The following is a 57,671-nucleotide window of genomic DNA, read 5'->3' on the forward strand; positions in this document are numbered from 1 at the left end:
ATCTTTGAAAAAACAAAAATCCCCACAAACATACGCCTGTGGGGATTTTCTATATTTTGTTAATTAATATTAATCAATAACTACTTAACTTCTTCTAATATAATAACTACTATAAATCAAATAGTTATATTTTTATGGTACAAATATGGTACAAAAAAGTTATTCTTTATTTATGTATTAAATATTTACACATAAAAACCTTCTCAACTAATGGGAGATATTATAATTTACAATCTAACCAATATTATAATTTTTTTGACTTAGAACAGTATTTTATAAATAATCTTTTTTATTGATTTATTTTATAATAAACTTTGTATTCAGATCGCCAGTTTTCAAAATATAAATACCCTTAGGAAGATCTGTAAGAATAATTGTATTATCTTTTTGAAATGGATTTTCAATTGTCTGTACTAATTGACCAGTCATATTATAAATCAAAGCAATTTTATATTGTCCTAGATTTTTTCCGCCTAACACATAAATCTTATTATCTTTTACGGGATTAGGAACGATCACAAGACTTTTTGACAAATCTACATCTGCAACTCCCATATAAGCACCCCAAATTAAAGCGACGAACTCAGGACGATCGATGTATGGATTTCTATTACCTTGGTAAGTGAATGCCGCATTATTTCTTGCTATCTCAAAAGGAGAAACAGGATCTAAATTATTCCACTCGAGTAATTGTTTTAATTCCCATGTCTGTAAGCCAGGGTAGGCTGTACTACCTAATATGTTTCCGCTGCTGAAACCTGATAGCTGCGTCTCGTATCTGGTTACAAAATATAATATCATTCTGGCAATATCACCTTTAAACTCATCAATTGGTTCAAAAACAGTCCCCGCATAACCTGCAGATACTGAACTTCCCAGTTTAGAACCGTTTAGTGATGTAAATGAGGTTGATCCTACTTTTCCAAAAGGATAATTTGATCGCATTCCGTTGACTTTTCCGTCAGTAGGTGTAACAAAATGGACATCAGATCTCATCGGTAAATTCTGATTAAATAAACTTTGCGGTACGACATGTTCTCGGTTGTAACAGTCTCCTTCAACACTATAATTTCCACATTGTTTGACTCCATGATTATAAATATATGGATCTGTTCCTGTCGGATTTTCAGAATACATATCCATTACAGTTCCATCATTTTCGTAGAAATAATCCCTATCTGTGCTTTGAAAAGCTGTCAGCAAATTGCCATAGCCATTATCTTGGTGGCCGTTGGTAATGATAGTTTTCAACTTTGACTTTAAAGAAGCTCCTGATAATCCCGCAGTGCCATCATAATAGTTTGACGGAGCCTGTCCATAAACAGAATTTAATACAAGGCTTACCAAAAGAGTTAGTACAAGTTTTTTCATTTTGATTTAAATAAAGGGTTAATATTATGGTTTAAAAAATTTGTTGATAATTTGTCATTTTCCGTCATTATGAGTGTGTGTTTTTTCCGAAGGATGCGAATGAATCTTAACATATTTGATATTAAAATTGTATACCTGATGAATTACCAAAAGGAGCATAAAAAGAAGCCAGCCAACAATAAAAAAAAGATCTTGAGAAGTAAGCCTGTGCTTACCTCTTCGAATAATTTTTCTTCTAAAACGTCGTTTAAATCCCATGTTCTAAATTAGAAGGTTATCTGATAATTAATCCCAAAAGTATTGCTATGACCATTCTTTTGATAAAGAGGGGCAAGCATAGAGACAGATTTTTTGTTTTTATTAGCTGATAAAAACATATTGATTTTCGGAAATAGCCAATAAGCTAATTCGGTTGAAAGTATTCCTACCCCAGCGCCCGCTACTACATCTGTTACCCAGTGTTTCTTATTAATAACTCTGTAAACACTTGTGAATATTGCAAATGGATATCCTGATAAACTGAGCCAATAATTACTGTCTCTATATTCTCTATACATAAACTGCGCTGTTGAAAAAGCAATTGCTGCATGCCCAGACGGAAAAGACATATTGTTGGATTTATCTGGGCGTTCTTCTCCAATTAAATATTTTGAAGGTATTACGATTGCTGTCGATATTAGCTGCGATGTTGCAAGAATAATTGTTCTTTCTCTTAAATTATGCTTGCCTTTCAAACCTGAAATATTAAATCCATAAACCATCACGGCAGGTATGAATTGGGTATAATTATCCAATGTAGAATTATGAAGATTATGGTCTTTTACTTCTTTTCGTACTCCTGCATCAAATTCTTTCATTTTAGGAATAGCGAAACTCATCGCTCCTATGGATATTAAACTTGTAGGGGCTATAAGTCTCTTATAACTAAAATTATTTTCAGGTTTTTGGACAGCAATCGTATCCCCAATTTTTTCACTTACTGTTAAGCTATCCTGTGCTAAAGCCAAATTGCATACTAGCATAAAAAAAAGAACTGGAATCTTATTTATAATATTGATTATCATTGCATTAATTGAAAAATTAGAGTAAATAGTTTTGTTGAATATTTTCAATAAACAACCTGTTCTCGGTTTGAGAACTTTATTTTAATTGATATTTGTTGGAACTTTTCTTAAGTGATTAGTGAAATTAGAATGCTATGTTATTTTTATTTGAAATTCATTCGTTGGATGCGTACAGCATTTAGAATTGCAATCAATGCAACACCTACATCTGCAAAAACAGCTTCCCACATTGTTGCCAATCCTCCGGCTCCAAGAATTAAAACAATTGCTTTGACCACAAATGCTAAAATGATGTTCTGCCAGACAATTCTTTTAGTTTTTTTGCCAATGTTAATAGCCATTGGTATTTTTGAAGGTTTATCATCTTGAATCACGACATCAGCAGTCTCAATGGTCGCATCACTCCCTAAGCCGCCCATGGCAATACCGACATCACTTAAAGCAACCACTGGGGCATCATTAACACCGTCACCAACAAATGCAACGCTCTCATTTTTGGATTTTATTTCTTTCACCTTGTTCACTTTATCCTCAGGAAGAAGGTCACCGAAAGCGTTGTCAATTCCTATTTGTTCTGCGACATATTTTACAACGCTTGTTTTGTCACCACTAAGCATTGTTGCCTTTACATTTAAATTATGTAACAGTTCTAAAGTTTTTTTAGCATCGTCTTTAATACTATCAGCGATAGTTATGTAGCCTGCAAATTTTTTATCATAAGCAATTGCAATAACGGTGTAAACAATTTTTGAAGGATCAACATCATATTGAATATTGAACTTATCCATAAGCTTGAAATTCCCTACGAGTATATCCTTACCGTTGATTACAGCTTTAAGACCATGACCTGCAATTTCCTCAGAATTCTCAACATTAATTGATGTATCCAAATCGCCAACATATTCGTGGATAGCAGTTGCCACAGGATGGGTACTCTTGCTCTCTACAACATTAACCATCTTAAGGATTTCATTTTTATCAAATTCTGATTTAATATCGACTTCCTGAACTTTAAATACTCCTTCCGTCATAGTACCGGTTTTATCCATCACAACATTTTTTATTTCGGCAATCTTATCTAGAAAATTACTGCCTTTAAATAAAATTCCGTTTCGACTTGCTGCACCAATACCTCCAAAATACCCTAAAGGAATTGAAATGACTAAAGCACAAGGACAAGAAATTACCAGAAAGATCAAAGCTCTGTATAACCAATCTCTAAAAATATAATTATCGACAAAAAAATATGGAATAAGACATATCAGTACTGCTAACACAACAACAATCGGAGTATAAACTCTTGCAAATCTTCTTATAAACAGCTCCGTAGGTGCCTTCTGCGCAGTCGCATTTTGAACCAATTCTAAAATCTTACTGAGTTTACTGTCCTCATAAGCTGTATTGATTTTTACCAAAGCAACACTATTCATATTAATCATCCCTGCAAGAACAGTCTCTCCTTTATTTTTTGTATCAGGTTTACTTTCGCCGGTTAGTGCTGCCGTATTAAAAGATGCTGAATCTGAAATAAGCTCTCCATCCAAAGCAAGTTTTTCTCCAGGTTTTAACTGTATGGTTTGCCCTATCTCTGCATTGGAAGCTTTAATAGTTTTTGTTTCGTTATTTTCAATAATTGTCACCTCATCCGGTCTTTGATCAAGAAGAGCTTTAATATTACTTTTTGCTCTTGTTACTGCTAGTGTTTGAAAAACTTCCCCTACAGCATAAAATAACATAACAGCTACACCTTCAGGATATTCACCAATTATAAAAGCTCCTATAGTTGCGATACTCATCAAAAAGAATTCAGAGAAAACATCACCATCCTTAATGCTTTCAAAAGCTTCTTTTAAAACAGGAAGCCCGACAGGGGCATAAGCTGCTGCATACCAAACAATACGAATCCAATCTTTAAACCAGTCTGGTTTAAAATAATTATCTAACGCAATTCCCAACAGAAGCAATAACAATGAAACTATTGCGGGAAGGAACATCTGAAAAGTACTCTTATCACTATTGTCATGATCGTGGTTATGTCCATCGTCATCGGAATGATGCTGTACTTCTTTCTTTACATTTGTTGAACAACAGCCATTATCCTCAACAATGAGTTTTTTGGCTCCTGCATCCTTATAAATCTTGCCTTCCTGAGGCGTACAGCAAAGCTGGTTACCTTGCTCATCGTAAGTGTGTTGATGTTTCATAGAAGTATATTTTAAGTGATTTTTAATTTTTTATTTTAAATTTTTACTTTGCTCCTTCTTTGCAATCCAGTTTTTATACCATTTGAATTTATTCAGGCTTAATACAAAAAGGGTGAGAACAGTTGCTAAAAATGACAATAAAAACATATTTAAGGCAAGAGCCGCTCCAATAGCTGACGCTGCCCATAGTGCTGTAGATGTTGTTAATCCCTGCATATTGCTTGATTTATCTTTTAATGCTAATCCAGCACTTATAAATCCAAGTCCTGCCGGAATTGCTGCAAGCATTCTGGCTATCGCTGATTTATCATCTGTAAGATGAGAGGCAACCGCAACAAAAAGACAAGATGCCAAGCAAAGAATAGCAAACGTTCGTATACCGGCATCTTTATGAGCTGCTTCTCTTTCATAACCTATAATGCTGCCGAATAATATAGATAGCAGCAATTTGCCTGAAAGAATAAGTTCAAATTTTATATCCATGTTGTATCTAACATTACTTGATTATTTTTGTTTCAAACCTTGATTTTTATAGAGATAATATGCAGTTTGATAATTTGCGACAGCCTTGTTAATATACTGATCAGAAAAAATCTTTGGTATCTGTTGATTTTGCGTTTTATTATATAAATAAGCTTCCACTTTCTGCTGAGGGCTCAATATCACAAGTTTATCGTTTTCCATATATCCCAACTTTTGATAGGTACTTACAAAAATTCTAGGAATATAATTGTCGCTCAAAACATTCTTACCATAAAGGTTACTTCTGTAGTTCCATCCCATTAAATCAAATAAAGTTGGATAAAGATCAATTTGTGAACACATTTTTTCAATTTTTAAAGAGTTTTGGTTCGGAAGATTTATAATCATTGCTGGGATATGATATTTGGAAATATCAATTTCATTTTTACCTGCGCTACTTGCGCAGTGATCAGCTACAATCACAAATACTGTATTTTTAAACCACGGCTTACTTCTAGCTTTTTTAAAGAATTGTCCGATAGCATAATCTGTATATTTTATTGCACCTTCCCTACCCGAACCGGATGGTATATCAATTTTGCCATCAGGATATGTAAACGGACGGTGATTGGAAGTGGTCATCACAAAATCATAAAAAGATTTTCCTTGTTTATATTTCTGGTCTGCCTGTTTAATCACTTGATTGTATAAATCTTCGTCACAAATCCCCCATGCATTTTCAAACGTAATTTCTTTCTGGTTGATCGGCGTCCTCAATGCCTGATAGTTTTCTTTTGCCAAAGGATTTCTCTTCTTATCTATAATATCATATCCGTTATTTCCAAAATATTTATTCATATTATCAAAATATCCATCTCCTCCATAAATAAATGTGTTATCGTAACCTTGTGCACTAAAAATTGAGCCTATAGTTGTAAGATGATCATTATCTTCTCTTCTGACAATACTGTTGCCTGGCGTTGGTGGGACAGCTAACGACAAAGCCTCCATTCCACGCACTGTTCTGGTTCCTGTAGCATACATTTGTGAGAATAAAATGCCACCGCCGGCTAAAGAATCTAAATTTGGAGTAAGCCCTTGTTTATTCCCGAAAGTACCCATAAAGTCCGCGCTGAAACTTTCCATTGTTATCATTATAACATTTGGCTTTATAAGATTTTGTTTGCTGGATATTTTTCGTTCTATAGAAAGGTTATTTGAGAAAAATCTTTGATTATCGTTCAAATCAGTTCTAACTATTTTAAAAGCGCTTTCGTTATCAATTAGTTTGTAAAAATGATCGTAATTGATTTCATTGTTTTTATAGGCGGAGAAAAACGAATAAATTCCTGCCTTAGAAATTTCATTTTGATAACGATTGACACTTTTATCTGCTAAACTATTACTGATAAACAAAGAGTATATTATGGTAAGGCAGAAAAATCCTAAAAAAACAATTAGTCTAACCGAAAATTTATGTTGTCCGTTAAATGAAAAAAAGAATATTTTGCTTTTGTAAAACAAAATAAATATTAAGGTCATAAGCAGAAGTATCGATGATATCAAAACGGGTAAAGGGTAAGACTCATTTATGTTATTAATAACTTCGTAAGTATATACCAAATAATCTACAGCAATAAAATTAAATCGGCTCTCAAACTCCTGCCAAAATGTAACCTCGGCAAAAAATGAAAATAAATGTATAAGAAGAAAAATAATAAAAGTGCTGTAGGTAATAATTTTATTGAATAAAGACCTTATGTATTTCTGAGGAAAAATCAATAGATAAAAACTGTATGGTAGCAGAAAGAATAATCCAACTCCAAAGTCAAACAAAAATCCCAGAAGAAAAATTTTCATTATAGGTAACAGAGATAAATCAGCCTTTTGAAAACTGACTGCTAAAAATCCAAATCGGAGAAGTAAAGACGATACCAGATAAAATAAAAAAGAATAAACCAGTAATGTGTAATTGCCCCAATAGTTTTGTTTTAATTTCATATATCTAAATATTTGAAATGATTAATTGCGTAAAAAAATACGTAAGTATGTAATTCATCTTGAATAGACCCAGATTTTTATAATTCATAGTCTATTTGATGTTTTAGAAATTTTCCCATTTACTTATTTCATCTATTAATGCAAGATGGCACAACTGCTATTATAGATGAACCTCCCCCTCTTGGTGCCCTTCAGTTTCAATTTGGAATGTAGTATGGCTAATTTTAAATTCAGAGGTGGCTTTATCTGACAAATTTTTCAAAAGTTTATTGAGATCTTCCTGATGGTCGGCTACTACGTGGGAACTCATCGCATTAACGCCGGAAGTCAATGACCAAACGTGGAGATCATGAAGTTTAATAACTCCTTTTACAGATTCCAAAGAATTTCTAAGCTCTTCTATATTGACATCTTTTGGAGTTCCTTCTAATAAAACATTCACAGCTTCTTTCAAGAGCTTCCAGGTTCTCGGAAATATTAATAACCCTATCACAGCGGAAATAAGGGGATCAGCATAATACCATCCTGTCGTCAACATAATAACTCCGGCAATCATTACTCCTACTGAGGTAAGCGCGTCAGAAAGAACCTCAAAGTAGGCACCCTTCATATTTAGGCTTTCACCTGAATCTTTTCTAATAATCATGATTCCGATAATATTCACCAGCAAGCCTATTCCGGCAACGATCATCATAGCTGTGCTCTGTACTTCAGGGGGATTTTTGAACCTTTGCCATGCTTCAAACAATACATATACAGAAATTCCCAACAGAACTACCGCATTGATTACTGCCGCCAGAATTTCTGTTCGGTAATAGCCGAATGTTTTCTGTGCATCGGCTTTTCTTTCACCAATTTTGATTGCTATAAAAGCAAGGAATAATCCGACCACATCAGTAAGCATATGAGCTGCATCGGCAAGTAGCGCAAGACTTTTAGTAGCTAAACCGCCAATAACTTCGGCAATCATATAAGTGCCACTTAAACATAAGACAATTAAAAGATTTCTTTTATGTTTTGCAGAAGCCGAAATATTTTTATTCTGATCGTTCATAACACTAAGATTTGTATTAGATTAAGCCTACATTTCATAATAGCTTGTACTCACTTCTTTAACTGGTACATTCTTCTCTCCGATCATTTGCAAAAGATTGATTTCAATTGTTTTTGCTAATGATGTCATTGGAGTATCTACCGGTGTATTTTCAAAGGGGTCCTGCATTATGATTGCTGTTTTCTCAATAGCTATAAAAATCACAGGTACAATAATTGTCGTGGCAATCTCAACACCAAGTTGTGAGTCTTCCAGTCCAAATGGCAGAAGAAATGCAAAAACGTAAATCAATGTATGCAGCAAAATGCTGTAGGCACGAGGGAAAACAGTATTTTTTAAACGCTCACATTTTCCCATACTGTCACAAAACCTGATGACCATATCGTTCATCTGTACCAATTTGTATTCAGATAAATTCTCCTGTTCTGCCAATTTCCTAAGGTGATCAGAATGTTTATCTAAAAGGGCATTGGGAATATTTAAAGCATTGATGTTTTGCGATTCTAAGTATTCTCTTACTCTTATTGAAAAAGGTACTTTTCTTAAACTTTCTCCTAAAGCATTCAGCCAGATGATATGTCGTTCTGCAAACTCAAATGTATCGTTTTCTGAGTTAGGGAAAAATTGTTTTATTAATCTCATAAATGATCTTGAATCATTCACAATAGCGCCCCAAACGGTTCTTGCTTCCCACCATCTTTCATAAGATTGTGCAGTCCTGAATGCTAAAAGTAAAGAGACAGCAGTTCCTAAAAGTGCAGGAATACTCAATGGTATGGTAATTTTTTTCAAAAAATCAATGTCGTCTAAAAAGCCTATTAGAAAAGCAAAGCTGACAATCAAAACGATCTGAAATTTAATCTGTTTAACAAAATACCAAACCGAAATTCTTTTGTTTAAAAGCATAATTGAGGATTTTTTAATTATTGACTAAATTTATTTTGCAACATTGTTTTACGTTTTTTTATTACTTTTAAAATAATGTATAGAATCATAGTAAGAATACAGCCTACAATAAAAATCATATTATAATGCGTATGTCTTAGGATAATTTCTCCGGTAATTTCAAAAACAGTAAAAATCAGAAACATGGCAAAAAGTCCGTTTTTTTCTTTTAATAGAACTTTTTTTAAACTGAAGCTAAGATGAGTATTTCTGAAAAGGTATAAATTCGGTATAAAAACCGGTACTTTATCAGCCCACTTAGTATATTGCTCTCCAAATTTTCTTTCTAAAAATTGCTCTTCAGCAAAAACAATCCTTTCATAATAGACCCAATAAAAAAACACAAATGAAATTACAAACCACAGATTTTCAGTAAACATCGCAAGCCCAAGCCACATAAAAAAATTACCTAAGTACAATGGATTTCTGGTTGTACTGTAAATACCTGTAGTGTTTAATTCATCTGCAACCTGCCCTGCTTTTGTATTTCTTCCTGAAGTATTATGCGGAGTAAAACCAACAGTATACACTCTTATAATCAAACCTAAAATGCTTACAGCTAAACAAAGCATCTCAAAGAAAAGTGAACAATCATTATCGTTTTTCAGCAAAACATTTTGGATAAAAACTCCTAAGCCAAGCGCCAGAACAATAATCGGCAAAAAACTTCTGTATCTGAACAGCCAATTTCCCTGGGTTTCTAATTCTTGTTTTAAAGGCATAACTAATATTTTTAAAATCAAGTGAAATCAAGATAGGATTTCACTTGATTATTGATTAATTAATGTCCGTGGTCTCCTGCATTAGAAAGCTTAGCATTCACGAAGAATGCGCCTTTTACCACAATTTTTGCATCAGGTGCAATTGCACTCACAGGCGTAATCGCTGTGTAACCCATATCTGAAGTCCCTTTTACCACTTCAATTTTTTCAAAATTCATTTTCTTAGCCTGCTCCTTTGCATGGTTTCCTGCTTCGGTTTCATTTTTGTGACCGTGTTCCGCCTCTCCTTCATCATGCCCGTGACCATGATCGTCATCTCCTTTTTCTTCAGCGTGCTCTTCCACTTTTTTAGAAGTTTGTACAAATACATAGAATTTACCATCGGCTTCTACAATAGCTTCATTTGGAACGGCGGGAGTTTGTGAATTTCCAAGGCTTACATTTCCTGTAATATTCATTCCGTCAATCAAGCCAGCTTTGTTCCCGGTAACCATTGCATGAACTGAAATCGTTTTACTTTCATTTTCAAAAGATGATCCGATGCTGTACACTTTTGCATTAAAGGTTTCTTCCGGATTGTTGGTGAGCTTAAACTGCACAATCTGACCAACTTTCATTTTGGGAAGATCTCTTTCAAAGACTTGTAAATCCAAATGAATTGAGCTGTTATCGATGATCTCCAAAACCGGTGACGATACATCAACATAACTTCCTATCTGTGCATTAATCGTACTAACTGTTCCGCTGATTGGCGATGTAATGACCAAGCCTGATCTTAGGTTTCCATTGCTTACTTTCCCAGGACTGATTCCCATTAGCTGTAATTGTCTTTGTAACGATGATCTCTGGGTTCTTAAACTTTTTAGCTCCGCATCAGAACTTTGCAGATTCTTTTTTGCTCCGGCATCATTGTCAAAAAGCTCCTTTTGCCTTCTGAATTCCTGCTCTGCATAAGTTATTCTGCTGTTAATAGTCAGATATTGTTCCTGTAACTGAATGTATTCAGGGTTACTGATTGTAGCAATAACCTGTCCCTGTCTTACATAATCTCCTATCTGAACGGTTAATGTCTTAATGACACCTCCATACAGTGAAGTGACCGTTGCCTTTCTGTTATTGGGTACACGAAGAACACCATTTGCCTTAATAGTTGAGGCTAAATCTTTCATTTCTAAAGTTCCAAGACTGATTCCTACAGATTTCATCTGTTCTTCAGTCAGTTCCGCAATAGTTTGCGGAGCTTCTTCGTGACTTTCTTCTGCCTGTTCTGTTTTTGGTTTCTCTTCTCCTTCTGCCGGAGCATCTTTTTTTCCACAGCTGACCGCTAGAATAGAAATTAAGGCTAGAGATACAATGCTATATTTGATTTTCATTTGTCTATTTATTGATGATTGAATTAATGATAACTACAGATTCGTTGACCTGTTGAATAGATTCCAGGTATTTAAGCTGAATATTGGTGGAAGTCTGCAGTGCAAAAAGATATTCTACATAAGAAATTTCTCCTGTTTTATAACCTAATTGTCCTGCTTTGGCAATTTTCTCAGCATTTGGAATCGCTTGATTAACGTAGTAGTCATACTGATTAACATTTTGCTGATATTGATTAAATGCATTTTGCAATTGCGCTTCAAGCTGCTTTTGCTGGAATTTTGCATTTGATTCTGCCATTTGTCTCTGATATTCATAAGACTGGATTCTTGCTTTCGTAGCTCCAAATGTCAAAGGAATAGAAACACCAATTGTTGCCGAATGAAACCTGTTTCCTCCATTGAAATACTGATCCATCCCGTTGATGGTTTGAAATCCTATCAATGACTGATTAGTATATCCGATGGTAAAGTCAGGAAGTCCCAAAGATTTTTCAACTTTCTTATTTTTTTCCGCAATCTGCATTTCCTGATAAAAAGCTTTTACGGTAGGATGCTGTGCAATGGCACTGCTGTCTAAAACATATTGTGCTTGTAGCGGATGATAGTTCTGATCAAATGGAACTGAAATATCCTCTTCAATATTTAGCAATGTTTTTAAATTTTTATAGGCATTGGTAAGATAAACCTCATTCTGTTTAAGCAATAAGTTGATTTCCCCTCTCTGTGTTTCAGCTGTATTGATTTCAATTTTTTTAATATCTCCGGCTTTAAACCTAACCGTTGCAACTCTGATAAAGTCATTGTATAAACTATCCAGATTGCTAAGCTTGGATTTATTAAATTGTAAATACTCAATTTGATAATAATACGTTCGAACCTGTTTCGCTAATTCATTCATAGAAACTTCCCTGTTGATTTGCTTTCCTTTAATCTGTTCCGCAATCAACTCTTTTCTTGCTTTGAACAAAGTTGGAAATGGAATCGTTTGGGAGATCGAAAATGATTGGTCAAATTTCTTAGAGTTATACTGCCCCAATTGAGCATCCACATTCATTTTCGGGAGCTCTTTGGACGTTGGAATCAATGCCTGTGTAGCTTTAATATCCAGATCTCTCGATCGGATTGATTGATTATTCTCAATAGCAGTACGTGTAGCTTCTTCGACTGTTATGGTTCTTCCCTGTTGTGCACTAAAAGTCTGTCCTAAAAATAAAAATCCTAAAACCACAATGGCGGTTACCGATTTGTTATTGATCTTTTTTAAATTAATCTTGGTATTAAAAATAATATACAACATTGGTAAGACAAATAATGTTAAGAAAGTCGCCGTAACCAAACCTCCGATAACAACTGTCGCCAAAGGTTTTTGCACTTCAGCTCCTGCACCTGTAGAAATAGCCATCGGTAAAAATCCTAATGAAGCTACTGTTGCAGTCATTAAAACAGGTCTTAATCTTGTTTTTGTACCTTCCATTACTCTTTTCAGAATATTGGTCTCGCCTTCCTTTTCCAATTGATTAAATGTTCCAATCAATACAATTCCATTCAAAACGGCAACACCAAATAAAGCAATAAAGCCAATTCCGGCACTGATACTGAATGGCATATCTCTCAATAATAATGCGAATACACCACCAATCGCACTCATAGGAATAGCCGTAAAAATTAAAGTGGCTTGCTTAAATGAATTAAATGTAAAATAAAGCAGCATAAAGATTAAGAATAGCGATACTGGAACTGCAATCATTAATCTCTTACTTGCTGCCTGAAGATTCTCAAATTGACCTCCATAGGTAAAATAATATCCTGCAGGAAGTTTTACTTCTTTATCGAGCTTTGATTGTATGTCCTTAACTACACTTTCAACATCACGGTCTTTCACATTGAAACCTATTACAATCCTTCTTTTTCCCGCTTCGCGGCTGATTTGGGCAGGCCCTAATTTGTAACTAATATTAGCAACCTGGGCGAGTGGAATTTGCGTTCCAGAGGCAGTAGAAATCATTAGATTACTAACATCGTCAATATTTGTTCTGTGTAAACTGTCTAATCTTACAACCAGATCGAACCTCCTTTCATTTTCAAAAACCTGACCTGCTGATTTACCTGCAAAAGCTGTACTTACTGCATTATTAACGTCTTCAATGTTTAATCCGTAATTGGCCATTCTGGTTCTGTCATACTCTACGTTAATCTGAGGGAGTCCGCTTACACGCTCAATTTGGGGAGATGTAGAACCTTTAACAGACTGTATTACCTTAGCAGTCTTATCAGCATAAATTGCCAGAGAATCTAAGTTTTCACCAAAAATTTTAACTGCAACATCTTGTCTAATACCTGTCATTAACTCATTGAAACGCATTTGGATAGGTTGGTTCTTTTCAAAGAAAACTCCAGGAATCACTTCTAATTTCTCTGAGATTTCATCAGCGAGTTCGTCATACGTTTTCTTTGTTTTCCATTCTTTCTGAGGTTTCAAGATAACCATCATATCAGTAGCTTCCGGTGGCATTGGGTCGGTAGGTACTTCAGCAGCGCCAGTTTTACCAACAACCATTTTTACCTCATCAAACTGTTTTATAATTCTTGAAGCCTGCATTGAAGTTTCAATACTTTGATTTAAGGAACTTCCTTGTGGAAGGATACAGTGGAATGCAAAATCGCCTTCCTGCAACTGAGGTATAAATTCACCACCCATTCTCCCAAAAACAAATATTGCTACAGCAAAGAGAGCTACGGTTCCTCCAACCAGCCAATATTTTATTTTTAATGCTTTTTCCAATAAAGGCTGATAAACTTTCTGAATTCTGTTCATCATTTTATCAGAGAAATTTTCTTTGTGGCTCATCTTTTTTGATAAGAATAAAGCACTCATCATCGGAATATAAGTCAATGATAAAATCAGAGCGCCCAAAATAGCAAATCCCACAGTTTTAGCCATAGGCGTAAACATTTTACCTTCTACTCCCACCAATGTTAAAATCGGAATGTATACAATTAGAATAATGATTTCTCCAAATGCTGCACTACTTCTGATTTTGGATGCAGAAAGAAAAACTTCTTCATCCATTTCTGCTTGGGTAAGCATTTTTTTTGATTTATTCAAGCCTAAATGATGTAAGGTAGCTTCCACAATAATAACTGCCCCATCAACAATAAGCCCGAAATCAATCGCTCCTAAACTCATCAGGTTAGCACTCACACCAAACACATTCATCATTCCTAATGCAAACAGTAATGATAATGGAATAGCTGATGCTACAATTAAACCTGCTCTTAAATTACCCAAGAAGATAACAAGTACGAAGATGACAATGAGTGCACCTTCAATTAGGTTTTTTTCTACTGTGTCGATTGCTCTTCCAACCAGGTCGGTTCTATCTAAATAAGGTTCAATTACAACGTCTGCAGGAAGAGATTTTTGTATAACTGGTATCTTTTCTTTAATTCTGTTCACCACTTCATTACTGTTGGCTCCCTTTAGCATCATAACAACACCTCCCACAGCATCGACCTGACCATTAAAAGTCATTGCACCATATCTCACAGCACTTCCCAGACGCACTTCAGCAACATCTTTTATGAAGATTGGAACACTGCCCGTATTATTTTTAACTACAATGTTCCCTGCGTCTTCTAAAGATGTTACCAAACCGATTCCACGGATAAAATATGCATTTGGCTTTTTATCAATATAAGCACCTCCTGTATTCTGATTATTTTTTTCGAGAGCGGTAAAAATATCAGATATACTTACGCCCATCGCTCTTAATCTGTCTGGATTTACAGCGACCTCGTATTGTTTTAACTGACCGCCAAAACTGTTGATCTCTGCAACTCCAGGTGTTCCATTAAGCTGTCTTCGCACAATCCAGTCCTGCATTGTTCGCAGTTCTTTAGCATCATACTTTTTCTCACTGCCTTTTTTGGGATGCAGGATATATTGATAAACTTCTCCAAGTCCAGTACTAACAGGGGCAAGTTCAGGAGTTCCAACACCTTGGGGAATTTCTTCTTCTGCTTGTTTTAATTTTTCAGTAACCAGTTGGCGAGCAAAATAAATATCTACCTCTTCTTTAAAAACAACTGTAATCACTGATAGACCGAATCTAGAAATACTCCTAGTTTCCTCAATATCTGGTACATTTGCGATACTTTGTTCAATTGGGAAGGTAACAAGTTGTTCTACTTCCTGTCCAGCAAGTGTGGGACATACTGTGATGATCTGCACCTGATTATTGGTAATATCCGGTGTAGCATCAATTGGCAGTTTGGTTGCGCTCCAAACTCCCCAAATAATCAATAACAAGGTCATGATACCAATGACAATCTTGTTCTTGATACTAAATCTTATGATTTTATCTAACATTGAATTTAATTTTTATTGGATTGCCCAAAGTTAAAATCAGTATAAAACTGAATTTAAAAGATGATGCAAAGATGAATAGGATTACAGTGCAATGATATTGCAAAGTTTCCAAGACAATTTAGATGAAAGGGAATCCTTCCATCATATCAATAAAAATTATATTTTAGGCGGTTGCCAGATTTGGTCGTACACCAAATAAGCGAAGTCGTTTTTCTGAAAATGGATTTTCTTAGAAAAAAACGCAGTAGCGATTCTTGAAAAAACTAGAATTGGTTCGATTTTATAAGATGCCACCGTGGTTCTGCAACAGTTGCAAGAACAAAATGGAGAACAAGAATCTGCCTTCGAATGTGAATCTTCTTGTGTCTTTGAACTTAAAGAATAATTGAAATCTTGCTTAAAAGACTGAGCATTTGCACTATCTAGACATGGCATTATGGATAACGCCACAAAATAGATGATGAAAAGTAGTCTTACAAATTTCATAATGCAAATGTATAAAATATAATTACCAAAAAAATATTTTATCCTAAAATTTTAAGGAAATTATACATTTGATTATGCCGAATCAAAAAAATAAAATACCTACAATACATCTAAGTCATTTATAATTATAGAAAAAAACTGATGCTTTTAGATAAAATTAGATATGTACATTTAAATAATATTGCCACCATAATTTAATTTTAACTCAATTTTTCAGTAAACTAATTTTCATTTTTTTCAAAACAAAATTATATATTAATTTACACTTGATTTTTAGATGAATAATATATTAAATTCTTATATCAATATTGGTCTTTCCAAATTATAATACTTCTTTAATATAGATGTACATATTAAATATTCAAAAAATCATCTTAAAATAGGTTCTAAAATTGAACTGAATTTACGTAATTTTCTTTAGTAACCTTTTTCTAAGAACTGTTTCTGAATCTGTAAAACTGACTCTTTTGAAGGGTAAAAACTAAAGTAATCTAAAACTTTTAAAATTATAGAACTTGAAATATTTATACCTCCCTCCAGAATTTCTAATCGTGAATATTCCTCATTAATAGTGATTTTATCTGTTTTTGTCGTTCTTATCTTCATAAGCGGCATGTGATTCTCGCTGTCCAAATGTAATCTTCTATCTTTTAACTCATTAAATATAATAGAAATACTCAAACCTTCTTTATATAATCCTTCTATTGTTAAGTGTTCAATAAAAACATATAGTTGAGTAAGATAATGTATAATACTTGTATAATAAAACAAGTATTGACCAGAAGGAAATTTTGATGCCCAAGCCCCTCTCAAATGATCACCTTCTAGCCAGTCTTCTACAAAGCTGTTAATCATGCAAAAACTCTCTGACAAATACATTCTCCACAGTTCTTTTCGAGCTCCTAAATCGGAAAAAGCCTCGTAAGAATTTTCAGCAGTAACTAAACTACCCTCGTGTAACGTTCTTGGTATAAATGGCAATGACCATGACGCCTTTACCTGTGCTTTTTCGACAACTTCAAGACATCTTTTAAGACTATGTAAATTACCTTTTTGAAGAGGAGTTATATAAACTTCGCAATTGCCTTTCGATTTTATTAATTCATATGATGATGTCTGCTGAAAAGCTTTTATTTCTGCGTCAAATATTTCTGCGTCAATATTGGGAATGGTATAGCCAAAACTTTTTCTGCGTTGCATTAATCTAACGGCTGCCAACTCAATGAGATCTCGCAAATCGCTGACATTTGATATGGCTGCGCTTTCAGGTCTCTTATTTGTATTTCTATAATACAAAGTACTTGCTCTCATTTCTCCGTCCAGAGTTTTTTTACAAAGAGTTGGAATTTCTTTGAAAGAGAAGATCTTGATTACCACATATTTTAATTCGTTTCTATCTTCCGGAAAATAGACATTGAAATCTACCATTGGTTCTGCATATTTTGAAACCTGATCTCGCATTTCATCATATTTGTAAGTGATAATATTTTTCTGGTCAACTCCTACATTAATAAATTCATTATCCTTTTCCTCAATTCCAATTACAATGTGACCTCCATCTGGTAGATTTGACATTGCCAAGATATCTTTTGTTAGCTTCTTATAATCCCAAGGACTGTTTGCTTTAAAATCTAGTGAAGGGCTTTCCGTTTGACCCTCAATCAATCTTATAAAATCTTCTGTATTCATTTATTTTCCAATTTTATTAATATATTTCCCAAAAATATCTCACGACAAAATGTTAATTATTTAAATTGAAGTAATTCTTCTCGTAACATATAGGCTTTAGGAGAACTTCTTTTGACTAGAAAATCTAAAATAAATAGAAAGTCAGCTAAAGTATTTTTATCTCTTTTTATTTTACCACCATATTTATAAAAAGCTTTTTCAACGAATTTTTCTAAAATATCGTTCTCGACCAGTTCAGCATTTTGGCTTTGGAGCATGGGAACAATCCATGATATTGAGTTAGGCATAAAATTATAAAATGCAATGCCACTTAAAAATTTTATCGATGAATTAATTCTGTTAAATCCTAAAGTAATTATAAAATCTTTGAAATATAAGCTTTTACCATCCAATACTGACCATTTTTCAGAGCTCTCCACCCAGTCAATGTCAAAAAGAAAAATTGGTAGAAATCTCGCATTGCTGTTATTGATCATCCAATCTTTCAAAAATTCCCAAAATATCCAGAAATTTTCAAGTTGAATTCTACCTATCGCTGCTCTAATAAACTCTTCAACTAACTTATATATAAATTTTAAATAATCATCAGGGATACTTTTTTCAGGTGTTTCTATACTTGAATCAAGTATTTTTTTTAAGAGAGGTAATGATAATTCTGTAGGCTGATTCAGCAGATATCGTGGATAATAAAAAGTAAATGCATGTCTACTTTCATAAAAATCCAGCATGCTTGATTTGGGATCATTTAAAAAAACAGTGTGTAGTGTCAGAACATCCTGAATAAATTTGTGGTGAGCAGGAAGAGACGTATTCCATGGGATGATACGAAGCATGTCATCCAAGTACCACTGAGTATGTAAGTCTAATGAAACGATAATTTCATCAGGTATGTTTATACTTCCTTTGATAACAGAATTAATTAGTACTTCCGACCAATTGTCTTCTTCCGACTTATTAAAATCACGAGCACTTAATTTCCCTTGATGATATAACATTCGCTTTCTCTCGCTTTCTTTATTTTGTGCCTTTAGAATTACGATGGCTTCTGCTAATCCATACCAACAGTTTAAAACAAAATCAGGTTCAAATAATACTAATTCCTGTAAAATAGCGTGCTGCAAAGCGATTCGTTCCCTAGCGTCAAGACCCTTTAAAAGTAAACGGAAAATTAATTCTTTAACCTTCAATTTTAAATCTTGCTCAATATCAACTTTAAAAATATAGCATAATCCTTTAAGAGAAGGTATATTATCCAATAAATCAAAATTAATAGCGTATGGATCTGTTTTCGCTAATTTTTTTGCTTCTAAATTGATAATAGTTTCACAACACCATGCAATTTCATCAGGTTGAAGTTGATTTGAAAAGTCACGAAGAGCAATAGACGCCATAGTACCTGGAGAAACCATAATTTCTCGTCTACCATCTAGTTGCAAAATAAATTCATATCCTATTTTCCAAGTTTCATAGTTATGATCATCAACTTCTTCGTATTCGAAAACTTTTCTTGCCCAAGTCGTATTAGCTGTCGGAACTGTATAATCATTCCCACTTTCTACAACATTTCTAATTGTATCATCATATCCGGGAACTACCTGAACATAATTTTCATATCCCTTTTGATTAAAATGTTTAAATTCATACTTTCTAGCATCCATATCAAACAAAAACTTTTTAAAAAGCCAATCATCTTCCTTGACATTCTCCCACATTCTGTCGACCTGTTTGAATAAAAGTTCATTATACTCTCGTTGATAAAACATATAGTCAGCCACAAATCCAACTAAACCTACATAATACTTATTGCGATGAATTCTTTGATTTGCGGCAATTCGTTCTTTTCTTTCGAATTCTTCGTCATTATAGACATTGCTTCTCATCATATCCGAAGTAGACCTTGTAGAATCCCACTTAAAAAACAGTGGGACACCTAATAAGGAGACAGAAGTTTCATCAACTAAATTAGGAAATGCTTGTAAAATGCTGCAGACCACTCCTAAAATGGCAATATTGTTAGACTCTCTTATCAACCTGTCTAAAAATATGCGTGCTGTTGAAAAATCTTTTTTATCCCCAATTTCTAACAAAGTCTTTTCCAAAGCCATCAGCACTGATATTAAGACCTTATCATAAATTGAAAATCCTCGGTACATAGACCAGTACTCAGGATTCCCATAGTATACACCACACGATCCATCTTCAAAAACAACCTCAATCCTTTCCACCCCTCTCTTTTTTAAAGACAGAAGAATTTCATAATTTTTTTCAAAAGCATCATTTAAAAATGGAATAAGGAAATCAAGAGCTTTTTCACCGTGATACAAAAACATCCAATAAAAAAAAGTCTGATAACCTGATGGTAATCCATAATCATATTCTAAATCTTTATTTAAACCAAAATCATTTACTTTAGGCTCTCGAATAAGCATACTATTAATACTCCCCGGTGCATATTTCTCTTCCTTTTGAGCCCAGTCTTCAGTAGCCATTTGAATAACTTCTTCAGGGAAAAAGCGACAAATTTGATCTGAAATAACACCTCCGGTAATATAAGCTCTTATTTCTCGTAGAAAAGCAGGATCAGTCCATCTTTCATTACCTGTTTCAGGAATCAAGCAAGCTTGAATAATCGAAGCAATAAGTTCCTGATCGGCTGCCGTCAATTTAAAAAGAATTTTAATATATTTTTTTAAATATTCAGAAGATCTCCTGCCTAATCTCCTCTGAATTGAACGACCCTGCAACCTAAAAATAAAATCTTCCAACAGAAAAGCAGCGCTTTTTGCACCAGATGGAAGTATGCCTTGGTTAAATTCAGGGAGCTGTTTTGACCATGATTCAATAAGAGTCAAATGTTTTAATTCAAAATTTTGCAGCTTAATTTCATTAATATTAGCTTTGATAAAATCAATTATATAATCCCATCCGGAGCCAATAGGCAGAAGATCATTAAAATTTCTTTTTTGAGGATCTATTTTTTTACAACTCGTTTGTAGTAAATAGATTATGCGATCCAACAATTTCGCTTCATCTTCAAGAAGCTGTACTTTTAAACTATCCAGTAGTACTTTGGAATGATTTGATCTAAGTGAAACAATCAGTAGCTCATCTTTCCATGAAGGGGACAAAGTATCATCACTTAAGAGCTCGTGCATAAAATATACGGAAGCTTCCGATTCATATTCATAAAACTCTTCCATCCATAATCTGAATGCCCTTCTCATGGCGGGAGTATTTTCTATCGAAAGTAAAAAATCTTTTGAGTTTGCAATCTCCGATTTTTGATTTCTTATAAATCTGATCAATGCCCAATCTTCCAATATGTCGTGAGAAGGACTGTAAGCACTGGTATCGGACATATCATCCAACTGTAGAATATTATCTTTAACAAGATCAGCAGTCACACTGTTATCGCTCTCATATGTTGTAAAAAGAGACATTTCTCTAGATCTTTTAAGACAAATCTCATAGAAAACAGTTCCTCGTCGTGATTGATTGTCTTCAACAATATATTTCCACATTAACCTTTTAAATTGTAACTCGTCCAAGTGTTCCTCACTTAATAGTTCTGGTATAATTCGTACAGCTTTATCAAGATAATAAGGAGTTCTCAAAAGATGCTTAATCTTAGAATTTTCCATCAATGGCAGTAAGTCAGGAATTTTTTCAACGATTAATTCAACCTCAGCATCATTAAATTCACCTACTTGAAAATAAGCAATATTTTCTGGCAGCTCATAATAGTAATCGATTTTAAACTTCTGTAATAAGTAGTCTCTTATTGTTAAAACTATAGTTATATTTTTATTTTTTTCCAGTATCTGAAGTAGTTCATTAAATGCTCCCGAGCTACCTGACTCTATTAGTTTTTCAAAGCTTTCTATCCAAATTAAAAAATACTTATTTGATAAAGGACTTGCCAATATTTGTTCGATACTAACTTTACATCCGGCTTTTATCAAAGCTTCACTAATTGTTTCACAATACAGGTTTTCAGCGGTAAAAGTTAAAACACTACGATCTCCAGACATTTTCAAATCACTTACAGCTGATTTTGTCAAAGCCGATTTTCCAACTCCCGGGTTTCCATGAACCACTACAAGATTCTTTTCTTTAAGCAATTGCAGGAGGTCTATATTATCACGAGGAACATTAAAATCTCCGATTTTTTCTCTAGTTCTAGAATTAGTGGTTTGTTCATTTTTTTCCATTTCTTCATAACTTAAGAGAACATCTTTATCTGTCTCCGGTTTGATAGAATTGATCAGACTGAACTTAGGATATGGAATCAGCTTATTGTATGCTAAAACTTTGGTCGCCAAAAAAAATCCACCGTCCTCGTATGTATGAATAATACCTGTAAAATAAGTTTTTCCATACAAGATAGAATAAGCGCCACTTCCAGACAATCCTTCAACATTTTCCAAGGCCTGTTGATAATATGTATCGAGAGAATTTTCAGACTTTAGTGTAAATTTATATCGATTGCTCTTGATATCTTCGATAAATTTCATAGGAAAAGATCGATCTGCCTCTTGATCATTAAAATTAGCATACCCTCTAATTTGATAATCTTCCACCATTTCATCAGTATCAATTACCTGACAAAAAAATTGTTTACCTGTAAGTGGAAGAATATTCTTTTTAGAAAGAATCAACAATGCCATATCCTCATCATCATCTGACACAATAACAATATCTGTTTCGGTCAAATTGTATGAATGAAATTCTGATGTTTCCTGATTAAAAATCTCTTCAAGTTTAATATCCGTATTTACATATTCTTTATCGAACTTTTTACCTTCTAAACAATGTTTTGCAGTCAAGACATACACGTCATCAACATCAGGACTCGGGTAGAAAATTACTGCTGTAGCAATTTCGTGGTTACATCTGATTTTGATTGTAGAAAGCTGTGGTATATTTTCATTCATATTTTATGAGTTAAGGGCAGGTACGAAAGTTCTAAGCTGTCAGGTCCTATTTGTGAATAATCACATTCAAATGTATATCTTTCAAAAGCGTCGTCATCGACCTCAAAGATATTTCTCAATTCTTGAGTATCACAAGCAAAATGAATTTTGATAATTTCAGAATTTCTTCTCTCGTTCGTAATGATTCTAACTATAGTCTCTTTATCCGGATGTCTGTTATGGATACCGTTTCCAGTTATCACATAACAATTGGTCTGAACTATTTCCAGCAATTTAGGGCAGGTATTGGCTTTACTGCCATGATGTGATAATTGCATAAACTTCACGGGCAGTGGCCGATCTTTATTATACCCCAATGCATCTAAACTGTCAATTATATCAGAGGGATGACTGTCGGCTAATAAGAGTACTTTTACCTTATCAAACTCGGCAAGAACAGCAATAGAGCTTCCATTAACAGGATCTGTATCCGGTTTAAATTCATTCCCTGTAAGTTCTTCAATTATTTTTTTATGGTCGGATTGATTTTCTTTTCTACCAATTTTACCATTACTTTCTTCTTCTTTCCACAATTCTGTTGCAGCAGCTTCCTTTTCAGGTGTAGGTGAAAGAATGGTCATTTTAAAACCAAAACATTCAATTGGTAATGTTTCAGTATTTATTGGCACTGTGGTAAGAAGATTATTTGCAGTTAAAAAATCCCTAAGTAAAATCCCGTCACCGACTGAGATTTTCCCATTAGATTCCTTTATCATCTCAGGAGAATGATTAAATAAAAAATTCTTTACAGCGTCTTGTTTATTTTCAATTTTTTTGTCCACGACAAAACCTTTTACGGCACCGATATGGTCGCGATCTATATGGCTGATAATCCAATTTTCAATTTGTTCGCCAGAAGACAAAATTTCTTTTATTAATGGGGCAAAAGAATTTTTGTACTCTTTACCATATCCTCCATCAATAAGTATATTATGCCATTGGGAATCTGTTCCTAAAAATCTGATAAAAATAGCATCACCGCCGCCGATATCGAAAAAATGAAAACTAATCCGATGTGTTTTTTGAGTCATAAAATAATGGTTATTAATACTTTCTTATTTTTTCTAAAATAGGAAAAGTTAATTGGATAAGTAAGAGTTTATTTAAATAATTAAACGAAAGGTCAAATTAATCCTTTCTTTCATTTTTACTGTTGATTTAGCAATTCGATGTTCCCAGTTTTCCTGTAAATCCCCTTTCATAATGAGTAACGAACCGTGAGGCAATGGCAAACTGTATTTGCTCTGATGATGGTCTTTTTTTCTGAAATCAAAGTTTCTGGTTTGACCTAAACTGATTGATGCAATCACAGGTCGTTTTCCATAGCGGCTTTCTTTATCTCTGTGCCATGCCACGGAATCATTATTATCACGATACAGGTTTAATAAAACACCATTGAACTGATACCCAAATTCTTTTTCTATCCTTTCTTTTAAAGTATAAAGCTCGGGAGTCCAAGGATTAGTTCCTGAAACATTTCCGTCTGAATCGTAAGAGCTATCATTTCCTCCATACCAAGCAGTAAGGCGGGGTGTTACAACTGTTTTATCATACATCTTCTGAGTTCGCTGTTCCCAAGGTGTCGTTTTCAGCAGTATATCTTTCAATTCATCGGCTTCTTTGCTGCTCAGGAAATGTTCCTTGTATTCCAAAAGGTCTTTTGGAAATTTATAAAACTCTTCCGTATCAAATAAACTCAGCTGACTCATTGCAATTTTCTATTAAAATATTTATATTTGATCTGGCCCGTTTATACGGGATTTTTTTCATCATTTGTGTTTTTGCTTCCCTTAGGAGATTTTTTTTTATGAAGTAATGTTAGGAAACTTATTTTTGAGCTTTATTCAAATGAATTCAATTCTTATCTCCTATTTTTTCTTTAATCTGTTTGATATCGGTCTTGATCTCTGTCATAAAGTTTTGAATATTACGTTCTGCAAATTCATCAGCTCCATATTCTATCGTATTGATACTACAGGCAAATTCCCAGATCTCTTTAATTTCAGATAATGGAATTTTATATGGCTCATAAAATTGATTGTCAGCTTTTACCCATATACTGTCTGCTTCATGAAACTGGAATCTTTTGTAACTGATTCCATCATTAGTGGTGATGAAAATATAAGTCCGGTCCGTTTTCAGATCAGAAAGATTTTCTACATATTTTCCAACAATATAAGTTCCGTTCTTATAAGGCGGCATAGAATCTCCGTCCGCTGGAAACGCTCTAAACTTCCCACCTTTTAAAAAAGGTAAGGATATCGTTTCCAAACTTTCTATGTATTCCGGATCTCCATAACCGTTCAGATAACCCATAGAGGCTTTTTGTGGAATAATCTCAATCTGATCGTTTCCATCCTGATCAACCCTGATAGGCAGAACAATCCTATTGTCAGGGAGCTCCATAATCTCATCAATCGAATATTTGCTGACGTTGATGGTCAAAAGTAAATCGATGCTGATATTATAATATCTTGAAATTTTCACTAAAATATCAAGGGGTGGCGCTGCGGCATCATCTTCATACTTACTATATCGGCCTCGGGTAATTAAAAGATCATCGGCAACCTTTTGTTGAGACAGATTGAGCTTACCTCTTAAATACCGCATGTTTTCTGATAAAATTGACATTGCTATAAATTATAGCAACAAATATACAATTTTTTGCTACAAATCGTGATAATTTTGTCAAATGGAACGAGCGATTGCACATATGGATCTGGATACATTCTTTGTTTCCTGTGAACGGCTGAGAGACTCTGTATTGGAGAATCAGCCCGTGATCATAGGTGGCGGAGATCGTGGTGTAGTAGCATCTTGTTCCTATGAAGCCAGGAAATTTGGGGTTCGTTCTGCGATGCCTTTGCGAATGGCTTTACGCTTATGTCCCGAAGCGCAGGTTATCAAAGGTGATATGGAGTATTATTCCAAAATGTCACATTTGGTGACTGAAATCATTCAGGAAAAAGTTCCTGTTATGGAAAAAGCAAGTGTAGACGAGTTCTATCTTGATCTGTCGGGCATGGATAAGTTCTTCGGCTGCTATCAATGGACAACCGAAATTGCGGAAGCGGTAAAGAAAAATACAGGTCTACCTATTAGTTTTGCATTGTCTACCAATAAAACAGTTTCAAAGATTGGAACAGGTGAAGCAAAGCCAGCCGGTAAATTAGAATTAAAACCGCTCGCAATACAGCCTTTTTTAAATCCTTTATCCGTCAGAAAGATTCCTATGGTTGGTGATGTGACCTTTGAACTCCTTTCAAGATTAGGTGTAAGAAAGATTGAAACACTTGCTAAAATGCCAGTGGATGTGCTTCAGGAATTAATTGGAAAAAATGGAACTGAGTTATGGAAAAAAGCCAATGGCATTGATTTAAATCCTGTGATTCAATATTCAGAGCGTAAATCCATATCAACTGAAACAACTTTTTCCGAAGACACCATCGATATTCCGAATATCAGAAGTATTCTTTCCGGAATGGTTGAACAGTTATGCTACCAGTTAAGACAGGAAAAATGGCTGACCTCAACGGTATCAGTAAGAATAAGATATGCCAACTTTGATACAGAGACTAAACAATGTAAGGTGGCTTATACCTCAGCAGACCACACATTGCTGAAATATATTCTGGAACTCTTCAAGAAAGTTTATACCCGAAGAATGAGAATTCGTCTTGTAGGTGTCAAGTTTACAGGACTGGTTCACGGAAGCCATCAGATGAATCTTTTTGAAGATACCGAAGAGCTGATCTCATTATATCAGACCATGGATAAAATGAAAGACCGTTTTGGTGCTAAAAGCCTTGGAAGGGCTTCCGGTTTTTTGACTCAATAAATAAAATTATGTTCCTCAATTGTCATACCTATCATAGCCTTCGTTATGGGACTATTTCTGTTGAAGAATTAGTTGATCTGGCTATGGATTATAAGCTGAAAGTTCTTGCGCTAACTGATATCAATACCGTAACGGGAATCTATCAGTTTTATAAACTGTGTGAAGATAAAGGCATTAAACCTATTGTAGGCGTTGATGTCAGAGTTGAAAATGAGCAGTATTATATATGCTTAGCGAAGAACCCGAAAGGAATAGCTGAAGTCAACAGGCTTTTGACCGATTATAATTGTGAAAATATTGAAATTCCAAAATCTAATCCTCAATTAGAAAACTGCTTTGTGATTTATACTTTACAAAATAAACCTGATATATTATTGGAACACGAGTTTATCGGAATCAGACAAGATGAGTTAAACCTTTTAATCAATTCTGAATTCAAATCCCTCACTCATAAAATGGTTATCCTTCATCCGGTAACGTTTAAGACTGATGACGAATACGAACTTCATAAAATATTACGAGCCATAGATGGTAATATTCTTTTTACAAAACTGGCTGAAAAAGATTATTGTAGAAAAGATGAGTTGTTTATGAGTAAGAAAACTCTTCTCGATCAGTTTAAGCATTACCCAGAAATCGTTGAAAACACGAAATTTATCGTCAGTCAATGCAGTTTTGATTTTGAATTTAAAACCCCGAAGAATAAAAAATATTATACTGACAGCAAGGAAAATGACTTTAAATTGTTATCCCAGCTTGCTTATGAAGGTTTATCTCATAGATATCCTGATAATAACAGACAGGCTATTGAGAGAGCTGAAAAAGAATTAACAGTTATTCATCAACTTAATTTTTGCGGCTACTTCTTGATTACTTGGGATATTATTCAATACAGTAAGCGTATGGGTTTTATGCACGTCGGAAGAGGAAGTGGCGCTAACAGTATTATAGCTTATTGTTTAGGCATTTCCGACATATGTCCTCTAGAGCTAGATTTGTACTTTGAGCGTTTTCTAAACTTAAACCGTAAAAGTCCTCCCGACTTCGACATCGATTGGAGTTGGAAGAATCGTGACACTATTTTGGAATACATTTTTGATAAATATGGAAAAAATCACGTTGCTTTTTGTGGAACTAATGTGGAGTTCAAGAGAAAATCGAGATTCAGAGAACTGGGAAAAGTCTTTGGACTGCCGAAAGATGAACTAGATCAGCTTTCAAAAAAACCGAGAGAACTACACGATCAAAATTCAATTGTTCAAGAGATTTATAAGTATGAACAGTTGTTAGTTGGATTTCCCAATCAAAGAAGTATGCATTCTTGTGGGATTCTTATTTCCGAAGAACCTATTACAAATTATTCAGTTTTAGAATTTCCTCCAAAAGAATTTCCAATTGTTCAGTTTGATATGCATACAGCTGAGGATATTGGTCTGGAAAAGTTTGACATTCTTTCACAAAGAGGATTGGGAACGATTAAAGATACCGTTAATCTAATTAAAGAAAAAAAGGGAATCAATGTAGATATTGAAGATACCAGAATCTCTAAGGATGAAGTCAAGTGCAATGAATTTTTGAGCATTGGAAAGACCATTGGTTGTTTCTACATTGAATCTCCAGCTATGCGTGGACTTTTGAGAAGATTAAAATGTGATAATTACAAAGTATTGGTTGCTGCATCATCAATTATTCGTCCAGGAGTTGCACAGAGTGGAATGATGCGGGAGTACATTTTCCGACACAATCATCCCGGTCAATTTGAATACTTCCACGATGTATTTGAAAAAGAATTAGGCGAAACCTATGGCATTATGGTTTATCAAGAAGATGTCATTAAAATTGCGATGCACTTTGGTGGAGTTTCTGCAGCTAATGGAGATGTTCTTCGAAGAGCTATGAGTGGTAAAGGACGATCACTTTCAGCTTTACAAAAATTAAAAGATGATTTCTTTGAATCCTGCAAAAGGAAAGGACATCCTGAGCAGCTTTCTCAGGAAGTATATCGACAGATTGAATCTTTTGCCGGCTACTCCTTTTGTAAAGCACACTCTGCTTCTTATGCCGTGGAGAGCTATCAGAGTCTGTTTCTGAAAGCCTATTACCCTATCGAATTTATGGTATCTGCTATTAATAATGGCGGTGGTTTTTACCGAACAGAAGTTTATGTACACGAGGCGAAGATGTCAGGTGCTAAAATTCATAACCCCTGCATTAACCTAAGCGAATTTCATACAACATTATATGGAACAGATGTGTACTTAGGTCTAATGCATATTGAAAAACTTGAAGCTTCTATCAAAGTAAATATCCCGGAAGAAAGGAAAGAAAACGGCGATTACGGATCATTAGAAGATTTTATAAAAAGAGTCAACATTGGTATTGAAACTTTACAGATATTAATTTTTGTCGGGGCTTTCAGATTTACCGGAAAGCAGAAACACGAACTTTTAATTGAAGCAAGATTCCTACTTTCAAAGAATCAATATAAAAGCAAGATCATATCATTATTTGAGGAACCTCAAAAAGATTATAAGCTACCGACAATAGATAGAAACCCTTTTGAAGACGCTTTTGATGAAATTGAAATTTTAGGATTTCCAGTTTCCTATTCGATCTTTGATTTACTCAAGACTAAATACAGAGGTCACGTTTTGGTTAAAGATCTCTTGAAGTATCATAAAAAACAGGTTAAAATGCTGGCATATTTAATTTCCAGGAAACACGTTCCTATCAAGATGAGAAATCATCCTGGAAAGAAAGACGATATGTATTTCGGAACATGGATCGATGCTGAAGGTGAGTATTTTGACACGGCACATTTTCCCGACAGTTTAAAACAATTTCCCTTTAAGGAAGGAGGAGTCTACCTTTTATTAGGAACTGTTGAAGTAGATTATCATTTTCCTACTATTACCATTACTAAAATGGCAAAAATGCCTTTGATTGCCGATCCGCGATATTCGATGGATGATGAAAAATCTAAAGAAATGGAAAGAAGTCTACGGGAAGACGTTAGTATGACTCACCGAAATCCCTATCCACAGGAACATGAAATTGGATTACCAAGAAAAAAGATAAACTGATTCTTTAGTATTCTTGTTATTTATTTTCACAAAGTTCCAGACCTTTAGTGATAAAATCTCCGTATGAAATTTTTAATCCAGCCCATTTGGGATCATCCAACCATATTTCATCAACTTTACTGATAGCAGCATTATTATGTGAAACACCTTTAGCAGTTCCATTTAAAGCATATGTCTTTCCATTGCTGGCCTTGCAGTAAATTTCTTTATATCCAGAACAATAAACTTCAACTTCATCAACTGAAAATGGCCATTTTTCTCCATACTCCAGCTTTGAAAATTTTATTGTATTTCGCTGGACTGGGTTAGAACACGATAATATTAATACTAAAAGTAATAAACTGTAAATAGCTTTCATTTTTTAATTTTGTCAAAGATAGATTTGAAAACTAAATTGACATTACGGGAAACCGTATTACTAAGAACATAAATAGTATTTATGACAAATCTTCTTTATTCACAACAATACCAAGCTGGGTTATAAGAAATGTCTTTTGTTCAAAGATTTGGTTCATAATCATCCATACTTTATCCACTAGAGAAAATGTTTTTTGATGGTCCTTATTAATAATAGTTAGTAAACCTGTGTAGGTAATGCTTTTTATCTTTTGATAATTTCCATTAAAAAACAGTCTATGATCTGTAAAATCGTAAGATTTCAAAACCATTTCAAAAGGTTTTTGAGTGTGTAGATTTTTTTTAAAAACCATTACAGAATCATACAATCTTATTTTTGTGCCATCTTTATTTTCAATATAAACCAAATATTGCTGTGTTTCAGGAAGTATAATTTCATTATCGTCATTTGTTTTAACAACTATTCTTGTGACCTCTGGTCTGCTCACATTGATCTTGAAAAATAAATCTAAAATTCCAAATTCAACTTCCTTCTGTTCATTATCATTATTTTCAGATTCTCTCAGCTGCACTATCTTTATATTATGATGTTCTGCAAACATTTGTGCATCCCGAGTAAATCCATTCCTTGACACAATAATTCCTCTTTGTATATCGGTATCATTGATGATAGAAAGAAGCTTCATAACTGTATCTTTAGTTACTTTTTTTTTCCAGTATTTACATTCGATAGCCGTTTTGTAAGTTTGGCAACCATCAAACTCAGCGGTCAGCACATCAATTTGATGCATAACCCCTGAATTACCTTTTATTTTACAATTCTGCCCATAACCCTCCACTGGAATATGATATTCTTTTTTTAAAGTATCATAAATATATTTTGTCAGAGATTCATAAATCTTCCAATCAAGACTGTTTAATTCATCCATCGTATTTCACATCAAATTACAACATATAGGTCTTCATCTTGATCATATATAGCCTTCCCTGATTTTACCAAAGGATTCCAAACTTTATCAATTGCTTCTGGCGTATTCCACTCACAATAATTATCAGATTTTTTCAAATTACTACTGGAAATTATCCTCTTTCCAAAAATTTCTCTACACTTTAGAAGAAGGCTGATCGAAATTCCTTTCCCCAAATAGTACTTACTACTGTCAGGATATAAGTCAACTACTTTTAAATCAGTTTCATTTTCCATCTCTAATAAAATGAGACTAAAAGAATCATCACTTTCCTTTGACTCTTCATACACTTCAAATACATAAGTAAAACCGTTATATGTCTCATTAAACATATAAGTACATCTAGAAGTAAATTGATAAGTCACATTATTTTTAGTACTTATAAAAATAAACTTTCTGGATTCATTAATCTCTAATATCATAGTGTACATTTTATTAAAAAATAAGATTATCAAACTGTTAACTAAACAAAAAAAATTAGAATTTAAGTTCCTCCATTAGTTTTACTGTCAAAATAACTTGACGCTGTTTTGCAAATTTATCAAATGATGAAAAATTTAAATCATTGGGAAAATAGTACTTTTTCTTATTAATTTTATTTGTAGAAACCCAATCTGCAAGTTGCTTTGCACCTTTTGACTTGTTTTCATTACCATCTAACATTTGGAGATTAATAATGGAATTAAAATACTCCGGATCTGTAAAGTATTCTCTATTAGAATCAGTCAATTGGATATTATTTAATTTTAGCTTTTTTTCATTGAAATTTGATATCGGATGACAATGATCAAGATTAAAATCTCCATCCTTATATTTTAAGTTAGGATAAAGTAATGCGAGTATGGGAAAAGCGTATCTATTTTCTTTCTGAGTATATAAAAGATTTTCTACAAACTCTTTATCGACGTTTATACTTTTATTGGTTTTAGAAAGCCTCTTTGCAATAGCGGCAGCAGGGAAAACTGCCGGAGACTTAGCAATTTCTTTTTTCAAAGTATCTCTGATAGCTTTTAATACACCTTCAGCTTGCCCGCCAAATATTTGATGTAGCAAAACAACATGAAGCCATTTTTTAATAATTGCTCTATCATCTTTATATGCAACTTTCTTATGAAAATCTTTTACTTTATCAGTTTTGTATAAATAATATATAATCGGAAGAACAGCATTTAATGATGTCAGTGTTTTTGGAGCATATCCAAAGTCTACAATAAGTTGAAAGACTTCTTTAATTGCTTTCCTAATATTTTCCCATTTACTTTCAAAATCTTTAGCATTCTTAATACTGAAATTGGTTACTCTAAATTTAATATCATCGTTGTACAAAATCAGATAGGTACGCAAAATCAAATCTTTGTTTACGGCAAAGCCGTATTCCTTTACAATTTCATCAACTAATCCATTAATTTCTTTGCGGGCATCTAGAATCATCCAACCTGAAATAGTTGTTGACATTACTAAATCCGAATAACTTAAGTTAATACCGCCTGAATTTATTCGTATAAAAATATCTAATGCTCTGGTAAAATCAGAACCTTTTTCAAGATAGTAGTGAATAAGTTTCTCAAGATGAACAATATCGTGAAGCCGACTCAATATCTCCTGAGCATCCTGATCTTCTATTTCGTGTTTCTTACAATAAGAATTCAGCTGTGCCATTCCGCGAATACCCAAAATATCTCCGACTTTGAACCATTTATTTCCATCTTCATTTTTTGCTTCTGAAGGTTTTAAAAACAAGAATTCATATTTTCTATCATCGTCACTATCGTTTAAGTCCTTGCTAGAATCCTTTTTATATTTAAGATTTAAATAAAGATATCTTGTAGGAATAGAGTGTTCATTATCTTTCCAAGCCAGATTATATTCGTGATAAGCATAAGAACCTTTCAACCCCAGATAAAGTGCAGTAAGGCGCTGCTGCCCGTCTAAAACGACTTCGAAGCTAGGAAGTTTTTTTGTATCAACTTCTTCTGATCTATTGAGGAATCTTTCTCTATATTTTTTTAAGATCCCATAAAATCGTTGGTTTTGTGTGTTATTACCTTCAACTCTCCAAAGCAACATTGAACCAATTGGATATTGTTGCATAAGTGAGTCAAATAACATCTCTATTTTTCCAGATGACCAAACAAAATCTCGTTGAATTGCAGGAAGTAAATATTGATTGTAATCTATTTTATCGATTGCATCTGCAATTGAAAGCGGAGGAAAAAATGACATAATTTATTTTTTAATTTTAATGTTTTTAGCTTTAAGAACTTTATGTTGATCACTTATAAAGGTCGAGATAACAAAGAGAATATCAATTACTACTCTTTTTATCAAACAAATATTTGCCTTCTTGTATTTCGAGATAGTCGATTACAAAATGCACAACTTTTCTGGCATCCTTCAGGACTTCTGGTGCTAGTCCAGGCACTTTAAATTGATTAATCTCTGAATTATAATTAATCATTTCACTATCAAAATTTTCAATCCCTTTTGGTTTACGTAATCTACAGTAAGGATTTATAATACTTAGATTTAAGGTTTCATTCAAGTTCCAGGAATTCTCAATATTTTTATTATAGAAATCTTTGTGCTTGTAATATAAGTTAGTTAAAATCACTAAGTCTACATTATTGTAATCAGCAGGGTCGCAAAAAGAACCATTAGTAAACAGACCTTCGGGGCCGTTAAGATAACCTACCCAGCTCTGCATATCCTCTCTATCACCACAGCATATTAATAAAATATTGATCTCATTTTCTTTTGATAAATCATTAAATTTTTCGTGCGCGTTAATCAGAAAATCTTTAAGATTATTATCCATACTTTTTAACTCAGAATGTTCTTTCAGAGATTTACCTTGCTTTATTAAACCTTCATCTATCGCATTGGAAAGTATTGACATTATGTCTAGCCTATTGTCAAGTCGACCATAAGTTTGATATTTGAAAGATTCTGTATTTTGTACCTTCTCTCTATTAGTAAAAGCCGCACATTTTACTTCAATATTGTATGTGAAATTGTTAGACTGAAATTTAACGTCTACATCTTTTTGATTTTTAGGGTTTACTTTAGCTTCGACCCTGAAACCATTTTTCTCACAAAAATAATTTGCAACTGCCAGCTCACAGGCACTTTGAATATAAGCTTTTTCGTCAAATTTTGCTTTTTTTAGCTGTAACTTATTTCCCCAGAGATCCTTGAAATCTCTATTGGATATAAACTGTTTAATTTTTGAAACAGATTCAATAAATTCATCAAAATAAATATTTCCGGAATTTTTTGCAATTTTAAGGTAATGACCATCCGGTACATTTAATTCATTAAATTCTTCTCTCATGAAGTGGCAATTAGTTTTGGATTTTAAGAAAATAACTTTTAGAATCACTGGGAAAGTGACTCTTAGATTTAGAGTGAATGACTTAGTTTGCTAAAGTCTCGCAAAGAAATATGCAAGATCAAAGATTTCAATTTCTTGTTTTTGATTATTAATATCATCAATATATATTCTCAAATCACCAACTCTTGTTAAAACACCTTCCATTTCTTTCTTATCGTCATACCAAGAAGTTGAATAAACTACATATAATTCTTTACCAACAACAGTTTCAAAATCAGCTTTTTTTACACTAAAGGGATCAAGAATATATTTATTAAAAATAAATAGAAAGTCAAATTCAAAGTACATATTATCGTAGAACCAATCTTTTACTGAGAGTCTAAGTTTATTACCATGCAAAGAATGATCTATAATATGTTCGTACCCAAAACGATATTCTTTTGGCTTTGGAGCATTAATCCTTAAAAGAACGACTGACTTTTCTTGGAAAATGATTCTGAATGGGCTTTTCTCTACTTGCTTTATAGAATCATGTTTCTTGATAACTGAGCAAAAACAATTGAAATCCTGATCAATTTTTAAATTATTTCTTCTCAAGAATTCAATAATGGAATGTTGCATAACGTAAATTATTAGTTTTTTATAAATTTACAAAAAAAGCCTGAATAGATATTCAGACTTTAGAATGTTTTAAACAGAGTTATTTTTTAGGTGTAGAAGGCTTACTACTTCCTCCACTTGAAGTTTTAGCAGGATTGTTTCCCCTATTTCCTCCAGAAGGATTTCCTGTTTTACTTGGCCAGTTTTTGTTTGAATTACTCATTATTTTAATTTGTTTTAGTGCCTACTACTTTTAACGTCGATGTTGGGCTAGTTTTGACATGATCATGTAATCGAAATACGTGCCAAATGTTAAAAAAAGTTAAAATAAGAAATTATTTTAGGAGCTATCCATTATAATCAAAATCAGCCAATGGATGTTTTACTCTTTCAGCGGTCGGAATTAGAGAATTGAATCTTATTATAACTTTAATTACCTGCTCAATTAGAAGAAGTTGTTCTTTACCAGTAATATTATTAGGTTGGTTTTGAATCAATTCTAATTTAACTTTTGACTTATTTATTACGGAAGTGTTATCTTCAATTTCTAAACTATGATTCGGCTTAGTGTGAATTCCAAAATTGTGCATTGTATTTCGCAAATAGAAAAAATAGATAATCACATCTCTTTCATAAGCTGTAATACCTGCAAAAAAGGAAATCATACTTAATAACTTTTCAAAAGTCTCCTTTATAGAAGTTTTATTAATTGTATTAGCCCTTGCCTCAAAGTGCTTTGCTATAGCTCTAAAGTTGGTTTCAATGGAAATAAACAGAGCATTATAAAAGGCATCTTTAATGAATCCATTAAAATTATGATCTAGATCAACCAGATCATTTTCTACAAATCCTTCCCAAATATTTTCTTGAAGATATTTAATATCACTTAAGTGTGTCGATAATTTAAGAGCAATCAGGTAATTTTGAATGCTTGATGCAATAGCATCCATTGTTATGTTTCTAACATCTTCCAGATCACCGTGATTATTATTAGAAGATGCAAAATTTAGTAATTTCGATACTAGTTCAATCTTTTCGTCAAATTCCATAGATAGTTTTTTAATTTTTATATTTTATTTATTTCAATCCGCTTTACTTCAAATACGAAAGTTATCTGAGTTTTTTGTCTACTAAAGCAAGATATTTCATTCCTGATTGGTCAAAGACATTTTCCGTTTTTTCAATTTTCATCGCGGAATATACAGCATTTGCAAATCCTGGTAATCCCCAAAGCATAGATTTTAAATCTCCGGTGGCTACAATTCCTTGCGTGGCACCAATAATCCCACATACTGATCCGAAAATAATATTTCCTATTTGACTCTCTCCCATTTTTGCGGTTAGCTCACCTTTTCTAATCACCAATTCTCTGATCTTTTCGTTAAATAAATCTGTCCCCTCTATTACTGTGGGATCAAGCACAAGTAATTCAACTCTGCTTGTAAAAGCATCTAACAGATCACCATGCTTCTCCTTGAAGCGCAACATTTTATCTAACTTTATATTTTGTGGAAATGGGATCAAACTTTCTAAAATCGTCTGCCTTTTTTTTTGGTTTTTTAGATTTTTAATACTGTAAAACCTTGACCTTAAATTATCAGTCATAGGAATTCTGTTCGTCTTAGCTCCAATTATGGTAGCTACGAACTTCATTAATTGATCTGCCGTTTTTGTTTCCACTGCATACCAATTTCCCTCTGCTCTACTGGCAAGCCCTAAATTTTCAAGACTATAGAAGACATTATCATCAAACTTATCAGCGTGTATTCTGGCAGAAGAAAACTTCTGAGAATGCACTAAATTCCTTTGACTATTATAGAATCGATTTTGTGCTTTTTCAAGTGAATTTTTATTCTTCTCAATCTCGGTAACGAAAGGTTTTGTTACTTCCCAAGGTTCATCAAATATCTCAATAGGATTTATAGGAACTATCAGAGACATTCTAACAAGCTCCATCATAAACGGGTCATAATTCCGTTCTGGTTGCCAAAGATATTCCTGAGGTACAATCGCAGCAATATCCTTGTAATAAAGAAGAGTTCTTATAGTCCAGTCATTATCCGGTACATTGATATAAGGGTAATATAAAATATCACTCATAGTAATTAGTTTTTAGTTTTTAGTTTTTACAATAATTTGGTTATTCTTTATCTAAGTCATTTCTTTTTTTAACCTGTTCGTCATGATGGTCATTAATTATGGCAAATAAATCTTTCATATTCCAAAGGTTTGTAAACATAAAAGTGGAATTATTAAATCCAGAATTAAAGCGGTTATAGATTCCCTCCGCAATATCAGAAAGTTGCTTTATTTCAGCGAGGCTTTCAACTTCTATCTCACCAAGTTTATCAGGATCGAAGTGAGCATAATAAGAGTCTCGTCTTGCTTTAATTTTCTCAACCAAAAACTCCGCCTGATTAATCTCTTCTCTGGAAATAGCAATAGCATTTTTAATATCTGCTTTATGTTTAAACAGATAGTCATATTCACCTTCACTACCATTTTCAGAAAGCTTACGATTTTTAGTCAGCATCTCTTTGAGTTCTTCGTCAAAATCGCTGTTTTCTAACTTATTCATCAATTTTTTCAGGCTGCGTTTTTCATCCTGAACAAACAGTTTAGACAATGTTAGTGTTGCAAAGGAATAAGCTAGTGCTACATAATGCCCTAAAAAATAACTAAAAGGAGCAATTTTTTCTCTGCTTTCATTATTTTGCTCAATAATCTCGTCAATATTTGAAGTGCAGATAACTAGATCACGAATCATAATTTGGAAATACTGCATAAAGCTATTCAGCTCATCTTTTGTAAAAATATTTTTCATTAAACTAATATAAAAAATTGTTTTTAGTTGTTTCTCCAAACATTTACATCCGTGTAGACAAGCTTTTTCAGCTCATTAAATCGAGTATCATCCAGATCTTTTCCGCAAATGACTTCATGCAAGACCCCCGCGTAATCTTTAATTTCTTGGTTAACAATTTTTGCAACTGTTTCCAGTTGATCTTCTGTAAGATTTATATTTTTATTTTATTATTATCTAGGTTGATAATCTTTAAGGTTTAGTTATAGATTTGTTACAGTATTAAAGAATTTTTTTACAATTTTAGTCCAGCTGCAATACCTAATCCAAAGAATCTTTTTCCTTGATATGCCCAAGCATCTGCATTACTTCCTGTCATAAAATCATATCCATAACTAAAAATAATTCCTATATCATTTCTTGCAATCGTTAAACCTGCTGAAGGAGAAAGAACAAGATTACTTGGATTATAAGTAGTAACAACTTTTTTCTTCAGCGGTTCTTTTCCCAAGCTTGCTGATGAGAATCCGAATGAAGCTCCGGGAGTTACCGACCAGCTGGTACTTGACCTGTGTGAAAAAGTTGTCCAACCCCATGAATATCCAACAGAAAAACCCAAATTAATATTCCCAGTTACGACATTAGCAGAGTACTGATTATTATTATAGTCGACAACTGAAGGTCTAACTTTTACACCTATAGCGTTAATTCCGACAATAACGGTCTGGTAATGCAGAGTAATGCTTCTTGTAGGATCGCCCACTTTATCTCTACTCAATTTCACAAGTTTAAGTTTATTAGGAGTAGCTGCATTAATAATTCTTTCCTGACCGTAACAGGGATCTACTGCGCCTTTAGCATCAGAGCCTCCTTTATCATGCTCTATTTGCCAAGGGTCAATAAATAATTCTCCATCCTTATTGGTTACTAAACATTTAAAAGATTTATTTAAGGCAGGACAAAAACTGTAATTAGTCGTAGTACCGTCAGTAATCACATACCCTTGATCATTTAAATCTTTCAATTTTTCTTTAGAAATGTGATAACGAAATTTGAGTCTGTAGCTGCTAGTTTGTGAATGTAAAAAAGTGATCATGCTGAAAAGCATAAACAATCCCAGAATAATTGTTTTCATGTTTTATTAGTTTTTTGGTTATGAGGTAAATATACAAATATAAGTTCTCAAAATAGAGAAATTTTCATATCCAAATTACGAACTAACTTAATGTTATTAAAATTAAAATATTTCTACTTTTAAACTAATAAATTACAAATACAAAACAATTTTAAAACGAAATAAACATGAACAGACAAAGATTAATCCGAAAATTAAGAATTATTAATCATAAGTTGAATAAAAAATACATTCCAGTAGAGGATAAGCCGTTTGTGAAAATTGCCGAATTAACAGCTATATTGCCTGCACTTGGATTATTTTATTTGTGGCATTATTTTGATTTATTAGGAATTAGCTACTATCGATATTTCAATCTGTCGGACGCAATTGCTGTACTATATGAAAACCTAATGTTAATGATTTTAATTGGAGTGTTATTCTCACCAGGAATCGTCTGTTTGTTGCTGACTGACTTAAAGTCAAGAAGCAAAGGTTTATCAATAATTACATTAATTGTAATTATCGTATTATTAATTTGTGGTTTCGGTGTACTAATCAATATGTACAAATTTGCTACGCCAGTAAATATTGTTTTTATAACAATTATCACTATTTCCAGCTATGTTTACTTTTTTGAAAGTCGAAATCTTGGATTTTGGATGCATTTAGCATTCGCATTTATCTATATGTACGCAACCGCTGCACAGGAAGCAAAGTATATATTAAAAGAAAAACCAAAATTTACAATATACTTAAAGCAACACTCGGAGCAACCAATTCTTACGGAGGAAAGTAGTACAAGGTTCTATCTTTATAAGACTTCTAATTACTATTTTATAAAAGATGAAAAAGAAAATAAAATATTTGGATATTCAATATCAACTCAGGAAGAAACAGTTGTTGTACCACTAACCAGATAGTATTAATGTAATTGTCAGTCCTTCGGATTTTTTTGATCCACTTAAGACTTTGCTCCATGAAGTATTCTTAATATATTTGTGGTAAACAAAAAATAAAAAAAGTATAAGAATAAATAAATCTTAAATACATATAAAAACATTGCGTTAAGCAGTTATTTTCTAAACTCAAATACTGGTACTATAAGAATTCTAAGAAAATGTAACTGCAAGATTCGCCCTTCTGGGGCGTGTTTTGCTGCATTTCTTAGAGGGATTATACCAGTATCCTGAGTTTAGAGTGTCAGTTAATTCACGCTCTTTTTTTATGCCCAAAAACTACAACCAAAAACTAAAAATATAATGAAAATCCCTGAAGTAATATTGGACGGAATCACCGTAATACTACGGTATCAATTTAAAATGACATCCAGTAATATTGCAATAAAAAAACAAAACACAAATTATGCGAAACAGTACAATTTCTATTATACTGCTGTATTTTAGTACAGGATTATCCGCTCAGATTCCAAATCTGCCGACAGGACCAAGTGCATCGACTTCCCCAATTCAAAATTATTCTGAAATATCTTTCAGAAACAATTCTACGTCAAAAAATACGGTATCCATTCCCTCAGTTAATAATTCTTCAAGAAAGTCAGAAATTGAAAGAAGAAACTGGGAAATGCAGCAAAACGATTTTAAAATCGTAGAGAAAGAAAATCGAGAGAAAGAGCAAAAACAGTTTGAACAAAAAGTAAATAATCTAGAAATTTCCGGTTATAATCTGCCATCACTATCAGCTAATTCAGGAACTAACTTCTATTATGATGCCTTGTCTCAACTTAATAATTTAGATCAAAGCAATTATTCATTAGCTGAAGCGAATTTCATTGTTGAAAATGCTTATTCTGAAAGGAAGCTACACTATTCTAATTTCAAAGCCAACATTTCAAAAATAGCTTCTCAGGTTTTGCAAAAAATGAAATCCGGAAAGGTGACCCCAGTCGATAATACTCTGAAAAACATTGCTTTGTTTAAGCATTTCTCAAAGAATTACAAATATGATTTTGATGATTTTATGGGAAAGAAAGAATGGAACAAAATGTTTGTTTCCAAATTACTAAAAACAGGAAAAGGACAATGTCACTCAATGCCTCTACTTTATTTGATGGTAGCAGAATCAATCGGGGCAGATGCTTCATTGGCTATGGCTCCCAATCATACGTATATCCGTTTCAAAGACGATGATAATCAATGGCAGAATATAGAATTGACTAATGGAATCCTTAGTACAAATGCTATGATTTTAGAATCCGGTTACATTGGCTCCGAAGCCTTACTGAATGATGTCTATATGAATAGTTTAAGTAAAAAACAGCTTATGTCATTGTTATATGCAGACTTAGCCAATGGCTATATTCATAAGTACGGAATGGATGAATTTGTCGGAAAAGCATTGGATAAATCTCTTGAACTTTATCCCAATAATATGTATGCTAATTTACTTAAATCAATGTATCAGCAGGCGCGATTTGAATATGTAGCAGCAGAATTAGGAATTCAAAATGTAGAAAATCCTGCAGAACTTGAAAATATAAAATATTTCCCGAAAGGTCTGGAACTTTTAAAAGAAACAAAGATGCAGTTCAACAATATCGACCAGCTCGGATTCAAATTTATGCCAGATGGAGCTTATTCAGAATGGTTGAGCAATATGAACCGTGAAGCCAACAAACAAAGGAGCGAAGAGCTTGCCGAGAAAATTCGTCTTACCAATTTAGAAAAACAGAGAAAAAAGAAGGAAGAAGAACAAAAGAAATTGGAGGAAGAGCGTAGAAAAGCAAAAGAGAAAAAAAGAGAGGAGGAAAAAAATAAACCTAAACCTCTTCTAACATAAAAACATCAAGATGAAAAATCAATATTTTAGAAAATCAATGCAATTTGCTTTGCTTGTAATAGTCTCAATGGTTATTACTGTCAAAGCTCAGCGTAATCAATTTTACGAGGAGGCCTATGCACACATTGACAATATGCTAAGTGGCAAGGAAAAGTATAGTTTTAAGAAAGCTGTCTTAAGTGTTGAGCAGTCTTATTACCAGGGAAAGATTGACACGATAGCGATTAATAATGAACTCAAATTCCTGAAATCATTTGCAGAGCAAATAGTTAAAAGCAGAGAACTGACCTATCAGGGAAATGATAAAGATAAAGTCAGCAAATATGCGGCTCTTTACTCGATCATCTGCCAACCGATACCAGTGATTGTGAAAGACTCTACCATTCAATACAAACCTTTCTCTTACGATTTTACCGACGTCTTTGGTCACGATGATTTACCCAATCTCTTTGTTTCCAAATTACTTGCAACAAAAAAAGGAAATTGCAACTCGATGCCCTATTTGTACAAAATCCTTGCTGAAGAATTGGGAGTTGATGCCAATCTGGCTTTAGCCCCTAATCACGTCTACATCAAGCATAATGTAAAGTCTTTAGGATGGTTTAATACCGAATTGACGAGTGGAATTTTCCCTGAAGATGGTTGGTTAATGGCATCTGGATATATCCATCTGGACGCCATCAGAAACGGTATGTTTATGAAAGCTTTGGATAACAAAGAAAGTTTAGCATTATGCCTATTTGATCTAGCACAAGCTTACAACAGAAGCTTTCCTTCCAACGATGGCGAATTTCTCCTAAAAGTCCTCAATAAAGCTCTCGAAGTTTATCCAAATTTCGCAAAAGCACGCATTCTAAAAGCTGAAACGTATAAAGCCAGATTTCAAAAATTAATGGATAGACAAGATCTAAAGAGTGGGTCTTCAAATAATATCAAACTGGCTTTAGAAAATCCGAAAGCAAAAGAAATATATGATCTGATGGTTCAGGAATACAGTACGCTTTACAAGCTTGGTTACAGACAAATGCCTGAAGGAATGTATTTGGATTGGCTTGTATCTCTGAAAACAGAAAGAAATAAATATGAAAATAAAAAATTAAAAAACAACTTCAAATAACCACGAAAATGAAAAAACTATTTTATGTATTCTTTTTGATAATCGCAGTTTTTCTCAATGCTCAAGTAGAAAAGAATGTTTCAAACAATCCTGAAAAGATTTACGTAAATCCCGTAAAACTTACCAAAGAAGAAAGATTGCGTCCTTATATGGACGAAGTTCTAAAAACGAGGGATACTTTAACACCAGCCGAAGCAGAGCGGAGAAGACAAAACATTGAAGCAGGAAATCCTTTTAAGAAATATGGCTTCTATCCTAAAATTGCTACATTAAGCAAAGGTAAATATTTAGAAGCTCACGACTTAGACAGTATTGTAAGCATTGGATCAGTCCGTTACAATGCAAGAACCAATGAAATTGTTGAATTATTAGATATCAACATAGAAAATGCTGACTCACAACCATATCTTGATACTGCAGGTCGCTGGTTTTCTCCTGATCCACTAAGCGAAGAATACAGACGTTGGTCACCATATAACTACGCAATGAACAATCCATTGCGATTTATTGATCCGGATGGAAGGTCTACCGAAGATGCAGTTGAAGAATCAGAACAATGTTGTCTTTTTGGTATAAGTGGATTAGTGAGATTTATGCCAATCTTTGAAGGTGGCTCAAATGTGAGGCCTAATCCTGTTGTTGAAACAATGACAAAAACTAGTGAAGCAACTACAAAATCTCAGGAACATTTTAACAGAGGTAGGCAGATGGAACCAGAGCAAATAAACAGAATGAATGAAGAAGGACAAAATGTTACAAAGAATACTAAAAATTTTGAAGCAACAGATTCGAAAACAGGTAAAACAGGAGGAACGAGACCTGATGGATTCACCAAAGAAGGAAATCCTGTGGAAATAAAAAATGTAAAAAATCAATCTCTTACAAGACAATTAAGATTTCAGGACAATTTAGTTGATGGAAAAAGGCTAATTTTGAGGATAAACAAGGATGCAAATTTATCAAATCCTTTAAAAGATTCAGGGATTGAAATTCAACCTTATAACCTAACAGGACCAGCTCCTGCAAAAACAGATAACATTAGAGTAAATAACAACCCAGCTCCAAAAATTAAACCTGTCCCAGTAAAAAAAGATCCTTGTGCAGGAATACCAGGTTGTATTTAATTAAAATATTATGGAAGACAAATATATTACAGGCATAAAACAAGTTGTCAAAACTGCTCAAGCATTTTTAAATGAATTTAAAGAGTTTGCTCCATTTGGTTTAATATTTAAAAATAATGAATGGATTGATCTTGGCGCATATGACGAAAACCTTACATCGGATCAAATGAAAAATTTTTTAATTAGTACTATTATAGAAGATTTTAATGAGGGTAACACTGAGTTTGGAGCAGTTTGCGTAGATGCTAAAATTAAAGAAATCGGCGATGTTATTATTATTTACAATACATCAAATGGTAAGGATTGGTTTGAATTAGTTTATAAGTATTATCTCGAAGGAAAGTCGGTTAAAATTATCGAAGAAAATATCGAGTATTAATCCCAATGACATTATTGAAAATGTCTTATAATATTTTTGACTAAAAGATTGGAAATAAGCAGAACAGAAATAGAAGAGAAATTTTTACAACATTCAGTTCAACACGGAGTACTTTATGTAAACGGAGATTATAAAAAAGCAAATAAACTTCACAAAGAATTACATAACCTTTATAACCATGCAAAGGAGCAACGTGAAGAAGAGCTTTTTAGTGAAATGTTGGATAATCCTGACGAATATGTAAAATTGTGGGCGGCCATTTTTACTTTAAAATCAAAACCTGATATAGCTGAGAACATCCTAAAAAAATTATCTACAAATTCGAAAGTAAAAATGACAGCCTCTGCGACTCTTCATTTGTGGAAAGAAGGAAAATTAGAACTATTATTATGAGATTATGAAGAAAATAGTAGACATTGAAACTGCATTAAAAATGTTTGAGGAGGCTTCAATTATTCAAGTAGAATCTACAGAAAATGGTAATTTTAAAGTAGGAAATAAAAATTACGAGAAGGTAATGAATGCAGCTTCATTTCTTAAAAACCAAAATTCAATAGAAAGTTTATTTCAGTTTTTAAACCATCAGCATAAAGGTCCGCGATTATGGTCTGCCTGTTATATCTTACATCTTGATGAAAAGAAAGCGGTCAAAGTTTTAAAAGAAATAATAAAGCAATCGGGAATAATTGGTTCAACAGCTGAAATTACTTTAGACGAGTGGAAAAAAGGAAATCTAACATTTATATAAAATAATTATAGAATCTCAAAAAGAATGGATACTCAAGATTATTTACAAGACCAATTGAAAATTTGTGAAAAGAATTCTCAAATTTCTGATGTAGTAGAGTTAAATACCGTAATTGCATTGGGTCGAAATTTTAATCCCAACATTCAAATAAATGGACTTAGACATCCCCGAACAAAAGGTTTAACTGGTTGGTATATTTGGTCAGGTGAGTTTTCTTATGCAGATGATTTTTTTCAGCCTTCTCACGCCTATCATTTGTTGGAAGATGCTTCTTTTATAATTCAATATCTCGGGCTTCCGGCTGGTAATCGTTTTTTAATAGATAGTAACGGCTACGAGGATATTTGGTATGATGAAAGTTTGTTGGATGTATAATCTTATAACTTTTAATTAATTTCAATCATCAACAATAAAATAACTATGAAAACAAAACTTCTTTTCTTGCTACTAATACAAATTATATTTGTTAGCTGTCAAAAAAAGGTTACTGATTTTAAGCTCGTAAGCTATGATATAAAATCAAACAACGAACTGTCCATTAGTGCTTATACCACTTTGGACAAAGATGGAGTTCTAAATGTTTATCTTGATAGAGAAAGAGATAAAGTATATTATCAATATAAATTAAGCCAGAGTGAACTTGATGAAATCAATAGCTTATCAGATAAAAATTTGGATAAATATGTAATAAAAAAAGCGCTGGATGCAAATCAAGGTTATGCAGGCAGTAGAAATTACTTAAGTTTTAAGGTAAATGGAAAGGAAGACAAAATATGTTTTATTTTACCTTTTATGGATTCTGATTTTAAGAAGGTAATAGATTCGCTGGAAGACAAAATTTATTTGCAGGACGAATCTCAAAGAACTGAAGCATCTCCTATAGATTTCAAAAAAGTAGAAAAAGAAATCATTACACAGAACCAAATTGATAATTATCTTCCAAGCAAGTCATTACCACCTCCTCCGATGCGATAAATTTCATATATTTACAAAAAGCATAAATATGAAAGCAATAAAAATCTACAGTATTGTAGCAACATTGGTAATAGTTGGACTTTCAGTCTGGGTTTACTCAACTAAAAAAGAATTAAAAGAAACAGAAGAAGTTCTTGATCAATGCTCTGATCGGTATTATCAGGAAATTAATAAGTAAAAGAAATCCTAACAAATTAGTTAGGATTTTTTTATTCGTCAATCTTATATTTATTAATATCGAAATCAAAGTCAAAAAGTTCTTTTGGGGTAATACCAAAAGCTGATGACATTTTCAACATCGTTTCTATAGTTGGATTGCCCTTTCCATTTTCAAATTTATTGTAATTGCTTGAATCGAAATTTGAATTCTGCGCAACCTCATCCATTGAGTTATATTTTGTAGCTCGAATCTTTTTCAAATTTTCTGAAAACTCAAGCATAAATAATCTTAAGACTTCTTTGCTATCCATAAATAATGTATTTATGGGCAATTTTGGATTTTTGATTTGAAAATTCGTGGTAATATATTACCATACAATAAATAAAATTACTATATTTGTAAAATAAGTTACAGAATATGTAATTTTGCGATACTTCAAAGAATAATAGAAGCTATTGCTTAGAATCTCAATTCGAAAACTGGTAATTTTAGTATACGAGACGATAAGCAGGAAGCTCACGACCTAGGCGTGGGCTCTCTTATCTGTATACAAGGTATACCAGTACCCCGAATTGGATAATGTAGAGTTCCACGCCGTCTTTTTCCAATGCTGTTCGCTTTTCTACTTCTAAGCACCTTCCAAAAATAGTATCAGATTATATGATACAATGAGCTGTACAACTCATTGCGGCTTTTAAAGCTTTCTCGGGACACAATTTCATTCATATTAAATGGCTTTTAGGTGCCTTGCGGTTAACTAACGACTATCCCCTATCCAAAAGGCACTAAGAAAGTTTTGTTTTCAAATACCTGAATCCAGAAGTAATAATAACTAAAAAATGAAATAAAAAATAATCCTTATAAATAAGAAAGCCCTTCCCTATTCAGTTTGCAGACTTCAGGAAAGAGCTAGGTTTATCAAGGAGTTTAATCAAAAAACCCATACAAAACTATGAAAAAATCCTATTCTAAAATAGGAAGCATTGGTATTGTCTTTTTGTTAACTGCATTATGCAGTAATGCAAAAGCACAAACCAAGACAGTGACCGGAACAGTTACTGTCGGCGAGAATCAGACACCACTTTCTGGAGTCAATGTATCTCAGGAAGGCAGTGATCAAGTTACACAGACCAATTCGAAAGGATTTTACATCTTACAAATAAACGGTGAAAATCCCATCATAATTTTCCGACATCCTGAGTATGCAGAAAAAAGAATTACCGTAAATGGTAAAGCTGTTATTAATCTTTCATTAGATCAGAAAGTACAGGGCATTGAAGAAGTTGTTGTCAATGCCGGATATTATAAAGTAAAAGAGAAAGAAAGTACCGGTAGTATTGCAAAAGTTTCAGCGAAGGATATAGAAAATCAGCCTGTGACTAATGTTCTATCTAGTGTTCAGGGACGACTTGCGGGTGTTACTATCACTCAAAATTCAGGAGTTCCCGGAGGTGGTTATGATATTCAAATAAGAGGTAGAAACAGTTTAAGAAACAAGGACAACAGCACAATTGATGGAAATCAGCCACTTTATGTGATCGATGGTGTTCCGATGGGTGGAGAAATGACATCACTCTATTCGACTGTTATTCTACCCGGAAGAAGTCTTAATCCTCTCAACAGCATCAATCCAAACGACATTGAAAAAATTGAAATTTTAAAAGATGCTGATGCAACAGCAATATATGGCTCCCGTGGTGCTAATGGTGTTGTTTTGGTAACTACTAAAAGAGGAAAGTCAAAACGACTGAATTTAAATTTTAATACATCCTATGGATTAAGTACAGTGATTTCTAATCTCAATTTGATTAATACATCAGAATATTTATCTATGAGAAAAAAAGCATTTGAAAATGATGGAATCAGTACTTATCCTGCAACGGCTTATGATATCAATGGAACTTGGAATCAAGATAGATATACAAACTGGCCGGATAAATTAGTTGGGAACACAGCAGCTTTGTCAAACACACAATTATCATTAAATGGCGGTGGAGAAACAACCAATTTTTTATTGAGCCTTTCAAATAATGAGCAGACCACTGTTTTTGGGGAAGACTTTAAATACAAAAGCAAAAACATTTCCAGCCATATCTCGCATCGATCTGCAGACAATAAATTTCAGATGAATATTGCCAATAGTTTTTCAATTCAGAAAAACAATGTCATTAGAACAGATATTACGAGGCAGGCGTACAATTTAGTTCCAAATGCACCTGAGCTTTACAATTCTGAAGGTGGATTAAACTGGCAGAATAATACATTTGCCAATCCTGTGGCAGCCTACAATAGCACCTATACAAATGAAAACAAGCAATTTCTTAATAGTATTACAACACAGTATGAGGTTTATAAAAACTTATTGCTAAAGCTTAATGGTGGATTTAACTACCAGACATTTGAAGAACTTTCGTTACAGCCCAATACAATTTATAATCCGGCTTATGCTGCGGGTCAGTCAAGCGCAACTTCGACAGCATCTAAGAATAATCAGGACAGATTTTCTTTCATCATTGAACCACAAATTAACTGGAATTACCAATCTGAACATCATAAAATCGATGCTTTGGCGGGAGGAACATTTCAAAGAGAGACAAACGAACAAGGGTCAATTGTAGGTGTAGGCTTTGAAAGTAATGCTTTTATAACAAATATCGGTGCTGCAAGAACAAAAACAGTTTCAGACCAAATCACAAATGAATACAGATACGCTGCATTTTTTGGGAGGCTTAATTATCAATATTTAAATAAATATATAATTAATCTGACTGGCAGACGTGATGGAAGCAGTCGCTTTGGTCCAAATAAAAAGTTTGCCAATTTTGCAGCAGTTGGAGGAGCTTGGTTATTTAAAAAAGAAAAATTTGCCGAAAATCTAGAATGGTTAAGTTTTGGAAAGCTTCGCGGAAGTTATGGTACTGCAGGTAGTGACAACATTGGAGACTATCAATATTTAGATACTTATACTGTCTCATCATCATATATCTATAATTCAGTTACAGGATTGATTCCGTCAAGACTCTATAATGGTAACTATAGTTGGGAAAAAACTAAAAAGCTAGAAGTTGCTTTAGAACTTGGGCTCTTCAAAGACCATATTAATATTACGACAGCTTGGTATAGAAATCTTTCTTCAAATCAATTGGTGGGCTACCAGCTGCCTTCAATCACTGGCTTTACAAGTGTATTGGCAAATCTTGATGCTACGGTCGAAAACAAAGGATGGGAATTTGAGTTGGCAGCTCAGCCACTAAAAACAGGGTCTCTTAAATGGGATACTAATTTCAACATTAGTTTTCCAACAAACAAATTAGTTTCATTTCCGGGACTGGAAGGTTCAACGTATGCCAATCAATTTATCATTGGGCAATCTACTTCAATTATCAAATTGTATCAACTTGAAGGTATCGATCCTAAAACAGGAAAATACAGTTTTACTGATTTCAATGGAGATGGAAAGATATCTTCACCTGAAGATAACAAAGTTGCTCAGGACATAAGTGTAAAGTTCTTCGGTGGGTGGTCGAACAGTTTCAGATATAAAAATTGGGACGTTTCATTTTTGTTTCAGTTCGTTAAGCAAAAAAACAGAAATTACAACAGTATTATAACTGTTCCTGGCAGTATGAATAATCAGCCAGTCGAAGTTTTAGATGTCTGGTCAACGGACAACCCTACTGGTACATATATGCCATATACTTCCGGAGTAAACACGCTTCACACATTTTTTCAAAACAGTACAGCATCAGTGTCGGACGCATCATTTATCAGATTAAAAAATGTACAATTGGGATATCAGATTCCATTAAAAAACAGCGTCTTCAGAAATGTCAAAATATACATTCAAGGACAAAATCTTCTCACGGTAACCAAATATTTTGGTGTTGATCCTGAGTTTTTAGCACTGGGCTATCTGCCACCTCTGAAAACATACTCTTTTGGGTTACAGTTCAATCTTTAAAAAATTTGAAATGAAAACAATTACAAACATTACTATATTATTATTCTCACTATTACTACTCAATCTGATTTCTTGTGAAGAGATGCTGGAAGTTGATGTACCGGAAAATCAAATTGATAAAAACAATGTTTTTCAGGACACTCAAACAGCAAATTCCGCATTATCGGCATTATATTCGAGTTTACGAGATAATTCTCTACTGGCAGGTGATAAGATGGGATTATTTTTGAGCAATTATACAGATGATCTCACTTGTTATGCAACTACCGCAACAAATGGAATCTATGAAATTTCACAAAATCAACTCATTTCCAGCAATGCTGCAGTTTATTCACTGTGGTCAAATACATATCAACAAATCTATTTCTCCAATTCTATCTTAGAAGGTCTTGAAAAATCATCAGGAATTTCAAACACAGACAAAAGAAGAATGAAAGGTGAAGCATTACTGATACGCTGTATTTTATATTTCTATTTACAGCAAATATATGGAGATATTCCTTATTTAACTACAACTGATTACACTGCTAACAACACCTCATCAAAATTGAGTTCTGATGATGTTCTTGTTCGACTTGAAAACGATTTGAACGAATGTTATATATTATTAGCAGACGAATACAGTAACTCCGAAAGAATTTTTGTCAATCGTAAAGTTGCAGAACTGATGATGGCAAAGGTATATTTTGCAGAGCAGAGACCAGCCGATGCGGAAGCTAAATTAAAATCAATAGCTCAAAGTTCTCTTTATACTTTCGAAACTGACATTGCTAAAGTCTTTCAAAAGTCAGGAAAACATATTTTGTGGCAATTAAAACCTAAAAATTCAGGAGATGCAACAAAAGAGGCAAGTTTATATTATTTCACAGGTGCAGCACCTTCGAGCTACGCACTATCGACATCTCTTATGTCCTCCTTTGCATCATCGGATTTCAGAAAATCGAACTGGATGGCAGTAATTACTGTGGGCGCAAACACTTGGTATAGAGCCGATAAATATAAAAATCGCTCAAATAATACCACAGAGTACTCCATTGTTTTCAGGCTTGAAGAAGTTTACCTACTATTATCCGAAAGCTTGGCAAAACAAAACAAACTCAATGAAGCACTGCTATATTTAAATGCTACAAGACAACGTGCTGGACTTTCGGCGGTAACTTCAGGCATTTCACAGTCTGATTTAATTACTGAAATCGCAAGTGAGAACCGTAGAGAATTCTTTACAGAGATGGGGCATCGTTTCTTTGATCTCAAAAGGAATAACAATTTAAATTCTCTTATTTCCTCAAAACCTAATTGGCAGACTAATCATCAACTGTGGCCAATTCCTCAAAAAGATCTTGAACTAAATTCAAATTTAAATCCCCAAAATCCAGGTTACTAATGAGATCATTTAAAAATATAATAATTTTACTGTTACTTGTAGGGATTTCTTTTTGTCAAGGTCAAACGTTGAGAGGCACATTAGAAAAAAAAATGGCTCAGCAATATCGAATAAAAATTCTTGCGATGTCTCCAAAGGGAAACTGGGTTATAGCAGGAAAACATTATGATATTAACAAAGATACTATTGAAATTTTTTCAACAAAGAATAAAATTCAAAAACCTCATCTGTTAACGAAAACCTTAGATATTCCAATTTTTTTACAAGAAGAAGCTGTGGTAGCATTGGCAAAAGATAAAGCTGTCTTAGTTAGTCTGAATGATAGAAGACAGAAGGTTTTTGACAATATTAAAAGAGTTTTTGCGTCTTCAGACACAGGAACTTTTGCATTACTAAACACTGCCGATAAATTGTCTGTCTATAATAACAAAGGGGCATCATACTACGAAATAGATAGTGTAGTCAATATTACGAAAGATAATGTAAGTAAAATTTTTGTCGTAAGAAAGGGTGAAAATAAATACGAAATCTACGACACTTCTTCCCAAAATAAAAAAAAGATCTACGAGAGCCCTGTGCTTATCAAGAGAATTGAAATAAGTGATTCAAAGAAAACACTTTATATAATTGAACAAAACAGTACTGATAAAACGGAAAGTTTAGTTTTATTAGATATCAAATCTGGCAATATCTCAAAACCAATTTTACAAGATATAGATACTGGAGATTACATTGTAGTTAGTGAAATGAATGAAGAAGGAAAGTATTTTGTAAATGGCCAAACGAAGATACCAAAAAACAAAAATGTCGAAATATGGTATGGAAATGATGGTGATTTAAGCAAGCATGACACTGGTTTTGATCCAATTGACAAATATTGGATAATTACAAACAATAATCATGTAAGCGCAATTGATAATAAAGATTCGAAAAAGATTTTTTTATCTGGCAGTGATAAATATCTTTTCGCTTTTAAAAGAGGAAAACTTCAAAATTATACAGTAGATAATCAAAATATTGATTTACAGATTTTAGATACTCAGAATAATACAGCCAAACCCTTTGATATTGTAAAAAGTGCATATTTCACTCTATCCAAAGATGGAGAATTTAGTATTTACAGAGACTTGCAGGATAAATGGGTGTTATGTAATCTTTCTACGATGAAAAAAGGATATATTCAAGATCACAGTCTGCAAAATCCTGTTTTTAGTAAAGACGCGTCATTAATTTACTTTGATTCTCAAAAAGGTATTTTCGTTTATAATATTCAGAAGGATAGACTGATCAAAATTAGCGAAAATCTAAGTAAAAAAGTTAAAATTTTGAATAAAGAGAGTCTACCATTAATTGGGAGCTATTTCAAGATTTACAGATCGTACCTAAAGAATGATAATTCAGTTTTAATAAAAGTCAGAGATGACGAAGAAAACAAAACGTCATATTATACCATTGTAAATAAAGATTTAAAATCAATAATAAAATCCTCAGAAAATTATATTAGAGATTTCTACTACAACAGAAACGCAAATTTTTTTGCTTATACATTAGAAAATTACAACAAACCGATGTCTTTATATTACGTTGATGATCATAAAAAAGAACCAATAATTCTTTTAACCAATGAAAATCGAGATGCTGCAGTAAAGAATCTTAAAATTGAAATAATAAATTATATTAATTCGGATTATCAGAAGTTGAAGGGTATTTTATATTACCCAACTAACTTTGAGCCTAAAAAAAAATATCCTATGATTGTAAGAATTTATCAAATTCAGAATGATTCGGCAAATCAATATGATATTATAGGCTATAATAATCCTGCTTCTTTTGATTTGAGAACTTTACTTGACCAAGGCTATTTCGTTTATTTACCCGATATTGTATTTGGTCCAAAAGGAACAGGTCTTTCAGCATTAGACTGCGTCAATAAAGCATTGGATACAATTCAGAACAGACCGTATATTGATCAGTCGAAAATCGGATTAACAGGGCATTCCCATGGGGGATATGAGACAAACTTTATTGCTACACATTCAAACCGTTTTGCAGCGTATTTATCTGGTGCTGGTAATAGTGATATTGTACGTTCCTATTTTTCTTACAATTATAATTTCCACAGCCCATTTTACTGGCAATATGAAAATGGACAATATGAATTGAAATTTCCTTTCAGTGAAAACAAAAAATTGTACTTTGACAACAACCCCATTTATAATGTTGAGAAAGTGAATGCGCCCATTCTTTTATGGGCTGGTAAAAAAGACGAAAACATAAAATGGGATCAGGTCATGGAATTTTATATTGGGTTAAAAAGGAATAATAAAGATGTTATAGCTCTGTTTTATCCAAATCAGGGGCATAATCCAAGTTTTAATTCAGAGGATAGAAAAGATCTTTATTATCGAACATTAGAATGGTGGGATTATTTTTTAAAAGATAAAACAAACATAGATTGGATTAACAAACAAATGAAAAAGGATGCTTTATAGCATCCCTTTTTTACTGCAGTCTGAAAAGTTCCTCTCCGCACATTGTCGGGTTGTCCGAAATTTTCTCGTGCAAAGACGAACTGCTGTCGCCCGACCAAACACATGGGGCTGTGCCCACTGTGTTACACTGTTGTTGTGCGTTTAGACATTCGCCAGTAACGGCATCAATTCTGTAAGCGTCAACAATTGCTTTTGCTGAATTGCTTTTTGCAGCACTAGTTGCAAATGCTGCGCCTGTGCCAAGTAATACTGTGACTACAGGAATCATTAATTTTTTCATATTAAAGAAATTTGAATTATTGCCTACTCTATTTTAGGTTTTCGGCATTCCCCTTTTCATATAAATTAAGAATCAGTCTAGTAAACTTGTATCTTTTCAATTCTTTGTCAATTAAAACAAAAAGATACATGTCGGTTGCATACATCTGTGTTAGCGCTTTATCATCCTTTTTAGGAATATAAAAGCTTCCTACATATTCCTGTCGGTCAATCCTGTAGATATCAATGATTGAATTTTTCTTCCATGCTTTCTTAGACTCATACTTGCCAATAAGCTTTGATTCCACAAAAAGGAGGTTTTGATTAGTTGTAGGATTTTGATTGTTTTTTAAACTTGGAACATTCATTTTATGTCGACCGTCTGGAATTTTAACCACATTAAATCTAGCTCGGCTTATGGTGTCAATTGTTTTTAAGCGAGATTTCAATTCAAGATCCTCATCCATGATCATATATTCATTTCTGTAATTATATATGTATATAAGATTTTTAAAATTTTGGTTGAGCAACAATTTTCCGTCACTGTCAAATACTCCGTCAATTTGTTTTTGAAGAATATCTGGATTCAATACAACTTTTGGATTTCGATTTAAATCAAGGCTACCCAAAGTGTATTGCTGTGTACTTTTACTCTGCGTTCTTAGTGCAAATCTAGCCGAATCTAAAACGGATAATTGAGTAAAGTATGCGTTCTGATAACTTATTGTTTCTGCATATTGGTCACCAATTTTACCTCTGTAAATTATTGGGACACTTCCATCGTAAAGAAAATAATCGTTTTTAAAGGTCTGAAGCCATAGATTTTTAAAGGAATAGTCTTTCTCATCCAGCTCTATCCTTTGTTGGCTTAAATTTGATAAATCATAATTAATTTCAGAAAATAATAATGGAGCTGTTATATTTCCAAGATATATTTTTTTACTATCTGAGCCTGCAATATAGTATGAATCCAGCTTTAAATCTATTGATTTATCTTCTAGTACTGGATGTATTAGAAATCTTCTAACAAAATTATTCTCTTTTTTTATAATGTATTCTGAAGAATAAAATAGATAAACAACAAGAGAAGTACTCGCGACAAAGACTACAAAAATTTTCACAAAATAGATGATGAATTTTTGTCTATTAATAACCTCAACTAGAATTACGGAAATAAAAGAAAGTAAAATACATCCAAGATTAAATAATAGATGTTCTGTCCAATCCATTTTCTCAAGTATCCCGCCGCAAGAACAGGGAACAAAGTCGCTAAAATTTAGGATAAGATAAATATAGATTGTAAAGGCTATCATAATTCCCATAGAGCTATAAAGCCCAATTAATCGAAATTTGGGAACTATAAGAGTAACTACAATAAGAAGCTCAACAATTATTGTTGCATAAGAAATAAATCCAGCATAAGCACTTAAAAGTGGTGATTGTGCGATCTGAACCTGGAAATTTCCAAAATCCATTATTTTGCTTGCGCTAGCGTAGCAGAATAAAAGAATAAAAAAACAGGCCGTTATTAGCGGCACTTGAAGGAAGACTGATTTTTTCATGGCTAAAAAATTTATTAAAAAACTTTAAAATCAAAATCTGCCCTTTCATTATTATCTTCTTCGTCAATTTTTGAAAGATTTCCCTATACCCGATCTAACGTCGTTGGCTGGATATTATATTTTTGAGGTATAGGGAATCTTTATATCATTTCATTTAGTGTTTCCAATCTTGACCATCCTTTACAGGGGGATCTTTTTCTAATTCAATTTTCATTCTAGTTGAATCAGATGTTTTATTACTTTCCTTTGCAACTCTAGATAGTGCAAAATCATTATCTACTTGCTCATCAACTTGTCTGCAACTTTGCGCACATAAACCCACAATAAGAATTAAAAATGGGATAACTTTTTTCATAATAGTAAAATTTATTAAGGATTATCCCGGCCGGTTTTTCTCAGAATTCTTGGAGTCAAAGGTATTGTCGAAAAGACCGTCCAAACAAGCATATGTGGGTGTGCTTTACAAAGCACGACGTCGTGTTTTATAAAGCACGACAACAAAAAACAATGAAACCGCTTCATTATCAATTGTTTTTAATAATAATTAAATATCTTAATAGAATATTGGGAAAAGCCCTGTTTTATGGAGATTTTACATAAATTTGGCGGTTCTTAATTGAAGCCTACTAACCATGCTTAAAGGATTTTCATTCATTTTGATATTATTCCCCTTTTTTCTGCTGTTAAATGCGCAGAAGATGAGCGAATATGAGATTATCCGAAAAAATTATGAGAATCTTCCTAAAAATGATAAAAGAGCAATTCCTTATGTAAAGACTTATATTCAAAAATCGAAAAATGAAAATGATTTTGAACATTTAACCCAAGGATATCGGGATGCCGTTTTCTTTACTAAAAATGAAAAGCAAAAATTAGTATATTCCGATAGTATGATCTATGCCGCTTTAAAATCACGAGATAAAGATTTGATAGGTTTAGCTTATTTGGGAAAAGGGATTATCTATTACTTTAACTATAAAAAATTTGATCCGGCTTTAGATGAATATTTAAAAGCTTATAACTATTTAAAAAATACTAAAGACGAGTATTTGAAATATAAGGTCGTCTATCATATGGAAGTCGTCAAAAGCTACCTAGGCTATTATTCAGAATCTAAAGAAAATTTCGAAGAATGCATTAAATTTTTTAATAATGAATCAGTTAAACAACTTCATCCAAATGAAGTTTTCAATAATAAAAGGGGATATTTTAACTCTCTTCACCAGTTAATAATCTGTCAGAGAAATCTAAAAAATTTTGCTGCTGCTGATAGTTTAATAAATGTTGGGCTAAAAGAAATTGAGGGGATTGATGAATTTTCTTTGGAAAAGAGTTATTTTTTAAAGTGCAAAGGCATTTCAGCATATAACCGTCAAAATTATAAGCATGCAATCGATATCTTAAATAAATCTTTACCAAAAATATTGAAGGTAGATGATTTTGCGACTGCATCATTAATTTACTCTTACTTAGGAAAGAGCTACTATCATTCTGATAAGGAAAAAGCACTCCATTATTTTGAGATGGTAGATTCAATTTTCGTTCATAAAAATTTTGTTTTACCGGAGACACGTGATAGCTACGAAATTTTAATAAACCATTTTAATAACCTGAACAACACAAAGAAAGAGCTGTACTACACTAAACAGCTCTTATCAGTTGACAGCTTATTAGGAAAAGAGTTTTACTATTTGACCTCAAGAATTCACAAAGAATACGACACGAAGCGATTGTTAGATAACAAAGAAGCTTTAGAGAAGAGAAATCTTCTCACTTCCTTAATGGTAATATTTTTTATATGTCTTTCGCTGCTTTTTATCACACTATACATTTTTAAATATAGGAAGAATAAGAAGATCATGCTGAATTACAGGATACTGCAGATAAAGCTTGACAATCGTCAGC

Annotated in this window: 47 protein-coding genes (1 of these 47 cut by a window edge); 16 read left to right on the plus strand and 31 right to left on the minus strand. The window is 33.1% G+C overall.

The features are described from left to right. Positions 1-297 precede the first annotated feature (297 nt). From K319_RS0111060 to K319_RS0111140, 16 genes are all read right to left on the minus strand, one after another. Complete coding sequence (locus K319_RS0111060) at positions 298-1,371, minus strand: endonuclease (RefSeq protein ID WP_002977387.1); 1,074 nt, start codon at positions 1,369-1,371, stop codon at positions 298-300. Between the two features lie 266 nt (positions 1,372-1,637). After that, a complete protein-coding gene (locus tag K319_RS0111070) occupies positions 1,638-2,435 on the minus strand; it encodes a phosphatase PAP2 family protein (protein WP_034671679.1) in 798 nt (265 codons plus the stop codon). 143 nt (positions 2,436-2,578) lie between these two features. Further along, positions 2,579-4,639, minus strand: a complete 2,061-nt coding sequence (locus tag K319_RS0111075) for a heavy metal translocating P-type ATPase (RefSeq protein ID WP_002977380.1) — start codon at positions 4,637-4,639, stop codon at positions 2,579-2,581. Between the two features lie 30 nt (positions 4,640-4,669). Then, the gene (locus K319_RS0111080) at positions 4,670-5,122 is read right to left on the minus strand and encodes an MgtC/SapB family protein (protein ID WP_002977378.1); all 453 of its coding nucleotides are present in this window, start codon (positions 5,120-5,122) and stop codon (positions 4,670-4,672) included. 21 nt (positions 5,123-5,143) lie between these two features. Next, positions 5,144-7,102, minus strand: a complete 1,959-nt coding sequence (locus K319_RS21870; RefSeq protein ID WP_002977376.1) for an LTA synthase family protein — start codon at positions 7,100-7,102, stop codon at positions 5,144-5,146. A 160-nt stretch (positions 7,103-7,262) separates the two neighbouring features. Further along, the gene (locus K319_RS0111090; protein ID WP_002977374.1) at positions 7,263-8,156 is read right to left on the minus strand and encodes a cation diffusion facilitator family transporter; all 894 of its coding nucleotides are present in this window, start codon (positions 8,154-8,156) and stop codon (positions 7,263-7,265) included. Positions 8,157-8,183: 27 nt separating this feature from the next. Continuing rightward, on the minus strand, positions 8,184-9,062 hold the full coding sequence (locus K319_RS0111095; RefSeq protein WP_027383732.1) for a bestrophin family protein: 879 nt from the start codon (positions 9,060-9,062) through the stop codon (positions 8,184-8,186). 17 nt (positions 9,063-9,079) lie between these two features. After that, positions 9,080-9,823 carry a methyltransferase family protein gene (locus tag K319_RS0111100; protein ID WP_002977370.1) on the minus strand — a complete coding sequence of 248 codons (744 nt, stop codon included), beginning with the start codon at positions 9,821-9,823 and terminating at the stop codon, positions 9,080-9,082. 59 nt (positions 9,824-9,882) lie between these two features. Next, the gene (locus K319_RS0111105; protein WP_002977368.1) at positions 9,883-11,196 is read right to left on the minus strand and encodes an efflux RND transporter periplasmic adaptor subunit; all 1,314 of its coding nucleotides are present in this window, start codon (positions 11,194-11,196) and stop codon (positions 9,883-9,885) included. A 4-nt stretch (positions 11,197-11,200) separates the two neighbouring features. Beyond that, positions 11,201-15,565 carry a CusA/CzcA family heavy metal efflux RND transporter gene (locus tag K319_RS0111110; RefSeq protein WP_002977367.1) on the minus strand — a complete coding sequence of 1,455 codons (4,365 nt, stop codon included), beginning with the start codon at positions 15,563-15,565 and terminating at the stop codon, positions 11,201-11,203. 156 nt (positions 15,566-15,721) lie between these two features. After that, complete coding sequence (locus K319_RS21055) at positions 15,722-16,051, minus strand: DUF6660 family protein (protein WP_050791101.1); 330 nt, start codon at positions 16,049-16,051, stop codon at positions 15,722-15,724. 417 nt (positions 16,052-16,468) lie between these two features. Next, positions 16,469-17,740, minus strand: coding sequence for an ATP-binding protein (locus K319_RS21060; RefSeq protein ID WP_002977365.1), 1,272 nt, complete (start codon positions 17,738-17,740; stop codon positions 16,469-16,471). A gap of 56 nt (positions 17,741-17,796) precedes the next feature. Then, positions 17,797-22,674, minus strand: coding sequence for an NACHT domain-containing protein (locus K319_RS0111125; protein WP_027383733.1), 4,878 nt, complete (start codon positions 22,672-22,674; stop codon positions 17,797-17,799). After that, on the minus strand, positions 22,671-23,744 hold the full coding sequence (locus K319_RS0111130) for a ComEC/Rec2 family competence protein (RefSeq protein ID WP_002977362.1): 1,074 nt from the start codon (positions 23,742-23,744) through the stop codon (positions 22,671-22,673). The genes K319_RS0111125 and K319_RS0111130 overlap by 4 nt, the downstream gene beginning before the upstream one ends. Positions 23,745-23,816: 72 nt before the next feature. Further along, a complete protein-coding gene (locus K319_RS0111135; RefSeq protein WP_002977361.1) occupies positions 23,817-24,422 on the minus strand; it encodes an alpha-ketoglutarate-dependent dioxygenase AlkB family protein in 606 nt (201 codons plus the stop codon). A 145-nt stretch (positions 24,423-24,567) separates the two neighbouring features. After that, positions 24,568-25,344, minus strand: coding sequence for an XRE family transcriptional regulator (locus tag K319_RS0111140; RefSeq protein ID WP_027383734.1), 777 nt, complete (start codon positions 25,342-25,344; stop codon positions 24,568-24,570). 61 nt (positions 25,345-25,405) lie between these two features. Between K319_RS0111140 and dinB the strand changes: the two genes are divergently transcribed. Both dinB and K319_RS0111150 read left to right on the plus strand, forming a co-directional pair. After that, positions 25,406-26,551, plus strand: a complete 1,146-nt coding sequence (gene dinB / locus K319_RS0111145; protein WP_027383735.1) for a DNA polymerase IV — start codon at positions 25,406-25,408, stop codon at positions 26,549-26,551. Between the two features lie 8 nt (positions 26,552-26,559). Beyond that, positions 26,560-29,634: a DNA polymerase III subunit alpha gene (locus K319_RS0111150; RefSeq protein ID WP_002977358.1), complete on the plus strand. Its 3,075-nt coding sequence runs from the start codon at positions 26,560-26,562 to the stop codon at positions 29,632-29,634. Positions 29,635-29,650: 16 nt separating this feature from the next. Here K319_RS0111150 and K319_RS0111155 read toward each other — a convergent pair whose 3' ends face one another. The 11 genes from K319_RS0111155 to K319_RS0111205 form a co-directional block, all read right to left on the minus strand. Beyond that, entirely contained in the window at positions 29,651-29,992 is a 342-nt protein-coding gene (locus K319_RS0111155) for a DUF2511 domain-containing protein (RefSeq protein ID WP_002977357.1), read from the minus strand. A 79-nt stretch (positions 29,993-30,071) separates the two neighbouring features. Beyond that, the gene (locus K319_RS21065; RefSeq protein WP_002977356.1) at positions 30,072-30,920 is read right to left on the minus strand and encodes a restriction endonuclease; all 849 of its coding nucleotides are present in this window, start codon (positions 30,918-30,920) and stop codon (positions 30,072-30,074) included. A gap of 11 nt (positions 30,921-30,931) precedes the next feature. Continuing rightward, positions 30,932-31,381, minus strand: a complete 450-nt coding sequence (locus K319_RS0111165; RefSeq protein WP_002977355.1) for a hypothetical protein — start codon at positions 31,379-31,381, stop codon at positions 30,932-30,934. Positions 31,382-31,436: 55 nt separating this feature from the next. Beyond that, positions 31,437-33,182, minus strand: a complete 1,746-nt coding sequence (locus K319_RS0111170; protein ID WP_002977354.1) for a DUF262 domain-containing protein — start codon at positions 33,180-33,182, stop codon at positions 31,437-31,439. 82 nt (positions 33,183-33,264) lie between these two features. Beyond that, complete coding sequence (locus K319_RS20240; protein WP_002977353.1) at positions 33,265-34,290, minus strand: hypothetical protein; 1,026 nt, start codon at positions 34,288-34,290, stop codon at positions 33,265-33,267. A 90-nt stretch (positions 34,291-34,380) separates the two neighbouring features. Then, entirely contained in the window at positions 34,381-34,911 is a 531-nt protein-coding gene (locus K319_RS0111180) for a hypothetical protein (protein WP_002977352.1), read from the minus strand. A 79-nt stretch (positions 34,912-34,990) separates the two neighbouring features. Continuing rightward, the gene (locus K319_RS21840) at positions 34,991-35,113 is read right to left on the minus strand and encodes a hypothetical protein (RefSeq protein ID WP_002977351.1); all 123 of its coding nucleotides are present in this window, start codon (positions 35,111-35,113) and stop codon (positions 34,991-34,993) included. A gap of 124 nt (positions 35,114-35,237) precedes the next feature. Next, the gene (locus K319_RS0111190) at positions 35,238-35,939 is read right to left on the minus strand and encodes a hypothetical protein (protein ID WP_002977350.1); all 702 of its coding nucleotides are present in this window, start codon (positions 35,937-35,939) and stop codon (positions 35,238-35,240) included. Between the two features lie 61 nt (positions 35,940-36,000). Continuing rightward, positions 36,001-36,990, minus strand: coding sequence for a hypothetical protein (locus K319_RS0111195; RefSeq protein ID WP_002977349.1), 990 nt, complete (start codon positions 36,988-36,990; stop codon positions 36,001-36,003). 40 nt (positions 36,991-37,030) lie between these two features. Further along, entirely contained in the window at positions 37,031-37,714 is a 684-nt protein-coding gene (locus K319_RS0111200; protein ID WP_002977348.1) for an AbiU2 domain-containing protein, read from the minus strand. Positions 37,715-37,988: 274 nt separating this feature from the next. Continuing rightward, positions 37,989-38,828: a hypothetical protein gene (locus tag K319_RS0111205; protein WP_002977347.1), complete on the minus strand. Its 840-nt coding sequence runs from the start codon at positions 38,826-38,828 to the stop codon at positions 37,989-37,991. Between the two features lie 167 nt (positions 38,829-38,995). Here K319_RS0111205 and K319_RS0111210 point away from each other — a divergent pair, with 167 nt between their 5' ends. From K319_RS0111210 to K319_RS21645, 10 genes are all read left to right on the plus strand, one after another. Further along, a complete protein-coding gene (locus K319_RS0111210; protein WP_002977346.1) occupies positions 38,996-39,730 on the plus strand; it encodes a hypothetical protein in 735 nt (244 codons plus the stop codon). 442 nt (positions 39,731-40,172) lie between these two features. Further along, a complete protein-coding gene (locus tag K319_RS21070; RefSeq protein WP_027383737.1) occupies positions 40,173-41,606 on the plus strand; it encodes a transglutaminase family protein in 1,434 nt (477 codons plus the stop codon). 10 nt (positions 41,607-41,616) lie between these two features. Next, positions 41,617-42,723 carry a hypothetical protein gene (locus K319_RS0111220; protein ID WP_002977343.1) on the plus strand — a complete coding sequence of 369 codons (1,107 nt, stop codon included), beginning with the start codon at positions 41,617-41,619 and terminating at the stop codon, positions 42,721-42,723. A gap of 8 nt (positions 42,724-42,731) precedes the next feature. Continuing rightward, positions 42,732-43,847 carry an RHS repeat-associated core domain-containing protein gene (locus tag K319_RS21075; RefSeq protein WP_002977342.1) on the plus strand — a complete coding sequence of 372 codons (1,116 nt, stop codon included), beginning with the start codon at positions 42,732-42,734 and terminating at the stop codon, positions 43,845-43,847. Between the two features lie 10 nt (positions 43,848-43,857). Continuing rightward, positions 43,858-44,226: a hypothetical protein gene (locus K319_RS0111230; protein WP_002977341.1), complete on the plus strand. Its 369-nt coding sequence runs from the start codon at positions 43,858-43,860 to the stop codon at positions 44,224-44,226. A 48-nt stretch (positions 44,227-44,274) separates the two neighbouring features. Beyond that, a complete protein-coding gene (locus K319_RS0111235; RefSeq protein ID WP_027383739.1) occupies positions 44,275-44,619 on the plus strand; it encodes a hypothetical protein in 345 nt (114 codons plus the stop codon). Between the two features lie 4 nt (positions 44,620-44,623). Further along, positions 44,624-44,974 carry a hypothetical protein gene (locus tag K319_RS0111240; RefSeq protein ID WP_002977339.1) on the plus strand — a complete coding sequence of 117 codons (351 nt, stop codon included), beginning with the start codon at positions 44,624-44,626 and terminating at the stop codon, positions 44,972-44,974. 24 nt (positions 44,975-44,998) lie between these two features. Continuing rightward, positions 44,999-45,349, plus strand: a complete 351-nt coding sequence (locus K319_RS0111245; protein ID WP_002977338.1) for an immunity protein Imm33 domain-containing protein — start codon at positions 44,999-45,001, stop codon at positions 45,347-45,349. Between the two features lie 45 nt (positions 45,350-45,394). Further along, complete coding sequence (locus tag K319_RS0111250) at positions 45,395-45,949, plus strand: hypothetical protein (protein ID WP_002977337.1); 555 nt, start codon at positions 45,395-45,397, stop codon at positions 45,947-45,949. 28 nt (positions 45,950-45,977) lie between these two features. Next, positions 45,978-46,127, plus strand: coding sequence for a hypothetical protein (locus K319_RS21645; protein ID WP_002977336.1), 150 nt, complete (start codon positions 45,978-45,980; stop codon positions 46,125-46,127). Between the two features lie 31 nt (positions 46,128-46,158). On the opposite strand, the gene K319_RS0111260 is transcribed toward K319_RS21645, so the two are convergent. After that, positions 46,159-46,419 carry a helix-turn-helix domain-containing protein gene (locus K319_RS0111260; protein ID WP_002977335.1) on the minus strand — a complete coding sequence of 87 codons (261 nt, stop codon included), beginning with the start codon at positions 46,417-46,419 and terminating at the stop codon, positions 46,159-46,161. A 642-nt stretch (positions 46,420-47,061) separates the two neighbouring features. Between K319_RS0111260 and K319_RS0111265 the strand changes: the two genes are divergently transcribed. Genes K319_RS0111265 through K319_RS0111275 form a run of 3 tightly spaced genes read left to right on the plus strand, consistent with a single transcriptional unit; the run spans position 47,062 to position 53,946 of the window. Further along, positions 47,062-50,070, plus strand: coding sequence for a SusC/RagA family TonB-linked outer membrane protein (locus K319_RS0111265; RefSeq protein ID WP_002977334.1), 3,009 nt, complete (start codon positions 47,062-47,064; stop codon positions 50,068-50,070). Between the two features lie 10 nt (positions 50,071-50,080). After that, entirely contained in the window at positions 50,081-51,454 is a 1,374-nt protein-coding gene (locus K319_RS0111270) for a RagB/SusD family nutrient uptake outer membrane protein (RefSeq protein WP_027383741.1), read from the plus strand. Next, positions 51,454-53,946: an alpha/beta hydrolase family protein gene (locus K319_RS0111275; RefSeq protein ID WP_002977332.1), complete on the plus strand. Its 2,493-nt coding sequence runs from the start codon at positions 51,454-51,456 to the stop codon at positions 53,944-53,946. The genes K319_RS0111270 and K319_RS0111275 overlap by 1 nt, the downstream gene beginning before the upstream one ends. Before the next feature lie 10 nt (positions 53,947-53,956). Here K319_RS0111275 and K319_RS0111280 read toward each other — a convergent pair whose 3' ends face one another. From K319_RS0111280 to K319_RS0111290, 3 genes are all read right to left on the minus strand, one after another. Next, positions 53,957-54,214: a DUF6520 family protein gene (locus K319_RS0111280; RefSeq protein WP_235696104.1), complete on the minus strand. Its 258-nt coding sequence runs from the start codon at positions 54,212-54,214 to the stop codon at positions 53,957-53,959. Between the two features lie 40 nt (positions 54,215-54,254). Continuing rightward, positions 54,255-55,766, minus strand: coding sequence for a MauE/DoxX family redox-associated membrane protein (locus K319_RS0111285; protein ID WP_002977330.1), 1,512 nt, complete (start codon positions 55,764-55,766; stop codon positions 54,255-54,257). A gap of 154 nt (positions 55,767-55,920) precedes the next feature. Continuing rightward, positions 55,921-56,121 (minus strand): hypothetical protein, encoded by a 201-nt coding sequence (locus K319_RS0111290; protein WP_002977329.1) that lies wholly within the window; start codon positions 56,119-56,121, stop codon positions 55,921-55,923. Between the two features lie 343 nt (positions 56,122-56,464). Here K319_RS0111290 and K319_RS0111295 point away from each other — a divergent pair, with 343 nt between their 5' ends. After that, positions 56,465-57,671: the 5' portion of a helix-turn-helix domain-containing protein gene (locus K319_RS0111295; protein ID WP_169712666.1), read on the plus strand. Its footprint extends 443 nt past the window's final position; the window shows 1,207 of its 1,650 coding nt (coding positions 1-1,207); the start codon lies at positions 56,465-56,467; its stop codon lies beyond the right edge, outside the window.

It is taken from the genome of Epilithonimonas caeni DSM 17710 (assembly GCF_000426465.1).
In the GTDB taxonomy this organism is placed as follows: Bacteria; Bacteroidota; Bacteroidia; order Flavobacteriales; family Weeksellaceae; genus Epilithonimonas; species Epilithonimonas caeni.

What these genes read in the sequence shown, in the direction of transcription:
- K319_RS21070 (WP_027383737.1), top strand. Translation starts at nt 40,173, where the DNA reads ATGCGAAACAGTACAATTTCTATTATACTGCTGTATTTTAGTACAGGA.
- K319_RS0111290 (WP_002977329.1), bottom strand. Translation starts at nt 56,121, where the DNA reads ATGAAAAAAGTTATCCCATTTTTAATTCTTATTGTGGGTTTATGTGCG.
- K319_RS0111135 (WP_002977361.1), bottom strand. Translation starts at nt 24,422, where the DNA reads ATGAGTCAGCTGAGTTTATTTGATACGGAAGAGTTTTATAAATTTCCA.
- K319_RS21075 (WP_002977342.1), top strand. Translation starts at nt 42,732, where the DNA reads ATGAAAAAACTATTTTATGTATTCTTTTTGATAATCGCAGTTTTTCTC.
- K319_RS0111155 (WP_002977357.1), bottom strand. Translation starts at nt 29,992, where the DNA reads ATGAAAGCTATTTACAGTTTATTACTTTTAGTATTAATATTATCGTGT.
- K319_RS0111250 (WP_002977337.1), top strand. Translation starts at nt 45,395, where the DNA reads ATGAAAACAAAACTTCTTTTCTTGCTACTAATACAAATTATATTTGTT.
- K319_RS0111190 (WP_002977350.1), bottom strand. Translation starts at nt 35,939, where the DNA reads ATGGAATTTGACGAAAAGATTGAACTAGTATCGAAATTACTAAATTTT.
- K319_RS0111220 (WP_002977343.1), top strand. Translation starts at nt 41,617, where the DNA reads ATGAAAAATCAATATTTTAGAAAATCAATGCAATTTGCTTTGCTTGTA.
- K319_RS0111275 (WP_002977332.1), top strand. Translation starts at nt 51,454, where the DNA reads ATGAGATCATTTAAAAATATAATAATTTTACTGTTACTTGTAGGGATT.
- K319_RS0111210 (WP_002977346.1), top strand. Translation starts at nt 38,996, where the DNA reads ATGAACAGACAAAGATTAATCCGAAAATTAAGAATTATTAATCATAAG.
- K319_RS0111150 (WP_002977358.1), top strand. Translation starts at nt 26,560, where the DNA reads ATGTTCCTCAATTGTCATACCTATCATAGCCTTCGTTATGGGACTATT.
- K319_RS0111280 (WP_235696104.1), bottom strand. Translation starts at nt 54,214, where the DNA reads ATGATTCCTGTAGTCACAGTATTACTTGGCACAGGCGCAGCATTTGCA.
- K319_RS0111075 (WP_002977380.1), bottom strand. Translation starts at nt 4,639, where the DNA reads ATGAAACATCAACACACTTACGATGAGCAAGGTAACCAGCTTTGCTGT.
- K319_RS0111270 (WP_027383741.1), top strand. Translation starts at nt 50,081, where the DNA reads ATGAAAACAATTACAAACATTACTATATTATTATTCTCACTATTACTA.
- K319_RS0111090 (WP_002977374.1), bottom strand. Translation starts at nt 8,156, where the DNA reads ATGAACGATCAGAATAAAAATATTTCGGCTTCTGCAAAACATAAAAGA.
- K319_RS0111060 (WP_002977387.1), bottom strand. Translation starts at nt 1,371, where the DNA reads ATGAAAAAACTTGTACTAACTCTTTTGGTAAGCCTTGTATTAAATTCT.
- K319_RS21060 (WP_002977365.1), bottom strand. Translation starts at nt 17,740, where the DNA reads ATGAATACAGAAGATTTTATAAGATTGATTGAGGGTCAAACGGAAAGC.
- K319_RS0111245 (WP_002977338.1), top strand. Translation starts at nt 44,999, where the DNA reads ATGGATACTCAAGATTATTTACAAGACCAATTGAAAATTTGTGAAAAG.
- K319_RS21840 (WP_002977351.1), bottom strand. Translation starts at nt 35,113, where the DNA reads ATGAGTAATTCAAACAAAAACTGGCCAAGTAAAACAGGAAATCCTTCT.
- K319_RS0111100 (WP_002977370.1), bottom strand. Translation starts at nt 9,823, where the DNA reads ATGCCTTTAAAACAAGAATTAGAAACCCAGGGAAATTGGCTGTTCAGA.
- K319_RS0111165 (WP_002977355.1), bottom strand. Translation starts at nt 31,381, where the DNA reads ATGATATTAGAGATTAATGAATCCAGAAAGTTTATTTTTATAAGTACT.
- K319_RS0111095 (WP_027383732.1), bottom strand. Translation starts at nt 9,062, where the DNA reads ATGCTTTTAAACAAAAGAATTTCGGTTTGGTATTTTGTTAAACAGATT.
- K319_RS21055 (WP_050791101.1), bottom strand. Translation starts at nt 16,051, where the DNA reads ATGAAATTTGTAAGACTACTTTTCATCATCTATTTTGTGGCGTTATCC.
- K319_RS0111125 (WP_027383733.1), bottom strand. Translation starts at nt 22,674, where the DNA reads ATGAATGAAAATATACCACAGCTTTCTACAATCAAAATCAGATGTAAC.
- K319_RS0111070 (WP_034671679.1), bottom strand. Translation starts at nt 2,435, where the DNA reads ATGATAATCAATATTATAAATAAGATTCCAGTTCTTTTTTTTATGCTA.
- K319_RS0111260 (WP_002977335.1), bottom strand. Translation starts at nt 46,419, where the DNA reads ATGGATAGCAAAGAAGTCTTAAGATTATTTATGCTTGAGTTTTCAGAA.
- K319_RS0111240 (WP_002977339.1), top strand. Translation starts at nt 44,624, where the DNA reads ATGAAGAAAATAGTAGACATTGAAACTGCATTAAAAATGTTTGAGGAG.
- K319_RS0111230 (WP_002977341.1), top strand. Translation starts at nt 43,858, where the DNA reads ATGGAAGACAAATATATTACAGGCATAAAACAAGTTGTCAAAACTGCT.
- K319_RS0111285 (WP_002977330.1), bottom strand. Translation starts at nt 55,766, where the DNA reads ATGAAAAAATCAGTCTTCCTTCAAGTGCCGCTAATAACGGCCTGTTTT.
- K319_RS0111200 (WP_002977348.1), bottom strand. Translation starts at nt 37,714, where the DNA reads ATGAAAAATATTTTTACAAAAGATGAGCTGAATAGCTTTATGCAGTAT.
- K319_RS21645 (WP_002977336.1), top strand. Translation starts at nt 45,978, where the DNA reads ATGAAAGCAATAAAAATCTACAGTATTGTAGCAACATTGGTAATAGTT.
- K319_RS0111180 (WP_002977352.1), bottom strand. Translation starts at nt 34,911, where the DNA reads ATGCAACATTCCATTATTGAATTCTTGAGAAGAAATAATTTAAAAATT.
- K319_RS21870 (WP_002977376.1), bottom strand. Translation starts at nt 7,102, where the DNA reads ATGAAATTAAAACAAAACTATTGGGGCAATTACACATTACTGGTTTAT.
- K319_RS0111140 (WP_027383734.1), bottom strand. Translation starts at nt 25,344, where the DNA reads ATGTCAATTTTATCAGAAAACATGCGGTATTTAAGAGGTAAGCTCAAT.
- dinB (WP_027383735.1), top strand. Translation starts at nt 25,406, where the DNA reads ATGGAACGAGCGATTGCACATATGGATCTGGATACATTCTTTGTTTCC.
- K319_RS0111170 (WP_002977354.1), bottom strand. Translation starts at nt 33,182, where the DNA reads ATGTCATTTTTTCCTCCGCTTTCAATTGCAGATGCAATCGATAAAATA.
- K319_RS0111110 (WP_002977367.1), bottom strand. Translation starts at nt 15,565, where the DNA reads ATGTTAGATAAAATCATAAGATTTAGTATCAAGAACAAGATTGTCATT.
- K319_RS0111105 (WP_002977368.1), bottom strand. Translation starts at nt 11,196, where the DNA reads ATGAAAATCAAATATAGCATTGTATCTCTAGCCTTAATTTCTATTCTA.
- K319_RS0111195 (WP_002977349.1), bottom strand. Translation starts at nt 36,990, where the DNA reads ATGAGTGATATTTTATATTACCCTTATATCAATGTACCGGATAATGAC.
- K319_RS20240 (WP_002977353.1), bottom strand. Translation starts at nt 34,290, where the DNA reads ATGAGAGAAGAATTTAATGAATTAAATGTACCGGATGGTCATTACCTT.
- K319_RS0111080 (WP_002977378.1), bottom strand. Translation starts at nt 5,122, where the DNA reads ATGGATATAAAATTTGAACTTATTCTTTCAGGCAAATTGCTGCTATCT.
- K319_RS0111130 (WP_002977362.1), bottom strand. Translation starts at nt 23,744, where the DNA reads ATGACTCAAAAAACACATCGGATTAGTTTTCATTTTTTCGATATCGGC.
- K319_RS0111265 (WP_002977334.1), top strand. Translation starts at nt 47,062, where the DNA reads ATGAAAAAATCCTATTCTAAAATAGGAAGCATTGGTATTGTCTTTTTG.
- K319_RS0111205 (WP_002977347.1), bottom strand. Translation starts at nt 38,828, where the DNA reads ATGAAAACAATTATTCTGGGATTGTTTATGCTTTTCAGCATGATCACT.
- K319_RS21065 (WP_002977356.1), bottom strand. Translation starts at nt 30,920, where the DNA reads ATGGATGAATTAAACAGTCTTGATTGGAAGATTTATGAATCTCTGACA.